47 protein-coding genes and 1 pseudogene (2 of these 48 running past the window's edge) are annotated in these 57,671 nt (G+C 45.6%); 23 read left to right on the forward strand and 25 right to left on the reverse strand.

The window, feature by feature from the left end; translation table 11 throughout:
* The 5 genes from nirB to ACVFI8_RS07985 form a co-directional block, all read left to right on the forward strand.
* Positions 1-1,083: the 3' end of a nitrite reductase large subunit NirB gene (nirB, locus tag ACVFI8_RS07965; RefSeq protein ID WP_248713997.1), read on the forward strand. The gene continues 1,467 nt to the left of window position 1, outside the view; 1,083 of the gene's 2,550 nt are visible here — the last part of the coding sequence; its start codon lies beyond the left edge, outside the window; the stop codon is at positions 1,081-1,083.
* 11 nt (positions 1,084-1,094) lie between these two features.
* On the forward strand, positions 1,095-1,439 hold the full coding sequence (gene nirD, locus ACVFI8_RS07970) for a nitrite reductase small subunit NirD (RefSeq protein WP_248713996.1): 345 nt from the start codon (positions 1,095-1,097) through the stop codon (positions 1,437-1,439).
* Between the two features lie 87 nt (positions 1,440-1,526).
* A complete protein-coding gene (locus ACVFI8_RS07975) occupies positions 1,527-2,993 on the forward strand; it encodes a NarK family nitrate/nitrite MFS transporter (protein ID WP_248713995.1) in 1,467 nt (488 codons plus the stop codon).
* A 63-nt stretch (positions 2,994-3,056) separates the two neighbouring features.
* Positions 3,057-4,862: a bifunctional protein-serine/threonine kinase/phosphatase gene (locus tag ACVFI8_RS07980; protein WP_248713994.1), complete on the forward strand. Its 1,806-nt coding sequence runs from the start codon at positions 3,057-3,059 to the stop codon at positions 4,860-4,862.
* A gap of 135 nt (positions 4,863-4,997) precedes the next feature.
* On the forward strand, positions 4,998-6,299 hold the full coding sequence (locus ACVFI8_RS07985; protein ID WP_457873536.1) for an MATE family efflux transporter: 1,302 nt from the start codon (positions 4,998-5,000) through the stop codon (positions 6,297-6,299).
* An 11-nt stretch (positions 6,300-6,310) separates the two neighbouring features.
* On the opposite strand, the gene ftsX is transcribed toward ACVFI8_RS07985, so the two are convergent.
* The 3 genes from ftsX to ftsY are packed head-to-tail and all read right to left on the reverse strand — an operon-like array spanning position 6,311 to position 9,421.
* Entirely contained in the window at positions 6,311-7,270 is a 960-nt protein-coding gene (gene ftsX, locus ACVFI8_RS07990; protein ID WP_457873537.1) for a permease-like cell division protein FtsX, read from the reverse strand.
* A complete protein-coding gene (gene ftsE / locus ACVFI8_RS07995; RefSeq protein WP_248713991.1) occupies positions 7,267-7,950 on the reverse strand; it encodes a cell division ATP-binding protein FtsE in 684 nt (227 codons plus the stop codon). Before ftsE ends, ftsX begins: the two co-directional genes overlap by 4 nt.
* A gap of 43 nt (positions 7,951-7,993) precedes the next feature.
* Positions 7,994-9,421, reverse strand: a complete 1,428-nt coding sequence (gene ftsY, locus ACVFI8_RS08000) for a signal recognition particle-docking protein FtsY (protein ID WP_457873538.1) — start codon at positions 9,419-9,421, stop codon at positions 7,994-7,996.
* Positions 9,422-9,525: 104 nt separating this feature from the next.
* Between ftsY and rsmD the strand changes: the two genes are divergently transcribed.
* The 3 genes from rsmD to ACVFI8_RS08015 are packed head-to-tail and all read left to right on the forward strand — an operon-like array spanning position 9,526 to position 11,708.
* A complete protein-coding gene (gene rsmD, locus ACVFI8_RS08005) occupies positions 9,526-10,140 on the forward strand; it encodes a 16S rRNA (guanine(966)-N(2))-methyltransferase RsmD (RefSeq protein ID WP_457873539.1) in 615 nt (204 codons plus the stop codon).
* A 12-nt stretch (positions 10,141-10,152) separates the two neighbouring features.
* A complete protein-coding gene (locus tag ACVFI8_RS08010; protein ID WP_457873540.1) occupies positions 10,153-10,419 on the forward strand; it encodes a DUF1145 domain-containing protein in 267 nt (88 codons plus the stop codon).
* On the forward strand, positions 10,416-11,708 hold the full coding sequence (locus ACVFI8_RS08015; protein WP_457873541.1) for a BamA/TamA family outer membrane protein: 1,293 nt from the start codon (positions 10,416-10,418) through the stop codon (positions 11,706-11,708). The genes ACVFI8_RS08010 and ACVFI8_RS08015 overlap by 4 nt, the downstream gene beginning before the upstream one ends.
* 30 nt (positions 11,709-11,738) lie before the next feature.
* Here ACVFI8_RS08015 and ACVFI8_RS08020 read toward each other — a convergent pair whose 3' ends face one another.
* The 7 genes and pseudogenes from ACVFI8_RS08020 to ACVFI8_RS08050 all read right to left on the reverse strand — a co-directional run bounded on the left by ACVFI8_RS08020 (position 11,739) and on the right by ACVFI8_RS08050 (position 17,436).
* Entirely contained in the window at positions 11,739-12,329 is a 591-nt protein-coding gene (locus ACVFI8_RS08020) for a YhgN family NAAT transporter (protein WP_457873542.1), read from the reverse strand.
* Positions 12,330-12,419: 90 nt separating this feature from the next.
* Positions 12,420-12,830 (reverse strand): phosphate ABC transporter substrate-binding protein, encoded by a 411-nt coding sequence (locus ACVFI8_RS08025; RefSeq protein ID WP_248713986.1) that lies wholly within the window; start codon positions 12,828-12,830, stop codon positions 12,420-12,422.
* Positions 12,831-12,839: 9 nt separating this feature from the next.
* Positions 12,840-14,039, reverse strand: a complete 1,200-nt coding sequence (locus tag ACVFI8_RS08030) for a hypothetical protein (RefSeq protein WP_457873543.1) — start codon at positions 14,037-14,039, stop codon at positions 12,840-12,842.
* 28 nt (positions 14,040-14,067) lie between these two features.
* Complete coding sequence (locus ACVFI8_RS08035; protein WP_248713984.1) at positions 14,068-15,687, reverse strand: methyl-accepting chemotaxis protein; 1,620 nt, start codon at positions 15,685-15,687, stop codon at positions 14,068-14,070.
* 341 nt (positions 15,688-16,028) lie between these two features.
* Entirely contained in the window at positions 16,029-16,274 is a 246-nt protein-coding gene (locus tag ACVFI8_RS08040; RefSeq protein WP_457873544.1) for a YecH family metal-binding protein, read from the reverse strand.
* A gap of 71 nt (positions 16,275-16,345) precedes the next feature.
* Positions 16,346-16,939 (reverse strand): annotated as a pseudogene (locus ACVFI8_RS08045) (flagellin); the annotation flags it as partial.
* 173 nt (positions 16,940-17,112) lie between these two features.
* Positions 17,113-17,436: a putative signal transducing protein gene (locus ACVFI8_RS08050; RefSeq protein WP_248713981.1), complete on the reverse strand. Its 324-nt coding sequence runs from the start codon at positions 17,434-17,436 to the stop codon at positions 17,113-17,115.
* 435 nt (positions 17,437-17,871) lie between these two features.
* Here ACVFI8_RS08050 and ACVFI8_RS08055 point away from each other — a divergent pair, with 435 nt between their 5' ends.
* The gene (locus tag ACVFI8_RS08055) at positions 17,872-19,074 is read left to right on the forward strand and encodes an ammonium transporter (RefSeq protein ID WP_457873545.1); all 1,203 of its coding nucleotides are present in this window, start codon (positions 17,872-17,874) and stop codon (positions 19,072-19,074) included.
* A gap of 49 nt (positions 19,075-19,123) precedes the next feature.
* Here the strand turns inward: ACVFI8_RS08055 and ACVFI8_RS08060 are convergent, their stop codons facing one another.
* Positions 19,124-20,629: a Ppx/GppA phosphatase family protein gene (locus ACVFI8_RS08060; protein WP_457873546.1), complete on the reverse strand. Its 1,506-nt coding sequence runs from the start codon at positions 20,627-20,629 to the stop codon at positions 19,124-19,126.
* A gap of 53 nt (positions 20,630-20,682) precedes the next feature.
* Positions 20,683-22,710: a methyl-accepting chemotaxis protein gene (locus tag ACVFI8_RS08065; RefSeq protein ID WP_248713978.1), complete on the reverse strand. Its 2,028-nt coding sequence runs from the start codon at positions 22,708-22,710 to the stop codon at positions 20,683-20,685.
* A 232-nt stretch (positions 22,711-22,942) separates the two neighbouring features.
* Here ACVFI8_RS08065 and ACVFI8_RS08070 point away from each other — a divergent pair, with 232 nt between their 5' ends.
* The 4 genes from ACVFI8_RS08070 to ACVFI8_RS08085 all read left to right on the forward strand — a co-directional run bounded on the left by ACVFI8_RS08070 (position 22,943) and on the right by ACVFI8_RS08085 (position 27,547).
* Positions 22,943-24,208: an esterase-like activity of phytase family protein gene (locus ACVFI8_RS08070; RefSeq protein ID WP_457873547.1), complete on the forward strand. Its 1,266-nt coding sequence runs from the start codon at positions 22,943-22,945 to the stop codon at positions 24,206-24,208.
* A 189-nt stretch (positions 24,209-24,397) separates the two neighbouring features.
* Entirely contained in the window at positions 24,398-25,531 is a 1,134-nt protein-coding gene (locus tag ACVFI8_RS08075) for a GGDEF domain-containing protein (protein ID WP_457873548.1), read from the forward strand.
* Positions 25,532-25,652: 121 nt separating this feature from the next.
* Complete coding sequence (locus tag ACVFI8_RS08080; RefSeq protein ID WP_457873549.1) at positions 25,653-26,867, forward strand: M24 family metallopeptidase; 1,215 nt, start codon at positions 25,653-25,655, stop codon at positions 26,865-26,867.
* Between the two features lie 149 nt (positions 26,868-27,016).
* Entirely contained in the window at positions 27,017-27,547 is a 531-nt protein-coding gene (locus ACVFI8_RS08085; RefSeq protein ID WP_457873550.1) for an NUDIX hydrolase, read from the forward strand.
* Here the strand turns inward: ACVFI8_RS08085 and ACVFI8_RS08090 are convergent.
* Positions 27,536-27,991, reverse strand: coding sequence for a PACE efflux transporter (locus ACVFI8_RS08090; RefSeq protein ID WP_457873551.1), 456 nt, complete (start codon positions 27,989-27,991; stop codon positions 27,536-27,538). The genes ACVFI8_RS08085 and ACVFI8_RS08090 overlap by 12 nt on opposite strands.
* A 100-nt stretch (positions 27,992-28,091) precedes the next feature.
* Between ACVFI8_RS08090 and ACVFI8_RS08095 the strand changes: the two genes are divergently transcribed.
* From ACVFI8_RS08095 to ACVFI8_RS08110, 4 genes are all read left to right on the forward strand, one after another.
* Positions 28,092-28,517: a helix-turn-helix domain-containing protein gene (locus ACVFI8_RS08095; RefSeq protein ID WP_457873552.1), complete on the forward strand. Its 426-nt coding sequence runs from the start codon at positions 28,092-28,094 to the stop codon at positions 28,515-28,517.
* A 341-nt stretch (positions 28,518-28,858) separates the two neighbouring features.
* Entirely contained in the window at positions 28,859-29,779 is a 921-nt protein-coding gene (locus ACVFI8_RS08100) for a diguanylate cyclase (protein WP_457873553.1), read from the forward strand.
* Between the two features lie 161 nt (positions 29,780-29,940).
* The gene (locus tag ACVFI8_RS08105) at positions 29,941-30,147 is read left to right on the forward strand and encodes a hypothetical protein (RefSeq protein WP_457873554.1); all 207 of its coding nucleotides are present in this window, start codon (positions 29,941-29,943) and stop codon (positions 30,145-30,147) included.
* A gap of 131 nt (positions 30,148-30,278) precedes the next feature.
* Positions 30,279-30,545, forward strand: coding sequence for a hypothetical protein (locus tag ACVFI8_RS08110; RefSeq protein ID WP_248713968.1), 267 nt, complete (start codon positions 30,279-30,281; stop codon positions 30,543-30,545).
* A gap of 146 nt (positions 30,546-30,691) precedes the next feature.
* Here the strand turns inward: ACVFI8_RS08110 and ACVFI8_RS08115 are convergent, their stop codons facing one another.
* The 9 genes from ACVFI8_RS08115 to ACVFI8_RS08155 form a co-directional block, all read right to left on the reverse strand.
* Positions 30,692-30,883 carry a hypothetical protein gene (locus ACVFI8_RS08115; RefSeq protein ID WP_248713967.1) on the reverse strand — a complete coding sequence of 64 codons (192 nt, stop codon included), beginning with the start codon at positions 30,881-30,883 and terminating at the stop codon, positions 30,692-30,694.
* Positions 30,884-31,103: 220 nt separating this feature from the next.
* Positions 31,104-33,173 (reverse strand): exodeoxyribonuclease V subunit alpha, encoded by a 2,070-nt coding sequence (recD, locus tag ACVFI8_RS08120; RefSeq protein ID WP_457873555.1) that lies wholly within the window; start codon positions 33,171-33,173, stop codon positions 31,104-31,106.
* Entirely contained in the window at positions 33,166-36,882 is a 3,717-nt protein-coding gene (gene recB, locus ACVFI8_RS08125) for an exodeoxyribonuclease V subunit beta (RefSeq protein WP_457873556.1), read from the reverse strand. The genes recD and recB overlap by 8 nt, the downstream gene beginning before the upstream one ends.
* Positions 36,875-40,267, reverse strand: a complete 3,393-nt coding sequence (recC, locus tag ACVFI8_RS08130; RefSeq protein WP_457873557.1) for an exodeoxyribonuclease V subunit gamma — start codon at positions 40,265-40,267, stop codon at positions 36,875-36,877. Before recC ends, recB begins: the two co-directional genes overlap by 8 nt.
* 110 nt (positions 40,268-40,377) lie before the next feature.
* Complete coding sequence (locus tag ACVFI8_RS08135; RefSeq protein ID WP_457873558.1) at positions 40,378-40,779, reverse strand: hypothetical protein; 402 nt, start codon at positions 40,777-40,779, stop codon at positions 40,378-40,380.
* 441 nt (positions 40,780-41,220) lie between these two features.
* Entirely contained in the window at positions 41,221-42,735 is a 1,515-nt protein-coding gene (locus ACVFI8_RS08140) for a YifB family Mg chelatase-like AAA ATPase (RefSeq protein WP_457873559.1), read from the reverse strand.
* Positions 42,736-42,815: 80 nt separating this feature from the next.
* Entirely contained in the window at positions 42,816-43,229 is a 414-nt protein-coding gene (locus ACVFI8_RS08145; RefSeq protein ID WP_248713961.1) for a CBS domain-containing protein, read from the reverse strand.
* Positions 43,230-43,375: 146 nt separating this feature from the next.
* On the reverse strand, positions 43,376-43,945 hold the full coding sequence (locus tag ACVFI8_RS08150) for a sugar O-acetyltransferase (protein ID WP_457873560.1): 570 nt from the start codon (positions 43,943-43,945) through the stop codon (positions 43,376-43,378).
* A 70-nt stretch (positions 43,946-44,015) separates the two neighbouring features.
* Positions 44,016-44,453 (reverse strand): DUF192 domain-containing protein, encoded by a 438-nt coding sequence (locus tag ACVFI8_RS08155; protein ID WP_248713959.1) that lies wholly within the window; start codon positions 44,451-44,453, stop codon positions 44,016-44,018.
* Between the two features lie 497 nt (positions 44,454-44,950).
* Between ACVFI8_RS08155 and ilvG the strand changes: the two genes are divergently transcribed.
* The 5 genes from ilvG to ACVFI8_RS08180 all read left to right on the forward strand — a co-directional run bounded on the left by ilvG (position 44,951) and on the right by ACVFI8_RS08180 (position 51,372).
* Positions 44,951-46,609, forward strand: a complete 1,659-nt coding sequence (gene ilvG / locus ACVFI8_RS08160) for an acetolactate synthase 2 catalytic subunit (RefSeq protein ID WP_248713958.1) — start codon at positions 44,951-44,953, stop codon at positions 46,607-46,609.
* On the forward strand, positions 46,609-46,881 hold the full coding sequence (gene ilvM, locus ACVFI8_RS08165; protein WP_457873561.1) for an acetolactate synthase 2 small subunit: 273 nt from the start codon (positions 46,609-46,611) through the stop codon (positions 46,879-46,881). The genes ilvG and ilvM overlap by 1 nt, the downstream gene beginning before the upstream one ends.
* A gap of 36 nt (positions 46,882-46,917) precedes the next feature.
* Positions 46,918-48,765, forward strand: a complete 1,848-nt coding sequence (ilvD, locus tag ACVFI8_RS08170) for a dihydroxy-acid dehydratase (RefSeq protein WP_457873562.1) — start codon at positions 46,918-46,920, stop codon at positions 48,763-48,765.
* A 178-nt stretch (positions 48,766-48,943) separates the two neighbouring features.
* On the forward strand, positions 48,944-50,482 hold the full coding sequence (gene ilvA, locus ACVFI8_RS08175) for a threonine ammonia-lyase, biosynthetic (RefSeq protein WP_457873563.1): 1,539 nt from the start codon (positions 48,944-48,946) through the stop codon (positions 50,480-50,482).
* A gap of 146 nt (positions 50,483-50,628) precedes the next feature.
* Positions 50,629-51,372, forward strand: coding sequence for a hypothetical protein (locus tag ACVFI8_RS08180; protein ID WP_457873564.1), 744 nt, complete (start codon positions 50,629-50,631; stop codon positions 51,370-51,372).
* A gap of 28 nt (positions 51,373-51,400) precedes the next feature.
* Here ACVFI8_RS08180 and ACVFI8_RS08185 read toward each other — a convergent pair whose 3' ends face one another.
* Together ACVFI8_RS08185 and rlmF are read right to left on the reverse strand one after the other, a co-directional pair.
* The gene (locus ACVFI8_RS08185; RefSeq protein WP_248713953.1) at positions 51,401-52,294 is read right to left on the reverse strand and encodes a PA4780 family RIO1-like protein kinase; all 894 of its coding nucleotides are present in this window, start codon (positions 52,292-52,294) and stop codon (positions 51,401-51,403) included.
* An 89-nt stretch (positions 52,295-52,383) separates the two neighbouring features.
* Positions 52,384-53,352, reverse strand: coding sequence for a 23S rRNA (adenine(1618)-N(6))-methyltransferase RlmF (gene rlmF / locus ACVFI8_RS08190; protein WP_457873565.1), 969 nt, complete (start codon positions 53,350-53,352; stop codon positions 52,384-52,386).
* Between the two features lie 292 nt (positions 53,353-53,644).
* Between rlmF and ACVFI8_RS08195 the strand changes: the two genes are divergently transcribed.
* Positions 53,645-55,267 carry an alpha-amylase family glycosyl hydrolase gene (locus ACVFI8_RS08195; RefSeq protein WP_457873566.1) on the forward strand — a complete coding sequence of 541 codons (1,623 nt, stop codon included), beginning with the start codon at positions 53,645-53,647 and terminating at the stop codon, positions 55,265-55,267.
* A gap of 56 nt (positions 55,268-55,323) precedes the next feature.
* Here the strand turns inward: ACVFI8_RS08195 and ACVFI8_RS08200 are convergent, their stop codons facing one another.
* Positions 55,324-57,671, reverse strand: partial view of a glycoside hydrolase family 31 protein gene (locus ACVFI8_RS08200; RefSeq protein WP_457873567.1) — the 3' portion only. The gene runs 67 nt beyond the window's last position; the window shows 2,348 of its 2,415 coding nt (coding positions 68-2,415); the start codon falls outside the window, past its right edge; it ends in the stop codon at positions 55,324-55,326.

The following is a 57,671-nucleotide window of genomic DNA, read 5'->3' on the forward strand; positions in this document are numbered from 1 at the left end:
CACTTTGCCTATTCGCGTGCCGAACTCGCCGACATTGTTCGAGTGAAGAAAATAAAAACCTTTTCGCAGTTGCTTGCAGAACACGGCAGTGGCCACGGTTGTGAAATCTGTAAACCCGCTATTGGTTCTATTTTAGCTACCTTCTGGAATGATTACGTTCTTAAAGATGAACATATTAGCCTACAAGACACCAACGATATCTTTCTAGGCAACATGCAAAAAGATGGTACTTATTCGGTAGTACCCCGCATTGCGGGCGGCGAAATTACCCCCGATAAACTGATTGTATTGGGCGAAGTCGCTAAAGAATTCGATCTTTACACCAAGATTACCGGCGGCCAACGGGTAGACTTATTTGGCGCACAGTTACACGAACTGCCAAAGATTTGGGGCAAGTTGATTGATGCCGGTTTTGAAACGGGTCACGCTTATGGCAAGTCTTTGCGTACGGTTAAATCCTGTGTGGGTTCAACATGGTGTCGTTTCGGCGTGCAAGACAGTGTAGGCATGGCCATTTTACTAGAGAATCGCTACAAGGGGCTAAGAGCCCCGCACAAAATTAAGTTTGGTGTGTCAGGGTGTACTCGTGAGTGCGCAGAAGCACAAAGCAAAGATATCGGTGTTATTGCAACAGAGGGCGGTTGGGGTCTGTATGTTTGTGGTAACGGCGGTATGCGCCCTCGACATGCCGACTTATTCGCTACCGACTTAGATGACGTAATGCTAATGCGCTACATCGACCGCGTATTAATGTTCTACGTTCGAACAGCCGACCGTTTGCAGCGCACCTCAGTATGGCTAGAGAATCTTGAAGGCGGTTTAGATTACCTAAAAGAAGTGGTTATCGACGACAAGCTAAACATTTGTGAAGAGCTAGAAGCCAACATGAACCATGTTGTTGAGAGCTACCAATGTGAGTGGAAATCGACCATTGGTGACGAGAAGAAACTGCAGCGTTTTAGTCAATTTATCAATGCTGATGAGCCAGACAATAACTTGCAATATGTGCGAGAGCGAGGCCAACGTCGCCCTGCGACTGAAGAAGAACGTATTCAAACCATCGAAATTGTAGAAGCGCCATAACTAGGAGAGTGATGATGAGTGAATTAGCTACTAAAACTTGGACCGAAGTTTGCCGCAAATCGCAACTTAGCCCAGGAACCGGTGTGTGTGCCCTCGTTAATGGTAAACAAGTCGCCATTTTTTGGGAGGGCTTAACGGACCAAATATTTGCCTTAAGCAACTACTGCCCCTTTGGCAAAGTGAATATGCTGTCACGCGGACTGATCGGTGACTATAAAGGTGAGTTGATGGTGGCGTCGCCACTTTACAAACAACGCTTTAGCCTTAAGACTGGTCAATGTTTAGATGACGAAACCGTGTCTATCCCTACCTACCCAATAAAAATTGAAGGCGATGCGATAAAAATCGCCGCTTAATCTAAAAGCAAAATAAAAATATAACCCATAGCCACGTTGAGCAATCAACGTGGCAGGGAACGCTTTAACTTTTTTAGAGACATTATAATGAGTGTAGAACGCTTTAACCTATTCGCTTTTAGCGGAAAAATGAAGATCCTCCATATGAGCTGGATGGCCTTTTTCATTACCTTCTTAGTATGGTTTAACCATGCCCCATTAATGGCCAGTATTGCAGCAAGCCTTGGGTTAACATCTAGCCAAATTAAAACCTTATTAATTTTAAACGTAGCCTTAACGATTCCAGCACGGATCGTTATTGGTATGTTTACCGACCGCTTTGGACCTCGAATTACCTACTCGACCTTATTGGCGGTATGTTCCATTCCTTGTTTCATGTTTGCCTTAGCCGACAGCTTTGAGCAAGCGGCCATTGCACGCTTTTTGTTGGGCTTTATTGGTGCGGGTTTTGTGGTGGGCATCCGCATGGTCTCTGAATGGTTCCCCGCTAAAGAACTAGGCACCGCCGAAGGTATTTATGGCGGCTGGGGTAACTTTGGTAGTGCGGCCGCAGCCATGTTATTGCCCACACTAGCGGTGCTATTTGGTGGTGATGATGGCTGGCGTTATGCGGTTGGCTTAACCGGCTTAATCAGTTTGTTATTCAGTGTCGTGTTTTTCAAAAATGTCAGTGATACCCCTAAAGGTTCTACCTACTTCAAACCCAAAAATGTTGGCGCGATGGAAGTCACTACCAAGGCTGACTTTGTATTGCTATTGGTAATGAAGGTACCGATGTACGCTACCCTTGCGTTACTCGCCTGGAAGCTCTCTCCAGCCGGTGTAAGTATGTTAAGCCAAGAAGTAGTGTTTAGCTGCTATGCAGGTTTAGTTGCTTTGTATGCCTTAGATTTTTGGAAAACGTATCAAGTAAACAAGACCATCTTTGTTAAAGCAGTGCCGAAGATTGAGCAATACAAATTCAAGCAAGTGGCGGTACTTAACGTACTGTACTTCGCGACCTTTGGCTCTGAATTAGCGGTAGTGTCAATGCTGCCACTGTTCTTTAGCGATGTATTTGAACTAGACATGGTTTACGCAGGATTATTAGCCTCAGCCTATGCTTTCATGAACTTAGCATCTCGCCCAGGTGGCGGTTGGATATCTGACCGAGTTGGCCGTAAGAAAACCTTATTAGTACTCACCGCGGGTTTAGCGCTTGGCTACTTTGGCATGGGCCAAATTGACGGTACTTGGCCACTGTTTTTAGCGGTAGCTATGGCAATGGCGTGTTCATTCTTTGTTCAAGCAGGTGAAGGCGCTGTATTTGCCGCTGTCCCTTTAATTAAGCGCCGTTTAACTGGCCAAATTGCCGGCATGACAGGGGCTTATGGTAACGTGGGGGCAGTATTTTACCTAACCGTACTAAGCTTGGTTGACTATCAAACCTTTTTCTACGTTATTGGCGCAACCGCAGTACTCGGCTTTTTTGCCTTACTGCTCCTGGAAGAACCTAAAGGCACCATTGCTGAAGTAGGCCCTGATGGTGAAGTAACGCTCATCAACGTAAGCTAACCTAGCCCCGTAAAGCGGCGTGCGCCACAATTGGCCACGCCGTTACTCAAGGAAGCGAAGCGAGTGCAACAAGAACAACAAACAGCGGGGGTATTACCCGCCAGCAGCAACCGAGTTAGTAACAGCGAAAAAGCAAACGCCACTGTGGCTAGCAACAAGTTAGAGGCGTCCTTTGGGGGCGCCTCTATCTCAGGACCTAAACCGGAGAACCAAGACGCTTGTGTAGCCAAAATTCCAGAACCCTGGACCCGTTACTATAAAGGGGTTGTCGCTATTTTAGCCGATGGCCTTAGTAGCGCTGAAAATGCCAAAGTGGCAGCGCAAATCTCGGTCACGCAGTTTGTTGAAGACTACTACGCCACCCCCGAGAGCTGGTCGGTGAATAAATCGACTGCGCAAGTTGCCAAATCTCTTAACAACTGGCTGTTTCAACAAGGCAAGCAAACCGGTTCTTACGCTTGCACCCTATCGACCTTGATCATCAAATCCCGCGTTGCGCACTTATTTCATGTAGGTGACAGTCGAATATATCGCCTCCGTGGTGGCCAGCTGCGCCAGTTAACTCGTGACCACGTGCAAATTCGCGGCAAACAAAAAAACCACTTAACCCGTGCTCTGGGCGTCGACTCTAACCTTGAATTAGATTACTCCACCCACGCAGTCGAAACTGGCGATCTATTCATGCTCACCAGTGATGGCGTGCATGACGCGTTAAGCGAGCAGCAGCTCATACAGTTACTGCAACTTGAGTTTAAAGGCTTAGAAGAACACGCCAACGCCATTGTTAATGCCGCTGAATTAGCCGGCAGTGATGACAACATTAGCGCCATGTTAGTGAGCGTAGACAATGTACCAAGCGCCGAGCTAGACGAAAGTCGCGCCCAATTATTGCATTTACCTATTCCACCCGTGATGACAATAGGTAATAAGATCGACCAATATCGAATCAGTGAAATACTGCATACTAGCCCGCGTAGCCACGTTTACTTAGTAGAAGAGCTCAACCAGCAGGGTGACAACAGCGGTACCGTACGAATACTTAAAGCGCCCGACCGTAGCATGACTGATGATAACGAATACTTCGCGGGTTTCGCACGAGAAGAATGGGTAGGTAGAGTGGTGAGTAACCCACATATTATGCGCACCTTTGAGCCCGCAGGCACTCGTCGTTTTCGCTACTTAATCGCTGAATACGTGCCAGGAATAACCCTACGCCAGTGGATGGACCAACATCCCCACCCGCCAATTCAGCAAGTCGTTCGAATGCTAGAAAAACTGGCTAAAGCACTTCGAGCACTGCGCCGCTACGAAATGGTGCACCGTGATTTAAAGCCTGAAAACATCATTGTGACTGCCAACGAGCAACTCAAGCTGGTCGACTTTGGCACTGTGCAATCGGCTGAGCAATTAGAACAAAATGAAAAAAACACTAGCCCAGTAGGCTCAGTGCAATACATAGCCCCTGAGTACTTAGTAGGAGAGACAGGAAAACACCGCAGTGACATTTTCTCTTTTGCGGTGATTGCTTACGAAATGCTCAGCGGTAAACTCCCCTATAAACCAGCCCGAAGAGAGCAAGTGGCACAGCGACATTACGCAGATTGGCACTACCAAAACATTCAGCACTATCGCAACGATATGCCTGATTGGCTAGACGCAGCGCTAGAACAGGGTTGTAAGCCAAAACCTCACCAGCGCTACCAAAGCCTGTCCGAGTTTATTCATGATCTACAGCATGCCAACCCAACATTGCGCGCTAGCTATACGGCTAAACCACTAATTGAGAGAAACCCCGTTCGGTTTTGGCAATCGACCACCCTGATATTACTGGTAGTTGTCATTTGGCAATGGGCCAGCCAACTTAGTTAAGTTTCATTAGCCAAAAGTTAATTTTAATAAACGCCGCTGATTAATCAGGTGCTACCATAGCGAAATTCTTGCTAGTTAGTGGTCAGCATGCCTTCCAATACTCAAAGTAAAACCCTACAGAAAGGCCTTTTTGGCATGGCATTGCCTATTTTTGGCGAGTTTATGCTGAATATGTCAGTGCCGGTGTTCGATGCATTATTCCTCAGCCAAGTGTCAGACCAAGCCGCGGCCTCAGTGGGTGCTGTTATGCCGTGGTTCTCTATGGCGATTGTGTTTTTCTCAGCCACCGGAATCGCTGGTGCTAGCCTTGCCTCGCAATATATGGGTAAACAAAACTATCCCCGCGCCAACTTAATGCTGGCAGGCTTAGTGATTCTAGGTGTGTTAGCTGGGCTACTCTGCGGCACCTTCTTTGTGACTCAGGCTAATAATATCGGCCAATGGATGAGTTTACCCAATGGCATGAGTGACTTAGCCGCCGAATACTTAGTATTGGCCGGTGCCGGTATTGGCTTTATGGGTTTAAGAATGACCCTCGCCAATATTTGCAACGCCTATGGGCGCTCTTATTGGAACACTATTTCAGCAGCACTCATGCTAATCACCAACATCTTAGGAAATGGCATATTAGTTTTAGGCTGGTTTGGCGCTACACCTATGGGCGTAACGGGTGTGGCTTTAGCCAGCTTGATAGCCTGGGCCTTGAGTTTAAGCTTTAGCTTAGTGGTTGTGCTGTTCTTGATTAAAGTGAAACTGCCTTTAGCTGACGCGCTAATGCAGCCAAGCAAAAGCTTAAAGCCAATTCTGAAAATCGCCGTTCCGTCTGCGCTAGAACCATTTTCTTACCAAAGCTTTGTGATGGTGATGAACTTGATGATTGTGCAATTAGGTGAAACCTCGATTACCGTGCGCATATATGCGCTAAACATCTACGTTTATTGCACCATGATGTTAGTTGCACTTGGTATCGCCAATACCATGTTAGTGACTCAATTGGCAGGTGCAGGACACTTTGATCGCTGCCACCAGCAAATGCGCCAAGGCTTACGCTGGGGGTTAATTGCGGTCGCCATTGTTGCCAGCTTGATTTTTATATTTCATCAACCCTTATTAGGAATATTTACCAATAACCCCGAGGTACTCGCTCTGGGTCTAGTCGTTTGCCTGATTCATAGTATTAATGAGCCCTTTCGAGCGATAAACATTATCAGCGGCAACGTATTACGCGGTTGTGGTGACGCAGTATTTGTTACAGGCAACGCCATTGCAGTCACTTGGCTATTTTCGGTGCCTTTAGCCTATGTCATGGGCGTACATTTTGGCTTTGGTTTGTACGCCATTTTACTCGCAGGGGTAGTGGATGAATGCTTACGCAGCCAGATAAATTGGCGCCGCTGGAAGAGTGACAAATGGAAGCGAAAGCTCGCACCCGATTAAGCAATCGTTAGCTAGCTCGGCTCTATCTCTTTTATATGTCGGTGAACCGAAAACCAAGAGGCAACGAGGCCAAGCAAGGTTGAAAATAGCATCAATGCGCCAAATTCGTTGGCGGATAGGCCCGCTAAATAGATGTCTTGTTGGTAGAGCACGCCGATTTGTTGTAAGGCGTATTCAGTCCAAATTAACAATACATTACCCAGTACCCAAGCTAACAAACCACCAATTAAGCCAAACCAAAAGCCAGTATATAAAAAAGGGCGTTGAATAAACGAATCGGTAGCACCCACCAATTTCATCACTTCAATTTCGCTTCGGCGGTTCAAAATATTGAGCCGCAAGGTATTGCTAACAATTAGGGCAACCGCACTTAACAGCAATAAGATGAGTAGCCACGCCGACTGCTGCAACATACTAACGATAGTATCTAAGCGCTGTAGCCACTCAATATCCAGACGCCCTTCATCTACCAAATTATGTTTTTGTAAGCTATCAAGCAGGTTTTTGGCAGCACTAGCACTACTAAATTCTTGGCTAGGTAATACCAGTAAAACATCAGGAAGAGGGTTTTCAGGCAGCAAGGCCAGCACATCCTCAAAACCACTGTTCTCTTGAAATTCTAATAAACCTTGCTGCTTACTTATTAACTCGACTCGGGCTACTTGCTCCATATCTGCAATATTTTGCTGTAACAAGTCTCGCTGTTTTGGCTTGATATCTTGTGTTAGAAATAAGCTAATTTGAGCGTCACTTTGCCAGTAGCTCGTCAACTGCTGGATATTTTTAGTCGCCAGATAAAAGCTGGCAGGTAAGGCTAAACAAACACCAATCACCGCTAAGGTTAGTAAAGAGCTAGCAGGTGTGCGCCACAACTCGCCTAAACTGGCGATACACTGCTGCAAATGCCTAACCCAAAACATCACAAAGCGCATTGGTAGGGCAACTTTAACTTGAGGTTTTGCGCCCATCATTGCGTAAACTCCGTACTTTGAGTGGTAGGGTTAAGCAACTGACCGTTCTTCAACACCAAGCGTTGATAATGTAATTTGGCAATTAAACTAAGATCGTGACTAGCAATTAACACCGCCACCCCTACTCGGTTAAACTCTTCAAACAAACGAAATATTTCTAAGGAAAGCGCTGGATCAAGGTTACCGGTGGGTTCATCGGCAATTAATATCGCGGGTTTATTCACTACTGCTCGGGCAATGCCTACACGTTGCTGCTCACCACCGGATAACATTACCGGTGTGCAGTGGGCTTTATCTAATAAGCCCACTTTATCTAAGGCCGCTGCCACACGGCGCTTAATATTGCTCATGCCGTAACCCTCGATCACTAAGGGCAATGCAACATTGTCAAACACGGTGCGGTCCATCAGCAATTTGTGGTCTTGAAATATCACCCCCATTTGCCGGCGCAAATAAGGGATTTTGCGATGAGACAAGCGACTAATATCGTCGCCATTAACCCATACCTGGCCATCGCTAGGACGCTCCATGGCGGTGATCAATTTGAGCAAGGTACTTTTGCCAGCCCCTGAATGGCCAGTTAAAAAGGCCATTTGACCTTGCTCAAGATGAAAGGACACCTTTTGCAAAGCCCGTTGACTACCAGGGTAAATTTTACTCACTTGCTCAAAACGGATCATATAAAGACTTTTCCTTACTGATTAAGCAGCCTTCGACCTATGCTTATTCGCTCTCTTCGCGACTAAATAGAGCATCAACAAAGGGTTGTGCTTCAAACTCTCGTAAATCATCGATCCCTTCCCCAACCCCAATATAGCGGATAGGTAAAGAGAACTTATCAGCCAAAGCAAAAATAACCCCGCCTTTAGCCGTGCCGTCAAGCTTGGTTAAGGTTAACCCGCTTAAACCAACGGCTTGGTTAAATAAGTTGGCTTGGCTAATGGCGTTTTGCCCAGTGCTAGCATCAATAGTTAGCATGATCTCATGAGGCGCTGCATCGTCGAGCTTTTTCATCACCCGGACAATTTTTTTCAACTCTTCCATCAAATGCGCTTTATTTTGCAATCGACCAGCAGTATCGGCAATCAATACATCTACGTTTCGTGACTTAGCTGCTTGAAATGCATCGAAAATTACCGATGCGCTGTCAGCCCCAGTGTGTTGGGCTATCACAGGAATTTTATTACGCTCACCCCAAACTTGTAATTGTTCAACTGCGGCCGCCCTAAAGGTATCGCCGGCAGCCAACATCACTGATTTACCATGGCTTTGATATTGTTTAGCCAATTTGCCAATGGTGGTTGTTTTACCCACACCATTAACTCCCACCATCAAAATAACAAACGGGCCTTCGCTACTGTCTAAATCAATCGGCGCTTCAACCGTTTTGAGCATTTCTGTCATGTCTAGTTTCAACTGGTCGTAGAGCGTTTCGGCTTCTTGTAACTGACTGCGTTTTACATGCCCTGTGAGCTGTTCAATGATTTTTAGGGTGGTATCTACGCCTACGTCTGCGACCAGTAACTGTTCTTCCAGTTCTTCAAACAGCTCGTCATCGATCTTTCGGCCTTTAAACAACGAGAAAAAGCCCCAGCCAAAGTTTTTACGGGTACGTTTTAGACCTGCTTTTAAGCGAGCAAACAAGCCCATTTTTTTAACTGGCTCGGCAGCCTCAGAGATTGATGAGTTTGCTTCAAGGGCGGCATCACGCTCAGCTTGGGCTTCTCGTTCAGCTTGGGCTTCTCGTTCAGCTTGCGCTTCTCGCTCGGCTTGGGCTTCTCGCTCGGCTTGGGCTTCTCGCTCGGCTTGGGCTTCTCGCTCGGCTTGGGCTTCTCGCTCGGCTTGGGCTTCTCGCTCAGCTTGGGCTTCACGCTCAGCTTGGGCTTCTCGCTCAGCTTGGGCTTCACGCTCAGCTTGGGCTTCTCGCTCGGCTTGGGCTTCACGCTCAGCTTGGGCTTCTCGCTCAGCTTGAGCTTCACGCTCAGCTTGGGCTTCACGCTCAGCTTGCGCTTCTCGCTCAGCTTGGGCTTCACGCTCAGCTTGGGCTTGCTGTTCTGCTAACTGATGCTCTTCTGCGGGAGATGCTGTTGTTTGTTGCTCGTCGTCTTTTTTTCGGCCAAACCAAGAAAATAGGCCTTTCTTTTTTGCCATTACTGCAAAACCTTTTTTACCAGTAAACGAAGTTGGCTGTTACAATGCCAACGTCCAGTCAATATTGATCGGATTTTATCACAGTTTCTCAATGGTCTAAGTAAATGGCACGGCTTTCCTCAAGAAAACATTCAAATCAGAGCAACAAATCAAGCAACGGCAGTGGCCAAGTGCGAATAATCGCAGGCCAATGGCGAGGTCGTAAACTTAAAGTACTGAATAGCGAAGGTTTACGCCCCACAACTGATCGCGTAAAAGAAACCGTATTTAATTGGCTAAGCCCCTACTTACACAATAGCCATTGCTTGGATTTGTTTGCAGGCAGCGGCAGTCTCGGCTTTGAAGCCTTATCGCGCTTTGCCAGTTTTACCACTTTTATTGAAAAAGATGCTCTGGCAACGAAACAGTTAAAAGCCAATTTACAACTACTCAATGTGTCGAGCGAGCAAGCTAACTTAGTCAATACAGACGCCTTACAATGGCTTAAACAGCGACCTAGCGAAGCTTATGATATCGTGTTTATTGATCCACCATTTCGCTGTGATTTACTGATCCCCAGCTGCAATTTGCTCAATCAGCATGGCTGGTTAAAGCCTGATGCTTTAGTTTATATTGAGTTTGAAAACGAAGCCCTTGAACCACAATTCCCCGCTAATTGGACCTGTATAAAAAGCAAACAAGCAGGTCAAGTTAGTTATCGTCTATTCCAATCAAGTTAAGAGCACCGCACTATGTTTATCACTATAGGTAAAATTTTCATGGTATTAATGTGGCTTGCCATGCTAGTTAGCCCAGTTATTTTCTTGCCGCCTTATAACTGGATCCTGCCTTTAGTCGGCATGTTTTTATTGTTGTTACATGGCGTACAGCTGTTAGCGATTCGCGGTACACTGATGGAGGCTGGGGTATTAAAAAAAGGCGACAATTTGCAAATGTTGCTATTTGGTTTTTTTGCCATGTGGCAAATACATAAACGTATGACAGGAAAGCCCTCTTGAAGTTAGGCCAACTGTTCTTAGCCAGTTGTTGCTTCATAAGCTTACCGAGTATGGCGATGAGTGTTACAGTGCTTGACGATGCCAAACATCAACGCAGCGGCGCTTGGACCCAAGTGTTACCTTATGCATTTTACACCGAAAACTTAGAATGGGGAGTGGGTGTAGGAGTGGGTGCCGCGGGACATATCCAAGAAAGCTCAAGCCTCGTTGCTACCGCAATGGTCACCAGCAACAACAGCTGGATGGGCTTTCTGTACAGTGGCGACTACCAACTTCCCTTTGCCAACAGAATATTTTTTGATACTACTTTGTACCAAACCAATTTCACCCGCGACCCACAATATATAAACGGTAACGACGACTATGTCGGTGAGCATGCGGGTAGTAACGATTCCAGCCAAAACAACCGCGTATATACCCACTCTAAAGGTCAAGAGTACCGTTTTAGATTTCGCTATTTATTGCCTTTAGGCCATGGGAAAGATTCACCCGTACATACCTTTAAAATACGCCGCGGTGAAGTAGTATCAGGGTATGAAGCGGGTGCAAAAGAGTGGAACCCGCTCACTAGTGGACGCACGATTATTCAGCTAGAGCCCTATTATTGGAAGCAAGATGTAGGTGAATACAATCAACTGCAAGACGCCAATACCTCGGCAGGTTTAACCCTAGAGTTAGAGTATGACAATCGTAACTTTCACCAAAACCCCACCGCAGGCAGTCGCCAACGTTTGAACATCACTCGTGATTGGGGAGGAGCAGAGCGTGCCTCTTGGACCACCTGGGAATTTTCAGCCTCCAAATATATTCGTCTTCCACAAGCCTCTTGGGCGCAAAGCCAAGTATTGGCATTTGGCATGGCAACCTCAGATACACCAACTTGGAACCACAGCTCTTTTGATAATGGTGAGCAACAATACCATCGACCTGCGTGGTTTGCAGGCTCCCGCTTGGGCGGAATGGACCGGCTCAAAGGTTATGAAACAGCCCGATATCACGACCGCTCGATGATTTATTATTCGGCCGAGTACCGCTTTACCCCCAATTGGAATCCACTTCCCAAAGTCCCTATTGTTAACTGGTTCAACGTACCAGCTTGGTACTGGGTGGCATTTGCGGAAATAGGCCGAGTGGCCGATGAATACAACCTAGCAACACTGCACAGCGATATGAAATACAGTGTTGGAGGCAGTATAAGAGTGATGATGGAAGGCATAGTATTACGGGGCGACTTCGCTACCAGTGGCGACGACAGCGTGTTCCGCCTTGGCATTAACCACCCCTATTAATGATGTTTACTTGGTCAATGTGATTGCGAATTATAGGGATTGCCAATAATCTGCAATACCATCGAGGAACATTTGCACTGCCAGCATAATCAGTAACATGCCCATTAAACGCTCCATGGCTTTTAAGCCTTTTTCGCCCAATATTCGCAGTAACACACCACTACTTAAAAAAATCACGACGCTAATTCCCCAGGCCAATAATAAGGCTAAGGACCAATCTAGCATTCGGCTGCTATCTTGGTTGGCTAACAGCATTAATGAGGCTAACACCGATGGACCAGCAATCATTGGAATAGCCATAGGTACTAAAAAAGGCTCTTCACCGGCGGCTAAACCTGCCACTCCACCCGGCTGAGGAAAAATCATTTTTAATGCTATCAAAAATAAGATAACACCGCCGGCAATGCTCACCGCTTCTTGGCGTAAGTTTAAAAAGCCAAGAATTTGCTCACCGGCAAACAAAAAAGCAAACATAACACTTAAAGCAAACACTAACTCTCGCAGTAAAACGATTCGTCTGCGTTTAGGATCGAGGTGTTTTATCATGCTGAGAAACACCGGCATGTTTCCTAGCGGATCCATAATCAAAAACAACATCACCGCTGCTGACAACATATCCATTGGCTAATACTCTAATTAACGATAACTTTATCTGAGGTATAAAAAAGAGCCAGAGCATAACACCCTGACTCCTCTCAAGCTTAGCTTTATTTACGGTGTAAAGACGACTTTAACCGCATCGGTGACATCCGCTTCGTCTACGTAAGCAATCGCGTCTGCATTACCTGCCACTTCTGATACCGCAACCGAGGCCGAGGCCGCCGTTTTTGGCGGTTTGGCTTTACCGGTAAAGATCAACTTAGACCAATAGGCTTGTAGCTGTGCTTCACTTTTACCGGTCGCTACGTCATGAAAAGCAACCCGTAAAGGATCACCTTCATTATATTCGATAACGACCGGAGCTTTACCATTAGGCAATTTTTTCAATTTACCTAAAAACAGTTTTTTCACTTCAGCTTTTGATAAAGCATCAGGGCCTGCAGGGTTAGCAATCACTACCGGAGCAGCCAAGCAACTAAGACTAAATGCGCTCAAACAAAGAGCCAATAATAAGTTTTTCATGACTCCCTCCTAAAATACGCCGTCAAATACAATGCTGTAAACCATAGTGTCATCAGGTGTTTCTTGACCCGCCAAGGCCCCTGCAACTTTGCTCGCTAACAAACCGTTAGTATCGCCAAAGCCGTTCACATAAGTCGCATCAAATTTAACCGCTAAGTTAGATAACAAATCGTAACGTAGGCCTAAAGAATAAGAACTGCGCTTACCATTATAAAACATAGAAGTAGGAGCTAAGGTTGGCGCACCACTGGCGCAATCGGCTAAACAAACAAACTGGCCATCACGCTCATCGTCATCTTGAGTCTTCATTCCAGCAACCGTGCCATAAGGCATCGCTTTACCAAAACGGTAACCTAAAGTTAGATAGCCAGAATCCACATCTGAGTACTGACCTTCTACCGTGGCGCGAGTCACTTCAGATACGACTAATAAGCTACCGTTGTCGTAGCTAAAACCAGCACCTAAGAAATCAGACTTGTTCTTTTCGCTAATGACTTGAGCATCAGGCTGATTGCTTGACGACACAGTAATTTTGGTTTGACCATAAACTGCACGAACAGTGAAGTCATCTACAACCCAAGTTAAATTAGCCCCTAGAATATCATCGTAGTTGGTGCCGCCCTCTTCTGATTGCCCCCAAAAACCTTGCAAGGTTAAGGTGGAATTATCAAACTCGAAGTCGTAACTACCATCTACCCCAACAAAAGAGTTAAACGGTACAAAGCTATAGACTTCTTCTGGTGGGCGTGCCCAAGGTTGGGCATAACCGACTTCTAGGTAATCTGAGTACATATACATGGGTAAGCGAAGTTTACCGCCACGTACTGTGATGTAATTGTCAAAAGTATGTTTTAGGTAGGCCCATTCTACCTCTGGGCTAAAATCATCTTCACCACGAGCCACCAACTGAACGGTCACGCTGGTACTGTCAGCTAAGGCAAAATCACCTTGTAAACCAACCAAAGTAAGATTATTGAAATCGTATTCATCAGATGAGCCAGCATAACCCAAGTTATTATTAGACTGGTTAATGCCGACACTGTAGAAACCATTAAAACTGATTCTATCCCAAGCATTATCTTGATTCTGTTGACGTAATACTTGCACTTCTTGCTCGAGTTGTTCCACTCGTTTGTCTAGTGCTTCATCTGCCATTACTGCGCTACTCAATATGCAAATTGGCAACGCTTGCCACGCCCTTAAATCCATGGGGCTCTCCTTTCTATTATTGTTTTTATTACACTTTAAACTGACTAATAACTTCACTTAAACGTTGAGTTACTTGTCGTACATCTTCGCTGACCTTGTCTATTTCACTAGAACTTTGCGCCACCGCGATAGATATCTGTTGAATGTCGTTAACACTGCCGTGAATTAAGTCGGAGGTTTGGGTTTGCTGCTCTGTGGCTGCCGCTATCTGTTCATTTACCGCATGAATAGACTCAACCTTGCCAGTGATATCTAACAAGGACTTTCCTGCCTGAGCCGATTGCTCAACACTTAAGCCTGCTTGTTCAATCCCTCGATTCATGGCTTCTACCGCCGAACCGGACCCCTTTTGAAGCTCTTCCAATACCTGTTGAATTTCTTGTGTTGAATCTTGAGTGCGTGATGCAAGTGTACGCACTTCATCGGCAACCACCGCAAAACCACGGCCTTGCTCGCCGGCCCTCGCCGCCTCAATGGCCGCGTTCAAGGCAAGTAAATTTGTTTGCTCAGCAATACCGCGAATCGCATCTAAAATAACACCAACGTTACTGGTATAAGACTCAAGCTGGTTTATCGCCTTAGAGGTATTATTCACTTCTTCAGCTAAATCGTTAATCACAGAGATGGTATTTTCTACCACCTGACTGCCTTCTTGTGCGGTACTATTCGCCGAAGAGGCTTCTTCAGAAGCTTGTGAGGCGAAATCGGCAATATGATGAACACTGCTTGTCATCTCCTGAATTGCTGAACTCACCGCTTCAACAGAGTGATTTTGAGACTCAATGCTTGAAGCCGTGTGTTTACTGGTCTCCATTAAGCGTGTAGATACGTCTTGAAGGGCCTGAACCGTTTCAGTGGTGGTCGCTATGCTGATCTGCATTTTGCCGATAAACTGATTAAACCAATGTACCAAGGTGGCGATTTCATCTTTTCCGTCGTAATCCACTCTTACGGTTAGATCACCTTCACCCTCGGCGATTTCTCGCAACGAAGAGGTCACCTGAGCAATCGAATTGACAATGCTACGGGTGGTCATAATGCTAACAAAAATCACCACAACAATGGTTGCCACACCCAGCATGATACCGGTAGTAACAGCAGATTTTGAGCTACTAATCGTTGAGTCGATAGTTTGATTAAATGCCTGCTCGGTATTCGCGCGTAGGGTAGCAATACCGTCAGTAAGCTCTTGGAGAATGGCAGCAGAACGCTCAGCTTGAGCCGGCAAAGTGGAAAAATCGGCGCTTCCGTCAACTAAACTCAAAGCAATAGAACGGGCTTGCCCATAGTAACTATCCAATAAGTTTTTCAGTTGCTGAACATCTTGTTGAGCACTGGGTAGAATTTGGAGCAACTGATTCAGTTTATCGCTAAGCAACTGCCGCTGCAGATCGGCACTTTCCAATGACTCTTCTTCACCGGTTGTCACCGCAGTTTGTAATAACTGGTCTATGTTATATAGGGTGTTTTGGGCTACGGTTGCTGTATCTAACGCGGGAAAAAACTGGTCTCTAATTTGCTCAATGCTGAATTGACTCTGCTGCTGAACGAGAATGTTATTGATAAGATAGAGTGCAAAACCTACTACCGCAATTGTCGCCAAAATCCCGATCTTATGGCTTATTTTTAGACGCCTTGCCAAATCCATTAATACCACTCCATGTGATTACAAATATCGATATCTTAGTTATCGTCACTATTACGCAAATGTTTAACGGTTAGATAAATTATTGCTAAATAAACAACTTAACAATTAAAACATACGTTTGACTATTATCAGAAACGTTAATTAGATTAAGCGCTCGCATGGCTAGCAAGCGTTTACGCTGAGCTTAAATTCAATTGTAGACGTTTAAACTGAGGGGATGAAAGAAATGTTAAGCAAGCGTTAACTAAACACCATAAAGCGTGATCGACAGCAAGTGGGGGCAATGACAGTTATAGGGATAGAATGGGGCTGACAAAGCAGCCCTTGTGAGCGAAGACGCTCTATTTATGAGAACAAATTTTTGATTCGCAGGTATTGAAGCCCTGATTAGCTTCAACAAATTTTCCGCGTTCCGCGAGGAATACAATAAGCTCCTGTGCGTTCATACCTTTCTTGCTGCAAGTATGGTATTCGCTTTGCTCACCAAAAGTCTGTTTCATTAGCTCTTCTAGCGATGCCGAGCTAAAACTACCACCTTTCTCCAACATCAATTGCATCACTTGATGCCCATGAATCGACTGACTCATTGTAACCTCCATAAAAAAACGGCGTTCACTTTAACAGTGTCACGCCGTTGATTACTTGCGGTAGAACAAAGCTATATAAGCTTCTCGATATTCTTAGATGCCAACTGCTGCTGGTAAGACTGAATGGAGCTTTGCAGCACCGCATCATTTTGCGCTTGCTGAGACGTCGATTGCGCATAATTTGTATCAAGAATACGTGAACGAGCGGCGCTTTGCGCTTCTATGGCCGCTTGAGTCGAGCGATAAGCAGATTCAGCTGCGTTACTCTGAGCCCCCAACTGCGCTTGACTTGAGTCGGTGGTTTGTTGTGCCCCTTGCAAGGCTGCTTGAGCCGCTGCAGGGTCAGACACATCCACGTTATCAACGCCTAACTCCGCAGCATTAGGAATGGCGGCAGTATTTGCATCGACTTGTGCTTGCAAAGCGGCAATATCATCGGAGTTATAAATTCCATTACCACTTTGAACCGCCAAGGCTTGATTTTGTTGTAGTAAATCAGTGGTGCCTTGCAATTGCGCCGACTCAATATTATTGATGCTAACTTGATTTTGATAAATATTAGCATAGGCTTCTTGTTCACTGATCCCGGTGGTTAGGCGGTTTGATATTTGCAAACCGGCAGGATCGTCCGCAGCAGAATTTATTTTCTTACCTGATGCGAGTTTTTCATCTTGCTCTTCTTGGCGCTTTTTAGCCTGTTCTAGATAGAAATCTGACGGCGCGACTGAGCTGGATACTTGACTGATTGGCATGAGTTATCCTCAACAAACGTTTACGAGTATAGCCATCCTAGCTGTATATAATTTAAGCATAACACTCATTAGCAAAAACTTCATCATCAAATAGCGCACTTAGTCGTCTCGTGATCGTGACACGCCCAGCAGTATTCAAAGCTACCGGGATTAGATTCCCCACAGTGTTTGCAAAACCACTCTTGTTGGCTGTCTTTTTCATAATCAATAACTGCTTGCTTAGCCCGTTCCCAATTGGTTAACGTCACCACAAGGGTGACTTGAAAACAGTCTACTGGCAACTCACCCACTGCAGCCATTGAAAACTCACCCTCTAAGCGACTTTCAATCCCTAGTTTTATCAACATGCCCTGAAGTAACTTCGCCTCCAGTAAATTAGACGCGCTATAAAATGCAAACCATTGATCCATCGACCGTCATCCTTTGTAAAGCGAGTGAAGTATCTGCAACTATCCATTGATATAATACTAGACCACCATCTGTGGCAAAAAACTTTCAAATGATGCTAATTACCGCGCATATCAATTATTAAGTGTAAACTGGTGGTTCAACACGCAGCGTTATTCCCCCCCCTTTCTCACTGCTCGGTACTTTTTCAGCTCACCCACCAACAAGCACCAATGTGAGACAGTTGCGCACCATTTTAATGCACCCCTATAAAAAACCATCAGTATATTCGCACCAAAACAATACAGGGAGGTGTAAGTCACACGTTATCAGTCAGTTAAAAGCTATAAAATGCATCAACTTAGTGCTTTTTTATGTAAAAAATTTAATAGCGGGCCTAATAATTGCTTAATTTTGGCGCAAACCAATATTAGAAGAACTAATCAGGAGTAGATTTAATGGATAATATTAGTGCCGCTATCGACGTTCTGTCACAAAGCGCGAACACTTTATTCATTTTGCTAGGCGCTATAATGGTACTAGCAATGCATGCCGGCTTTGCCTTTTTAGAGGTAGGAACCGTTCGTCATAAAAACCAAGTTAATGCTTTAGTAAAAATCATCACTGATTTTGCATTCTCGGGCGTTGCTTATTTCCTTATTGGGTATTACCTCGCTTATGGTAATCATTTCTTTAATAGTGCCGAGGTATTAACCGAAGGTAATGGTTACGAGTTAGTTAAGTTCTTCTTCCTACTCACATTTGCCGCTGCCATCCCCGCTATTGTTTCAGGTGGTATCGCAGAGCGCGGTAAGTTTTATCCCTTCTTAGTGGCTTCATCCCTGATTGTTGGTTTGGTCTATCCTTTCTTCGAAGGCATTATTTGGAATGGAAACTTTGGCTTTCAAGCTTGGTTAGAAGCGCAGTTTGGCGCCGCTTTCCATGATTTTGCTGGTTCAGTGGTGGTTCATGCTATGGGGGGGTGGTTAGCCTTAGTCGCCATTAAAATTCTTGGCGCACGTAAAGGCAGAAAACCTGGCGTAGCATTTGCGCCTTCAAATATTCCATTTTTGGCCTTAGGCGCGTGGGTTCTTACCGTAGGCTGGTTCGGCTTTAACGTTATGTCGGCACAAACCATGGACGGAATAAGCGGTTTAGTCGCCGTGAATACCTTAATGGCCATGGTTGGAGGCACTATTGTTGCTTTGCTGTTAGGTAAAAATGACCCAGGGTTTGTTCATAACGGTCCCTTAGCTGGCTTAGTCGCAGTATGTGCGGGTTCTGATTTAATGCACCCTATCGGCGCCTTAGTTACCGGTGGCGTTGCTGGTGCATTGTTTGTTTGGGTATTTACTTGGTTACAACAGCATTCACACTTAGATGATGTACTAGGTGTATGGCCGCTACATGGTTTATGTGGTGTATGGGGCGGTGTTGCTGCAGGTATCTTTGGCAGCCAAGCCTTAGGCGGATTAGGCGGCGTATCACTAATCAGTCAAATCATTGGTAGCCTTGCCGGTATTATTGTTGCTTTGGTGGGTGGTTTTATTGTTTACACCTTAGTCGATAAAGTCGCCGGCTTAAGATTGTCTGAAGAAGATGAGTATCACGGCGCAGATTTGGCTATTCACAAAATTAGCGCGACCAACAAAGACCGCTAATCTGTCTCAAAGCCGCCCTAGTTAGCTAGGGCGGTTTCTCTTCATCCCCCTAAAGCTCAATGACATCAAGTTTGTAATCGATCTGCGCAAGGTATTGCTGTTCATTTTCTAGGTCGGCGCGCGTTAGCGGATTATTTTGCAACCACTGTTGATCCAACAACAAACTCATTTGTTGCCCAGCCGCTCTAAATTGCAGCTCGGGTAAACCTTGGCGACGTTTACCACGATTAAAGATTACCGATAAGCGAAGCATCAAACAGGCTTTCAATAAATCAGTATTCTCCAGCGGAAAATGCTTAGCGGGGAAACTACGACGGTGGGCTAATACTAAAGAGGCCAACTGCTGTTGTTCTATCCGCGAAAAACCGGCAAGGTCAACGTTCCCTACAATATATGCACCATGTTTGTGGTAATCGCTATGGGCCACATCTAAGCCCACTAAAAATAGCATTGAAGCCCACTTGAGTAACTGTGCGGTTTCTGTTTCATCAAGTTGCCAAGTTTCGGCGACCTGATTAAGCAGTAACTGGCAAGTATCATCGACACGCCCACTAAACTGAGAATCAACATGATAACGCTCTGACAAGCGCTGCACACTGGCAGGTCTAATATCGGTATGCTCTAAGCGGCCTTTAAGTTCATACAATAAGCCTTCGCGCAGCGCTGACTCGGCGGCATGCATCTTTTGGATGTGCAAATTTTTAAACAAAGAATGCAATACGATAACGCCACCTAAAAATACTGGCTGACGCTCTTCTGATAAACCTTTAAAAGGAAGGTTACACTCACCCGCTTCTAAGTAGCGTTCTATGATAGCGTCTAAACCAGCAAGCTCAATTTCAGCGGCACAAAAATTATTCTCTATGCACACTTTAGCCACCGCTTTTATGGTGCCGGAAGCTCCCAAACATTCGTTCCACGAATGATCAATAAAATCATCGACAACCGGTAACAACTCTTGAGAGCAATAAGTGCTGGCTTTCAATAAGCGATTTTTAGTCACGCGACCACTTTTGAAAAAACGTTTGGTAATCGAGACACAGCCCATGTCTAAGCTTTGTTTAAGCTTAATTTCCATGCCTTCGCCCAGTGTGACTTCGGTGCTACCTCCGCCAATATCTACCACCATACGAGGCCCATTGGTTGGAGCCATATAATGCGCCACGCCTAGGTAAATTAAGCGGGCCTCTTCTTCCCCAGAAATCACCTCGACCGGATGGCCTAAACGTTGCTCAGCGGCCTGTAAAAATACGTCCGCATCAATAATACTTCGCAAGGTTTTGGTGCCAACAACCCGAACACTGCCGGGTTTAAACTCGCGTAAGCGTTCACCAAAGCGCTCCAAACAAGCTTGAGCTCTATTCCACGCGGCAGCATCTAAGCTGCCATCGTCTTGTAAGCCCCAACCTAAGCGAACCATTTCTTTCACTTTATCGCGAACTTTTAACTCGCCGTCTTCCCAATCAGCAATAATTAAATGAAAACTATTGCTTCCTAAATCAAGTGCCGCAAGTTGTTGAGTTTTGGGGCTCAACAAACGCGATAAATTGAACATAAACTAACCTCAGCGAAAAATTCGCAAAAGACTGAGCTAAAAGGCTCTCTAATTTACTTCAATATAAAGCGTTTTAACATAGTTTCGATGTCATTAACCTGTTGTTGTAAAGCTTCGCTAGACTGAGCCACTTTTTCAATTTGCTCAAAGTTATCTTCGGCAACCTCAGCAATGACGTTTACATTACGGGTTACTTCACTAGCGACATGATGTTGCTCTTGCGCGGCGACACTGATTTGGTCGGTCATTTCACGCATTTGTGTCATTTCACCGCGAATGGTCATAATGGATTCTCGCGATTTCTCTGCTAGCTCTTTTGACTGACTCATTTGCTCACGACTGGCCGCCATCGCATCAAAAACCTGACTAGACTCGCTTTGTAAGGTAGTAATCATGGTGCGAACTGATTCAGTGCTTTGAGTGGTTTGACTGGCTAAACTACGCACTTCATCTGCAACTACCGCAAAACCACGGCCTTGTTCACCGGCCCTTGCAGCTTCGATCGCTGCGTTTAAGGCAAGTAAATTGGTTTTATTGGCAATGCCGTCAATCACCTCAATAATAGAGCCAATTTGTTTGCTAGCGTCCGCCAGCTTATCAACTTGTCCCGATGTACTTTGTAAGGCGTCATCTAAACTATCGATCATCTCGATATTTTGGTTCATCACCCGCTGTCCCATATCGATATTGCTTTCAACCGACATCGATAACTCACGGCTGCTTTCAGTGTTAGAGGCCACTTCTTTAATCGCTGACTCCATTTCGGTAACCGCAGTGGCCACACTGCTTAATTCAGCGGTTTGTTTATCTAATTTGGTTTTAACAACACTTGACGCTTCACTATTTTTCTCTGAAACATCGCTCAGTTGCTGCGCTGCGTGCTGGATTTGGCTAAACACTTCACGTGCTTGCTCAATCATTCGGTTAATCGCCGCCACCAATACGGCAAATTCGCCACTATACTGACCTTGCATCGTTTGGCTGTAATCACCTTCTGCCAGACGTAAGATTTGTCCTTGGGTATGCGCCAAAGGTTTACGGATTAAACTCGCTAACCAATAAGCCACGGCAATAGCAAAAATAATCACCAATGGGACCACTATCGCGGTGATTGAGCGGGCATTAACTATCAGTGTTTGGCCTTGTTCACTAGCTTCAGCGCTTTGCTGGTTAGCTAAATTAACAATCTTTGTCACGATTTGGTCCAACTCAGTCAGTTGAATATTTATCTCACCGGTCAGCTGAGTGATACTAGCAATGGTTTGTTGGCTACTTACATAGCGTTCAACAATGCCAGTAGGATCGTTAACCTGACGATTAAATTCTGCAACTAGCTCACCAATCTGAGGGTCAGCCAATGCTTCAACCTCATCAATCAGTGAACTAAAATCGTCATTGAACACTTTATTGTTATATTGTATTTTCTTAACTAAATCAGTAACTTTTAATGGATCTCGAGTGTTCACCATATTAGAAAGTAAAAACTCCATCAGTCCAAAACGCTCCATCACCAAGGTGAGAATGTCTTCGATGTAAGTATCATCGGCAGCGCTTGGTGCGGTCACTTTAGTCACGATGCGTTTTAAATCAGAAAGTCGAAACAAGAACTGACTAAGGTCATCGCGCACTTTTTGATCTTGCTGCAAGTAACTGGTTTGTAATGCGGCTAACTGCAGCCCTTGAGAGGTAAGGGTATTTTCTACCTGTTCTACTTCGCTTAAGTTCTGTGTTAAGCCTTGAATATTGTAAGCACTGGCATGTGAACTAAGCTCTTCAACTCTGCTATCTAATGATTGCAACGCCACTTCAGCTTGTCCCTTAATCACTTGTAAGCTGTCTAGATCTCCGGCATTTTGAACGCTCAATAACTGTATACCGGCGCGTAAAGCCTGGCTGCCCACCTCGTTGGCCAGCAGCTGCGTTTTTGCACTCTGCTCCGTTAAGGTTGAAAAACTAGTATTGACTTGCTGGGCTAACAGGAGAGCGCCTCCGCCTCCCATTGCGATCACTAAGGTGAGCACCGCAAACCCGATGTATAGCCGATGAACCACTGAGATTTGATTGATTTTATTTCCCAACATGCCTTGCTTCCTTTCCCAAAAGCTCGCGAATAAGCTCACTAGTAATCCTAGTAAGGTTTTTGTTGATTATCTTTTTTAGTATTTATTGTGCGAGTTCCCGCACACCAATAAGCCCTAAGCCATTATTAGATTTGGCTTTTCAACTCAATACTTGCGCGAATAAAAGCGTAATAAAAGATTAACCTGATGTTTATATAATTTTTTTCTAAAACATTATAGCAAGGTAAAAAACATGACGGCACGACTAATTTGCTGCTTAACGGCGCTGCTGTTAAGCAGCCCGCAAATATTAGCTAAACAAGTAATAAAACCCGCTGTATTGCCATATCAGGTGTTAGTAAACCTTGAAAATGGCACTGAAATACGGATCGGCGGTTATGGTTCAGCAATGACCGCTCACCCTACACTCTATGACCACTTCTACGCTCTCACCGACCGTGGCCCAAATGCCAAATATCAAGGCCCCACTGGAAAAGGTAAAATATTCCCTGTGCCTGACTTCACGCCTCGCATTGGCCTATTTGCTTATCGCGATGATCAAGTTATTCAAGTAAAGCAGATTTTGCTTAAAGATCCACAAGGTCAGCCTATCTCGGGCCTGCCTAATCCTAAAGGTATGGGCGATACTGGCGAAGTGGCTTATGCCAGTGATAAGTCATTGCTCAAAGCCGACCCTTATGGTTTAGACAGTGAAGGTTTAGTCGCCCTAAGAGATGGCAGCTTTTGGGTCAGTGATGAATACGGACCACATCTTGTGCATTACAGCGCCGAAGGAATTGAATTAGAGCGCATCAACCCATTTGGTACGGGCACCGGTGGGCGTAAACTGCCTGCCGTATTCGCCTATCGGCGAGCTAATCGCGGCATGGAAGGCTTAGCCATTAGCCCTGATGAAACAACCTTGTTTGGCATAATGCAATCTTCCTTGTACAACCCAAGTAAGGAAGCCATCACCAATCACCAACTCACGCGACTGGTTAGTTTTGATATTGAAAGTGGAAAAACAAGGCAGTTTTTGTATCAACAACAAGCGAATGGTTTATCCAATTCTGAGATAGTCGCCCTCACGCAAAACCAGTTTTTGGTCATCGAGCGTGATGGCGGCTTTGCCGGAGAACAAGGTAATAAACAAGCCAAATACAAGCGTATTTATCAAATAGATATCAGCCAAGCTACCGATGTAAGTGGAAATGTCAGTGCCAAACACGGATTGATGTTTGCAGGTAAAACATTAGAACAAATGAGCTGGCAAGCGCTATCTACGCACAAAATTAAACCCGTTGAGAAAACTCTGATTTACGACCTATTAGTTGATATGCCAAGACCCTATCCACACGATAAACTAGAAGGGCTATGGTTAAGAGCGAATAAGCAACTGGCGGTCCTTAACGATGACGATTTTGCCATAGCTGCCAAAGGCGAACAGGTCATCCAAAAAATACTTCCCGCAACCCAACACACAGACCAAAACACTTTATATTTCATACCATTAAACTAGAATTTCAATATTGAAGGGTGAGCCGATTCTTGCCCTATAATATTGACTAAACTCTAGCTATATAACAAAATCACTCTGCAGTTTCCTATTTCACTTTATCAAATTGGCACAGCCCTCTACACTAAGGTGGTAGAAATAAGGAAATAGGCTAATTTGATATTTGTTGATGGACTCACATATTTTATTCTAATGACTTCTGTCACTGTGGTTTCTGCAGTGGTACTGACTCTTATTCGCTATTTCCATGGAAAACAAGCCGCCTTAGATTGCTGGATTGCAGCCTGCTACGCACAGGTATTTGGTTTACTGTGCCTACTATTGTTTGAACAAGCCACAGCAACGACACTACTTATCCAAAACGGTCTGTTTGTTGGTTCATTCTTACTGATCTTAGCCGGGCATCATCATTACTTGAAGTTGGGTTTTAATCGAAGCGTGTTCGGAGCCATGTTGGCACTGTATTGCATGGTAATGTTTTATTACATCATGCTAGAACCCTCGGTAAAATATCGCGCGGTAGTGTTCTCGGTGTCTATCGCCTTATGCTGTTTATACAGTGCCTACTTATATTTTCGCTACTGGCGACAACAACGAACTCATGCCATATGGTTAGTGATTGGCCTATATCTGTTTTTTGCCAGCTGTTTAGTCATTCGAGCGCATATTACGCTGCAAGGCACTCCTGAACATCAAGGTTTACTGCTGGGGGTTCCAGCCTTACTCTCGCTCGCTTTATTCATAGGTTCTGCACTACAAACCTATGTATTCTTTTTTTTATTGCATTGGCGGCAGATTATTCAATTGGAACAACTGGCCAATTACGACATCACCGGCGCTATGCGCAGAAATTACTTCATTCAGCAATTAACTAAGCTAACCACGCGGGCTAAATTCTCTGGCAAAGAGGTCACGGTTATCTTTATCGACCTTGATCGGTTTAAATCGATTAACGATCTTTACGGTCATGACAGTGGCGATAAAGCCTTAATGCATTTTTCCCACATAGCCTTAAGCAATCTTCGAGTCGGTGATTTATTTGGTCGTTTTGGCGGAGAAGAGTTTGTGATTGCACTCAATGAGGCAAATGTAGAACAAGCCTATAAGCTGGCTAACCGGATCCGTATTCAGCTTAACCAACAGGGTTTACCCACGCCAAAAGGTCAGCTATTCATGAGCGCAAGCTTTGGCGTAGCAAGCAGTATTGATAAACCTGATATATCCGATTTGATAAAATACGCAGACCAAGCCATGTACCAAGCTAAAAACCAAGGCGGTAACAAAGTTTGCCAACATCGGCTATCTGAAGCCCCTGCATCTGGTTAGCCAAAGAATCAACCAGAAACTAATTAAATCTCTGCTTTACCTACTGTCATTTTATTCTTAACCTCTAGCAAACGCTGAATAGCCTTGCTATTTCAGCAAATCATGCAATCAAGGAATAGCCATGACCATAGGTGTAGGTGGAAGTAGTGCCAGCGAGCAACTCGCCAAGCTCAGTAACATGTGTAGCGATATTGCTAGTATTTCCGTATGTGAATATCAGCAGCGTCAACACAAAGCCTGTCAATTGATGAAGCAGCAAAATATAGCGGCTATCTATCTGAATGCCGGGACTAATTTATATTACTTCACAGGCTTAAAATGGAGCGCTAGTGAACGGATGGTGGGCGCATTACTTTGCGCGAACGGGCAACTGCATTACATTGCACCGCACTTCGAACAGAATTCTCTCAGAGACTTTATGCTAATTGATGCCCCGTTTCATGGCTGGCAAGAACACCAAAGCCCCTATCAGCTGTTTAATCAGTTATGCCATCAACAGCAGCTAAGCGGCAATATAGCACTAGACCCCAGCGCAGGTTTTTTCTTAGTAGATGGCTTAATTAAGGCCAATCCAGAGCAAAATTTTATTAATGGCGATGTGATCACCCAAACCTGTCGCATGCAAAAATCAGCAGCCGAAATCGCTCTGATGCAACGCGCCAAAGACATGACCATGGAAGTGCAAAAAGCAGCCGCTAAAATTTTACGCCCCGGTATTAGTACGACTGAAGTCATCGAGTTTATTAATCAGGCTCACCAACAGGTAGGCGCAAGTGGTTCGTCTTTTTGCATCGTATTATTTGGTTTGGCTAGCTCATTTCCTCATGGTGTGAAAGAGCCACAAATTCTCCAAGAAAATGACTGGGTACTGATTGATACGGGTTGCTTATTGCAGGGTTATAACTCAGACATTACTCGCAGCTACCCCTACGGGGAAGCGAGTGAACAACAACGCCAAGCTTGGACCTCCGAACAACAAGCTCAACTAGCGGCCTTTGAGGCCGCCCAAATAGGCCAAACCTGTGCCAGTGTAGACGCTGCAGCTCGTGCCTCATTAGAAGCTGACGGCTACGGTCCTGATTACGCCTTACCTGGCCTTCCGCATCGCACTGGCCACGGTTGTGGCTTAGATATACACGAAGGGCCCTACCTCGTTGCTGGCGACAATACTCCGCTTGCTGAAGGAATGGTATTCAGTAACGAGCCGATGCTGGTTATACCGGGACATTTTGGGGTTCGCTTAGAGGACCACTTTTATATTGGAGCCAATGGCCCTGTATGGTTTACCCAGCCTAGCCCAAGCATCGACGATCCCTTTGCCTACCATGTTAGCTAAAAACGCCGATTCTTAAGCTCCCGCCAACTGGCGGGTGTTTTACGGGAAAAACTGAGCTAACTGGCTAATATCTAGGGTGAGACTGAATTTAGCCCCACAACCTCACACAATTAACGTAAGCTAAAGCAGCCTAGACTTGGAGTATCATCGTGGAAAAACAAACCCTATGTAAATGGCATTGCTTTGAAGTCGTTCGTCAACTGCAGCAACTACCAGATCAACGACAAGTGCCAATCACCACTTTACAACACCCTGGAGCGGTGGTGATCTTAGCCGTGGATCAGCAAGGCAATATCATCATGGAACGCCAATACCGCAGTGCCATAAAAGAGTGGTTATTCGAGTTACCTGCGGGCACCATTGAAGCCCATGAGCAATCTGAACAAGGCATACTGGCTTGCGCAAAGCGTGAATTGCAAGAAGAAGTCAACATGGCAGCAGCCGAATGGCACCACTTAGGTAAGCTCTACCCCGCCCCAGGCTTTTGTGATGAAATTCAATACTTATTTGTGGCCAAACAGCTTACAGCTCAAGCAGGCCAATGTGACGAAGATGAGTTTATCGAAGTATTGACAATGAACAGCACAGAGTTTGAAGAAGGCATCGTTAACGGAACCATTAACGATGCCAAAACTATTGCTTGTTATAGCCGCGCCAAACTAAGCGGATTATTGAGCTGAGCAAGATACCACTTTTTGGTTCAGCTTACTGTCGCCAACAATAGGGAATAGCTTGTCATAAGCCAAGTTGTACAGATAGGCGAAAAACAGATAGTACACAATCATAGCGGCGTCCATAATCAGCGCACTAAGCAAACTAACGTCCAGCCACCATGCCATTAGTGGAATCGTAGTCACTAACAAACCCAATTCAAAGCCTAATGCATGGGCAATACGTTGACGCTGAGTTTTATTACCGTGGCCCTGCCGCTTTTGTAAATAACGGTCAAACCACACGTTATAGAAATAATTCCAGCCAGTCGCAATCAAGGAGAAAAACAACCCCATCGTGCCCGAATGCATTGGATCGACACCAAATAGTAAACTCAGCAATGGCATTGCGCCTAACAAGCCAATTAGCTCGAAGCCGATGGCATGGCGAACTCTATCAGCGGTTTGTCTCATAAGTCTCTCCAACAATCATCAATAAGGCTATTGTATTCACAAATCATTCCCTATACTGGAACGAAACAAGCTTAGAAAGCCTAAATTGAGGAAAATCATAATGGAAGATAATTCTCAGAATATCTCTACTGGCACCTTTGAATTTAAAGGTATAAACGAACGTGAATTTCGGAGTATGCAAATAGACCGTATTGATAGTTTGTTAGCCTATTGCTCGTTAAGTAGAAATCAGCTGGCTAAACTGAGTGGTATTTCTAAAACCGCCTTGTATAACAAACTTGATCGAGATGGTAGCGCTAGCTTCAGCAGCCTAGACCTATTTAAAATCGCCAGCGCCCTCGACTTAAGCATTGTCTATCTATTACCGTTAAGTCAAATGGAGCGAGACATGGTAAAAGGCCCTCCGGTACCGGCCAGTAGTATCGCCTTTGTCGATGACATGTTGGGCGCTCGTCCCGATGACATCGAGTTTTTACATGGTGTGCATAAGTTGTTTAAACAATATCTGCAGCAGCGTAAAAACTAGCCTGAAGTGCTGTACACAGGGTTAAGTAGGTTTTAGCAATAGAACGGGTAAGAGCGCATTCTATATATCTTGGTTCAAGCTCCGCAAACGCGACTAGGCAGAATCGTAATAGGTTCAATACCATCTTGTTCGATAAACAACCAAGCCCTCATTCTCAGCTCATTGTTACTGCTATTTCGCAAAAGTATGCCTACACTGAATTAGAGTAGTTGCCCTGAACATTCAAGTGTTTTCAATCTAATCAATTTAGGCTGTGCGAAAACAAATAAACATTATTTGGCACGGTCAAATCGCGAGCGCCATACAACCGTCACAGCGAGCATTGTTAGAGATATATAAAGATGAACAATAGCAATTTATCATCCCAACAATATTTCAGAATCTTAGACTCTCTTCCTGAACATGTTTTTATCTTTTCAGAACAAGGGGAATATTTGAGTGTGTTTGGCGGCCAAGAGAACAAGGTCGGTTCAGATTGTAAAGAGTACATTGGGCGCACTCTGTTTGATGTCATGCCAGCCGATATGGCAAGTCAATTTCACCAATTCATCACTAAAACTCTCGATACCAATCAAAGCCAAACAGTTAAATACCACTTCAACAGCCAACACTTACAGGATTTACCCTTCGGCTCTGAGCAACATCAAGATTTATGGATTGAAGGCATAATCAAACCTTTCGTGATGGATGACGGAAAAAGAGTTGTCATCTGGACAGCAAGAAATGTAACTGATAAGCACTACATGGAAATAAAATTAAAAGAGCTATCAGAAACTGACGCGTTAACGGGGATCTTAAATCGTCGTGCTTTTATGGCGCAACTGTCCTTATCGCTTAAGTCTTATCAACGATACAGAACCGATACCGCTTTTTTGATGTTAGATATCGACCATTTCAAAGCCGTTAATGACAAACTCGGCCATCAAGATGGCGACATTATCATTCAGCACGTCACCAAGTTATGTCAATTAGAGCTTAGAGAAGTCGATATTTTTGGCCGAATAGGCGGTGAAGAGTTTGGTATAATTCTCAGCAATACTGATATCCATAGAGCGCAGGATGTTGCCAATAGATTAAGGCTAAGTATTGAGAATACTCCTTGTGAAGTAGATGACCACGTCATTAATGCAACGATCAGCATTGGTGTATCGCAACTCGAAATCAGCGATGAACAGTGCAAATATGTGCTTATTCGCTCAGACAAAGCGATGTACCAAGCTAAAAGGAGGGGAAGAAATAGAGTTGTAGTTTATAATGAATAATTGAATTACCAGTAGGCGGCATTAAATCAGCGTTATTCGTGATTTAATGCGCCAATATACAAGCAAACAGGGCGCGGCCTTAGGGTGAAAACTGCACTATAAGGGCTGGGGTAACACTCACTAAACGTATTACCATCAACTAGAGTCATAGGGGCGTCTCAATGGATAGTTCATCGCTAATGATTTGGAGTGTGCTGTTTGGCGGTATAGGTATTGGCTATTTTACCTATGGCAGGAAACAAAAAGCCATCGTTCCACTGGGTATAGGTTTAGCACTTTTTGCATTCCCGTACTTTATGCCAAACTTAACTATGTTATTGATTACTGGTATTGTTTTAGTTGCAGCACCCTATTTTATTAAAATTTAAGATACAGATTACATATTAGCTACGGGCACATGGCGACTAATCAAGCCAAACTGTAATAATGTTGCCCGTTCTGCCACCACCACATTTGGCTAAGATTATTTAGCCCACTACTATATAGGAATGACTTTGTAATGCAGGATAAAATCACCATCATCCGCGATTACCTTAACCAAATTAAGACTCGCTGCACCTATAATGCAGCCGCCAAAGCACTGGGTCTTAAGCCAACTGAGTTTAAAAAATTGCTCGGTGACCGTACCCCTGAAAACTCTTGGTTCGTAAACACTGGCGCTGGTGAACCAGTAGGTTACGCAGACGATGAAAAACATCCACAGCTATACCGCACAAAACGTATTATCACTTCGGCAGAAGTATTAACCAGAAACCTTGGTCTGTAGAAACTAACAACGGATCTACACTGGCCAAAATACAGCTTATCGCCAAAGCGCTTCCTGACTGCTCCAGATTTAAGTTAGCAACAGACCAATTACCTTTGGTAATTGGGCTAGCTAATTTATGTCAACCACTTCGCCCCTTACCTTACTTATTCGGTGTAATCATTACGCCCTTCAAGCTGCTTTACCATACGGTCGTATTGTCGACCTTGAACCAACCATATAACTCCCCAAGCAAATAAGAACCAAAGATTAGCGGCTCTAGAATCGAGTAAAAACCATTCGCATAAAAGCGCGATCCCTCCTCCAATGACTGCAGCCATTAAAATCGTTAGGTCCAATCGAATCCCCTTGTCTCTTGCTAGTTTCAAATCCCCATCAAACCGCACTATTGCAAGCATCGCTATATAGCATGGGAGCGCGAGTTCAACGTTGCCGGAGAAAACCAAACAGGGAGGCAAAATTGCCATAAGCGGGAAAAGCATCGCATTGATTCTTTTTTTACTCATCGTAAAAATTGTCTTAAGTTGTCATAAATTGGCCCCGAATCCTTATGTTTCATTACTCCACTCCATTTACCAAACGCTCCACCAGACCTGAGCGACGCTGGGTTTTATTACGACAAGCGGTGCTAATGCTATCGGGGTCAGCATATAAACTAAAGGTACTTTTTGCGCGGGTAATCGCGGTGTATAACAGCTCGCGATTCACCAAGGCTTGCTTAGTTGGCGGCAGTAACATAGCCACTTGGTGAAACTCACTGCCTTGGCTTTTGTGTACCGTCATTGCATAAACGCTTTGATGGGCAGGTAAGCGGCTGGGTAATAGCCAACGCAAACCATTCGCCGATTCAAAAGCCACCATCAACTGACCAGTGTCATCAGCAGCACAAATACCTATATCACCGTTATATAACTGCTGCTCGTGATCATTTTGCTCAATCATCACCGGACGACCGATATACCAAACACTGTCGGTACTGGCGGGTAGTGCAATTAATCCCTGCTTTTGTAGTAATTTTTCTAGCCGCTGATTAAGCCCTGTCACCCCTAATTCACCATTACGTAATGCTACCAATAGCTGAAATCGATGAAACTTTGCAAATACCTGCTCCATCGCCTCGCCCTGTTGCAGCGCAACTAAATAAGGCTGATAGCCCTGCATCACCCGCGTCAGTAAATCTTGGTAAGCGCCTTGATTAAGTGCCTGATACGGCAAATCGGCGCGCTGTGACTGTAAAAGCTCTAGTGCTTGTTCTGCATGGCCTTGGTTAACCGCCTTGGCTAATAAACCAATGCCCGAGCGAGCATCAAAACGATAGCTTTTGCGTAACAAACATAACTTATCGGCAATCGCTAATGGTGAGGATGCTTGTTGCGGAGCTAAGTTGAAGCCGCTACAAGCCTGCAAAAATGCCACTAAGTTCGCGCTATACCCGTGACTGATAAAGGCACATAAATCTCCTAATACCGCGCCAGCTTCTACCGAAGCAAGCTGATCTTTATCACCCAATAAAATGATTCTCGCCTGCTTAGGCATGGCTGCTAATAATTTGACCATTAGCGGCATATCAATCATCGAAGCTTCATCTACCACTAACATATCTAAGGCCAAAGGATTATCTGCGTGATGGCGAAACTCTGCCCTACCAGGAATCACACCCAATAAACGGTGAATAGTTGATGCTTGCTCAGGGATCGTAGCAATGGTCTGTTCGCTGGCATTAAGTTGATGCTTAGCGCCAATGATTGACTCACTTAAGCGCGCCGCTGCTTTACCCGTTGGCGCTACCAGTTGAATACTCAAGGGGGCCTTACCCGCGCTCAACTGCAGATCTTGCAGCAATGCCAACAAGCGCGTCACTGTCGTGGTTTTTCCAGTACCCGGCCCGCCACTGATCACTAACCGTGGTTGATAACAAGCCTGTAGTGCCGCCAACTGCTGCCAATTAATTCTGCTACTGGCGGCAATGCCATGCACAAACTCGGTGAGGCTTGGTTGATCGCTAATGTGCGTAAGCTGATTTAGCCAAGCACTATTGCTGAGTAAAGCGGGGTCATAGACATCTAAAAATTGCTCAGCGTACACCGCCATTTGCTCTCTGGAATAACGCAATTTAGCCTTTAATAACATCGCCCAATCACGGCTAAATAGACGCTGCATTCGAGGGGTAATATCTGCCGGCGAAAAGCGGCAAACTGACTCAGAGTGAGCAAAGTATTGGGCTATTTGTTGTTCGTAATGCCAATAGCGATGCAAATACAAACGTTGATACTGCAATACCAAAGGTTTGGCCTGCGCTGCATTAGCTTGAAGATCACTGTCTACTTGTTGTATCGATGTTGACTGGCTCAGCAGTGTTAACCAAAACTGGCTATCTTGGTACTGCTCAATAGGACAAGCACCCAGTAACTGACAACGCCTTACCAAGGTTGTCATGTCTACACAAATGTGCCCCGCGTTTAGCTCGTTACTAACTATCGCTGCGGCAACCATTAGGGCCTCGCTTTGCTCACTACTAGCAAAAGATTTGGCAAAATGAAAATCTAGGGCGCTAATGGCACCAGCTTGCTTCAATTGCTGTAACCACGCCGTCACTGACAATGACGGTGTGGCGGTTAAATTATTCATCCGCTGCGGCCTCATTATTATCAATGGCAGGTAACTCGGTAGGCAAAGCCTGCCCCGCAAAAAGTTGATCAAGATAATGAATAAAGCTGACGCTCGGTCGACTAAAATAAACGCCGTTGCGGCTAATTGCCGGTTCAGCCAGTTGCTCACCACTCATACCGCGTAAAAACAAATAATACACCCCACCAAAATGTTGCTGATAATCGTAATCAGGCAAACGCTGCCCCAGCCAACGATGTAAAGCCAAGCTATAGAGCTGATACTGAAAGTCATAACGATGCTCTACCATCGCTTCAACCATAGCTTGCTGCTGATAGTCAGCCACCTTGTCCCCTAAATAGTTAGACTTATAATCCAATACGTAATAGCGGCCATTGTGCTGATACACTAAATCAATAAAGCCTTTCAACATGCCTTGTACGTTCGAAAAATCCAGCGCGCTAGCCCTGCGGCTCAATGGGTCAAAATGGCGGATTAAACGATTCACTTGGTTAGCCTGCAAATCGGCAATCGGCAGGAAGAACTCCATTTCTACCAAACGCTGCTCGGCCCCAAGTAAGCTCAAGCTATAGGCGGCGGTATTCCCCCCATCATCAAGAGGCGTGGCACACACTTGCTGAAACATTTGCGCTAAGGGTTCTAGCCAAATAAGTTCACCTTGCAGGTTTACGTCGTTATAACTCGATGTGTGTAATAGTGTGGGTAATGCTTGGCGGATTTCCTCGATATCAGCTTGAAAATCAATCTCTTCAAACAATAAATGTAAGAAAGTACCCGCTTCGGCCCCGCGCGGAAAATCAAAAATAGTCAGCGCCTGCTCACTTTGTGGTTCAAGCTCTTCGCTAGCTAAACCTTCAGCCACATCCAACCAAGCCATGTCACTACTGGCATCAAAACCGGCCTGATGGCCTTGATGACGGCTTAAAGCAGAATAACTGGTTAGCCACCAATTTCGATTAATTTGACTGGTAAACTGCCGAGCCGCGTAACTCGCTTGCTCATCACCAATAGGCTGATAAGGTGCTAATACCTGCTCACTGATTGCTTGCCAGCTTATATCTGGGTGCTGTGATAAGTTATCTAGAATAGCGACTAACGCTCCCGCAGGCTGTGGCAGATTTTTTTGCAATAAATACCCAAGGGCACTTTGATGAACATCGGTATCGCCTTTTTTGGCATTGCCTTTTTTAAGATCGGCCACACCTAAATAACAGCAATATACCGCGCGAGTTACCGCCACATACAGTAGGCGCAGATCTTCGGCTAAACGCTCTTGGCAAGCGGCTTCCATAGCCTGTTCGCCGCCATCCAAGTCGTAGATAAAACGCTCGTCTTGATGATACAAAGCCTCACTCGCTTCGCGAAAACCAAGGATAAAGGGCAACATCACAATCGGATATTCCAAGCCCTTGCTCTTATGAATAGTCACAATTTGTACCAAATTGGCATCACTCTCTAAGCGCAGTTGTTGGTCGTCTGCATTACCATCAGGCTCTAGCAACTGCTCGGCAAACCAACGCATCAATGCAGCATCGCCGTCTAGCTCAGCACTTTTATTCTGTAACAGTTCGGCTAAATGCATTAAGTTAGTCAGTAAGCGCTCACCGTAGTTATCACTTTGGCTTATCCAGCGTTCACTGATAGCACGTTGGCTCATCCAGCGGTAAAACATCGCTAATACACCTTGGCTGTACCATAGCTGTTGGTAGTCAAAAAATTCGTGTGAATAACGCTGCCAGCTGCGCTCATCGGTATTCAACTCATCCAAGTCACTTAAGCTCAAACCCAGCATTTTGCTGGCCAAGGCCGCCCGCAATTTACGGTCGTTATGTGGCTCTTGGCAGGCCAATAACTGCAAGTAAAACTGATAGGCTTCTGGGCTTTCAAACACGCTATCGCGATTAGATAAACTGACACTGGCGATGTTTTGTTTGGCGAGTGCCGACGCTACTTTTTCGCCTTCGCGGCGAGTTCTTACTAATACCGCAATATCACCCGCTTGTACGGTTTTACCTTGATTGCCTAATGTGGCGGTGCCGTTTTGCCCCGCTTCGAGCAATTGCTGGATCTGCTGAGCGCATTCTAGCGCTTGGCCATTAATATAATCTTCACCACGCACAAAATCAGGGTTTTGTTGATACAAGAACTGCATAGCCGCTTGGCGTTCGCCGTTGATTTGCAAACCACTAAGCTGCTTTTTGGCAGCATCAACGGCAATAAATTGAATCGCGTCATCATAGATAAAAGGCCGCTGATGCCATTCAAACAACTGATTGCAGGCATTAACCATGGCGCCCGTCGAGCGCCAATTGGTCGGCAAATTGTAACGTGCTGTGACATTGTTGCGCGCTTGCATATAGGTAAAAATATCGGCGCCACGAAAACCATAGATAGCTTGCTTAGGGTCACCAATTAGCATCAAGGCGCTGTCGGGCCGGCCCATGTAGAGTTGCGAAAAAATCTGATATTGCTGCGGATCGGTATCTTGAAACTCGTCAATCATGGCTACTGGATACAGCTCAGCAATGCTCTTCGCTAGCACGCCACCTTGCGGCGCATTAAGCGCCTTGGCTAAGCCCGCCAGTAAATCATCAAAACTGAGCAGTTGTTGTTGCTGTTTCAGCTCGCTAAAACGCTGACGGATTTGCGGTAGCAACTGAGCCAGCAGCAGATTTTTGATGCTCTGTTCTTCATCAAATAAGCGCTCAATAGCCACAAAGGCTGGATGCTCTGGCGGCTGCCCTTTAGCTTTAACCCCGTTAGCTAGATTGTCTGGAGTGAATTTTTGCAAAGCCTCACGTAAGGGCTTGCCGAGAAAATCACTGTCGGTCGGCGCATCAACAAATTGATTAATCAAGGCCAACCATTTTTCTACCGAGGCTTTGCGAAACTTATTACCGTTAAGTGGCGCCGTCGCAATCAACTCGGCAATATCGATTGCAGCCGGTTTCCACAGTTGTTTAAAAGTATCTATGCGAGCAATTTGCTGGGCAAAAAAGGCTTCTAGATTTTGTTCATCGGGCACACCTTGCAACTCAAAATGGCTTTGATTAAGCAAGCTGCCAATTTCTTGATGCAACTGCTTTGGGCTGGCCCAACATTGCACAATTCGACTGATGAGAGGCACTGGCAGGGGGTAAAAACGCTGTCGCCAGCAGTCTTGTACCGCCTGCAAACGTAAATGAATTTCGTTAGTGAGAAACTCCATCTCAAAGGGCAAACCGCTTTCAAAAGCATGTTGCTTTAGCATTCGCTGACAAAAGCCATGAATGGTAAATACTGCCGCCTGATCCATGTTTTGTTCAGCCAATAGTAGGCGCTGCGCGGCAAGTGGGTGATCACTGACTTCATCTAACAGTTTACTGATAAAAAAATCGCTGCTTTCACCGCGTAAAAAAGCAATACGGGCCTCATGTATTTTTTCTCGAATGCGACCACGCAACTCTTGAGTGGCCGCTTCGGTAAAAGTCACCACTAAAATTTGCTCTATGCTCAGTGGCGTAAGTTGGCCTTGCAAGGTAAAACCTTGCCCCGTTTCACGTTCGTGCCCCAACAATAGCCGTAATACAAAAGCGCCAATGGTATAGGTTTTGCCGGTGCCGGCACTGGCCTCAATCAACCGTGCGCCACTCAGCGGAAAGCTAAAGGCATCTAAATTGGTGCTTGTTAAGGGTGACATCGTTTGAGCTTGCACGTTGACATCAGACATGAGCAAACTCCTCTAAATGTGACAGTAGCGGTTCGAGTAAACGCTGAGTATTGGCTTCGAACTCCGGCCATATTGCTTCTAAATCGGCTAACTGGGCTTGAATATAAGGGTCATCACCTTCGGCTTGCGCAAACGGCCCACCCACAAACTGGGTGCGAGCAGCGCGGCGCGCCTTGTCGATATTGGCTTCGCTAAATGCTATCGCACCGGTCTTTTTATCTTTGCATTGGCTAATCCATTGCCAGGCGCTTTCAATCGGCAATAGCAGTGGCTGTTGTAAACCCGCATGCAAACAAGTCAACCACTCGCCTAGGCATTGCAAGGCCTGCTCGGCCGCTACTGGCGTAAATTGCCAAGCGTGTTTGCGGCCAATAATATAGCTGCTGCTAGCTTGACTAGGTTGAGCGGCATGAAAGACCAAGTGCCATAACCACGCGGCCACTAAATCTTTACCGCGAATACTGCCTGGGCGATAACTCACTAACCCTTGAGCGTAGCGCTGCTTTAACCAAGCCGATAAGCGGCTTGATAGCTCGCTATCTTCAGCGTTGTAATTAACATCAACAACGAGCTGTTGATGTTCTAATACGCCGCCAGCCAGTAAGGGGAATAAGGTATCTGCCAAAGGTTGCATCTCTTGCCATTGTTGCTCAAAAGAGACCTCTGCAAAACCACCATGAGGTAAGGCTCCCGCTGCGTGTAAATAAGCAAACTGCTGTTGCTTATCAGCATTATTTAATTGCTGCTCTAATAGATGCAACTTCATGCTATAGCCAGACAAGCCGTCTACGACAAAGGGTTCGGTTTCTTCTAACTGCTCGGTTAAACGAGGAAAGCTCACCTTTAAGCGACGCTGATAAAAATAGGCAATCGGCGAGCGACTAAAAGCCAGCAGTTCATCCATTGTTAGATCAGTCAAGCCTCCCTCATTGATCAGTTGCGATAATTCAGGGACCGAAGGTTTAACTTGCTGCTGCGCTGTTACCGCGGGCAACCAACGCTGCGCATAACTAAAAATCTTAAGCGGCTCCCCAGTCAACGAACCGCTGGCTGATGCGCTTTGGTAATATTCGGGCGAAAATGGTTGCAAGGGATGCTTGCATGTCACCTGTGCTAACAGCTTAACGCCAGATTGATCCACATTCAGCTTTTCATCTCCCACTAAGGCGCAGCTTTGACCAATATAGTCACACAGCTCAGCCACCAGTACCGAGGGGGTTTGTTCGCTATTGTCTTTAGCACTATGCGCAATATAGGAAATATATAAACGTTGCTGTGCCGCTAACAGCGCTTCTAAGAACAAATAGCGGTCGTCATCTCGGCGGCTACGGTCACCGCGCTTTGGCGGGTTATCCGCCATTAAATCAAAACCTAAGCTGGGCACACTACGCGGATACTCGCTGTCATTCATGCCCAGTAAACACACGACTTTAAAAGGAATCGCACGCATTGGCAGCAGGGTACAAAAGTTAATTTGGCCGGCTAGAAAACGTTGACTTCCGCGCTGTGAGTTAAGTTGATTACGGCAATAATCGAGAATTAATTCTGGGCCAATATCGTCTTTATAATCACTTGCCGCACATTGCTCCGCTAGTGTTTCAAACAGCTTCAATAAACGTAGATGTTCAGCTTCATCGTCAGCATCAAAACGATAAATATGCTGAACTAAGTTCTGTAAGCGCAATTGCCATTGTTCAGCAGGAACCGCGATTAATAAGTCCTGCTCAAGTTGGATTAACAGGTCGATAAAATCTGCCAATTTACCCACGGCTAAAGCGCGCTTGCCTTGCACCTCATCGTAAGCCAACACACCTTGATACAAACCCGCTTCACTGGGCATAGCGTAACCTAACAACATCCGCTTTAGGCCAAATAACCAAGAGTGGGTCTCATCTTCGGGAGCTTGCCAGCGGCTGCGATCACTACCATCTAAGCCCCAACGCACCCCCGCTTCTTTTACCCATTGGCGCAAGGGTTTTAACTCATCATCATTCAGTTCAAAACGACGCATAATCGCTGGCACTTCTAATAGGGCCAGCAATTCGGCTGCAGACTTACGCTTTTGCGGTAAGGCGAGCAATTCCAAAAAGCTTAATAGCACGGGATTTTCTTGGGTGGCACTCCTATCTGAAATCGCAAACGGCAAACGGGTTTCTGCGCTAGCACTGCCAAACACCGCTTGAATCATTGGCCCATAACGGTTGACATCCGGCACCATCACAATAATGTCACGCGGGCTTAACTCTGGGTCTTGCTCAAACATCGCCAGGAGTTGGTCGTGTAATACTTCTAGCTCTCGGCGAGGACTATGGCAAAGATGCAGCTGAATACTGGTATCATTTAGAGCTACTGGACGTTTCTTTTCACTGCTATCAAAATATGTATAGTTAATGGGGTCACGTAAATACAAGATGTCGTCTTGTATTAACTTCAATATCAGAGGAATCGTGTGTGCATTATTCTCTGGAAAATTGTCGTCAAATGAAGTGAAGTCATTTTTTTCAAGCAGATGCAGCATATCAATATAGTCACGGCCTAATTTCCCCATAGAAGATAACAAAGGGTTACCGACACTAAGTAACTCGGACTGCTCTTTAAGTACTGTACGAACATCTTTTATATCCCCCCAATACTCTTTTGAAGGGTTAGTTAAAAACAAGTGGATGTCAGTATGTAAGGCTAAAGCATCTAAAGCTTCAACATAAGCAGGCGGCAGCGCCGAAATACCAAAGATAAACACCTGCTCGGGCAAGCCTTCTGGCACGGCACTGGCCACTCGCAACTGTTCAACAAAGTCGATATATAAGTTGCCCCGGTGATAAGGGGAGTCCATAGCGCTAACCGTGTCGTCGACCAAGTCACGCCACAAAATAGGCTGCCAAGGCTGGCTTTCGCTCACCTCGTTTAAGTCATCACCCGCTTCCCATGCACTGGTCCATTCGCTTCGATACACCAAATATTGGTCGTAAATATCCGCTACCTTTTGGGCAAGTTGCCATAGCTTGCGGCCTTCAAACGATGCCGTGTCGTCGTCACCGAGCAAATAATGGCGAAGTGGCGAAAACTCAACCTCGCTAAGGCGTTGCGGTAGCAAACGCATTAAGCGCCAGCTCATCGCTTCTTTGTTAAACGGGCTTTGCTCGGGTACGTCTTGCAATACCAAATGAAACATTTGCCAAATAAAGCTGGCGGGTAGCGGAAAAGCCACATTTGCCACAATGCCTTGTTGTTCGGCTAGCTGCAGTTTTAACCACTGCGCCATGCCAGGGCTTTGTACCAAAATCTGTTGCTGAGTAAACGGACTATCAGGAGTCTGTAAACTCATTACTGAGCTCAACATTTCCCTTAATGAACTGAGGTGATTACTTTGATAAAGATATAACAAGAAGGCTGTTCCCTTGAACGAAGCAGCCTTTATTGTGCCAGAAAAAAACGCTTAAAAAAGTGTTGCTTAAACGATTTTCACTGGATGGCAGCAGTTAGCTGAACAGCTAGCTACTTAGAGAAGATAATGCGACGCAGCGCAGAATAGTCGAAACTGGTGTAACCGCCGTAACCATTTTCAGCGACAAACATACCCGCGCCTTCTTCTCGGCTAGGCAGTTTAAACTTGGCACCACTATGAGTTACCGCAACATATTGGTTAGAGACATAGTAGTATTTATTGTCAGCTTGAATAAATGCTAACTCACTTAAAGGCATAAACAAGGGTTTACCCTTACTATCTAAAGCAACAATGCGCTGTTTAAGGCTGCCATCTGAATTTTGGATTTGTAGATTGTTTAACTGCATCCATTGCGAATCACTGCCAGATTGTAACCATATTCTGACTTCTTGAGCATTTACGTTTGTAGCACCGAACAATAGAGAAATGCCTATCAACATCCATTTCATCATCGTATTTCCTTCCTTATATTTTTTAGCGCGATAACCTCTATTGTCTTCGGGTTATTCACCTTTGCACTTTAAGTAACAGCCTCAGCATTGTAAACGCTTGTTTAACATTTGTTAGCTTGAAGTCATGTTACTGACCATACTTCTTTTCTATTTATTATTTTGTTGTCGTTGTCCTAAATGAACCTGCTGCGCTTATCGCTAACATCAGTAAATCTTTATTCTGTGTTGTCACTTGTATAATACTGGTAAAACAGCGACTTATAAAAACACAATCTGAGCTTTATTGTATGTAAGTGTCAATAAATTGAACACCAATAGCTATACAATTATTGAGCCAATTAATTGTAAGCGATTCTTTACACTGTGATCAGGGACCCATATCGCAAAGTTGATGAAGATTAGAGGTAATCGTTATTAACTCAAGAATAAATCATTGACTAATTAGTTTGATAAACGATGCAGTAAGCGGTCCATGGCGCGGTAACTTAAGGCTTCAACAATATCACTGCGTTGAATCGTTGTTTGTTGTTTAAGGTCGGCAATGGTTCTTGCTAAGCGCCATACTCGATGAAAAGCCCGGGCCGACAAACCCAATTGGGTAATGCTCGATTCCAAAAAGGCGCTATCCCCTTGGCTAAGGGCGGCATGCAGCTGTAACTCTTTACCCGACAATTGGCTATTTAGCTTTGCCGCACGGCTTAACTGAATCTGCCGCGCAATCATCACCCGCTGCTTAATCTGTTGACTAGACTCTCCAGTGGTATGCTGACTCAGTGCCCCTTTGGGTAAACCACTTACTTCCACACTCAAGTCAAAACGGTCTAAAAATGGACCCGACAATTTGCCTAAATATTTAAGAATTTGGTCGGGATTACTGCGTAATTGTTGGCCTTGGTAATAGCCACAAGGAGAGGGGTTCATTGCAGCAATCAATTGAAACTGAGCAGGAAAACGCACCTGCAGTGCGGCGCGAGAAATATGCACCTCACCCGACTCTAAAGGCTGGCGCAGTGCATCAAGGGTAGCACGAGAAAACTCTGGTAGCTCATCCAAAAATAATACCCCATGATGCGCTAAAGTGATTTCACCAGGGCGAGGGTTAGAGCCGCCGCCCACTAAGGCCACCATAGAAGCGCTATGATGGGGGCTTCTAAATGGCGGAACATACCAGTGCGGTAAATCTCGCTGCTGAGTGCTGACCGAAGCGATCGCCGCCACTTCGATCGCTTGCTGCTCACTCAGAGGCGGCAAAATCCCAGGCAAACGGCTAGCCAACATGGTTTTTCCGGTACCTGGAGGCCCCAGCATGAGTAGATTATGCGAACCTGCCGCGGCTAATTCTAGGGCCCGTTTGGCTAAATGCTGGCCATGCACATCTTCCATGTCTAACCAGCTTTGTTCTAGATTGTCTTCAACCGGGCTAGCGGCTAATAGATTAAAGGCCATTTGCCCATTTAAACCAGCACTAAGCTGCTGCAAACTTGGGCTGGCATGCACCTTTGCATCAGGTACTCGCACCGCAGCAAGACCATCTTGCTCACCTGTCACTAAGGTTAATTGCTGTCGACTTACCGACAACGCAGTGGCGATCGCTCCGTTCACCGGTCGAATTGCCCCCGATAAAGCTAACTCGCCACAAAAAGCGAGGTCATCTAAACATGCTAAGGGAATATCACCAGCCGCCGCCAAAATGCCAATGGCAATGGGTAAATCGAAACGACCGCCACTTTTGGGTACATCTGCCGGGGCAAGGTTTACCGTGATACGTTTTGCAGGAAAGGAAAAACCACTGTTGAGAATGGCGCTACGCACTCTATCTTTAGCTTCTTTCACCGAGGTTTCAGGTAAACCTACAATGTTAAATGCTGGCAAACCATTGGCTAAATGCACCTCCACCGTTACGTTTAAGGCTTCCATGCCCAATAAAGTACACGTTCTAACTATCGCTAAACCCATAAAGCCCCCAACATTAATAACAATTTACATATTAGTAGGCTTTTGGTGAAATTGTTATTAAGTGTCTGAGCGTAAGGCGATTATTTGGCGTTAAAACACTGCTGTTGCTGCTGATGAAGCGCAGCCAGTACCGATTTACGTTCAATTAAACCAAGCAGCTTACCGTTCTCTACCACCGGGTAACTTTTGGGTTTATTGTCGGTCATGCTTTTCGCTAAATCGAGCACGTTATCATCGGGGCCAACACTTAATACGTCTTTACGCATGATGTCTGCCACCAAGGGGCTTTGGTCACAATAATAACCAGACTGCAGCATTTGGGTCACACAATCGAGTTCAGACAACCAGCCAATCAACTTGCCTTTACTATCCACCACTGGGGCACCCAGTTGGTGGGATTGAGTTAACGCTTCGCTGGCCTCGTTAATACTTTGTTTTTCAGTAAAGCTAAGAAACTGAGCACGCATATAGTGTCTTACATTAAGCTGTTGCATAAGACCTCCTTACGGGTCCTTTAAGGTACCCTTTCAGACTACTCTCTTGCTGCACTAAGTAAAACGGCTTATATCTATTGGATTGATAGGCAATACTTTGCAGCACTAAATGCGATTAAAGCAGCCTAATCAATGCAAGATGAAGGCTAGTTAGACGAGCCTTCATCTTCCGGCACATCTCGAATATATTTTGCCGGTACACCTGCTACCACAGTATTGGCAGCCACATCCTTATTGACCAAAGCACCCGCTGCAATCACCGCATTATCACCAATGGTAACACCGGGCAGTATATTCGCTCCCATACCTACCCATACACGACTGCCAATGGTGACTGGCAACGCTTGCTCCAAACCTTCGGTGCGCTGTTTAGCATTAAGTGGATGGGTGGCGGTTGATATATTGACCGCTGGTGCGAACATCACGTCATCGCCAATGGTGACTGGCGCGCCATCAAGAATCACACAACCATGATTAGCGTAGAAATTTTTGCCGGTAGTAATGTTGTAGCCGTAATCACAAAAGAAGCTTGGTTCGATCCACGGGTCTAAACTGTTTGGCAATAGTTCAGCAAGCACTTCTGCGCGCAAGTCTTCTTCTGGGTGTAATAGATTTAGCTCATAACATAAAGATTTAGCTTGATGGCGGTCTTCCACCAGCTCACCATCAAAGGCCAAGTACAGCTTGCCGGCTAACATTTTTTCTTTTTCAGTCATGCCTACCCCTTTCAGTTAAGGTTTGCTGCTGCATCTAAAGGCCCAGCTGAACCTATTTATAATCAATAAGTTATTCTAATAGCTTTATATTTACGATGTCTCCAACCTTGATAGCATTTTTATCAAACCAAGTTTGCTGCATCTCCCAAGCATAAAGAATATTTTGCGAAGCTTGGGTCAATCTTGTGTCATGAGGCTGCATAGCCCGGATCTCCATGATGGTTCCGTCTTTGCGAATAAAAGCCACATCCAAGGGGATAAAGGTGTCTTTCATCCATAACTTGGCCTTCTTTGACTGTTGAAAATTAAACAACATACCGCAGTTTTCACACAAGCTTCGACGGTGCATTAAACCTTTAGCTCGCTGCTGCTGATCGAGCGCATACTCCAACTGGTAAGTGCGTTGATGCACACTCACCTCAACATGGGCAAACGGTTGGGTTGCACAAGCACTATTAATTAGCAGCAATACCAAAATAAACATGCCTTGTACTCGTTTGCATTTCACCGCTTACACTCCTTTTTAAACAGCCACAGTTAAAGATTATAGAAAAGCCCTACTCAGGGAAAGCCATTAAGCCACGCCAAGGCCTATCAAACAAAACAAAAAATGACGAAAAATAACATCAATTTCACGCTGAGAATTATGCTGCAAATCCAACATATATAACCACAACAAAACACTTAGACGGAAGATAAAACCAAATAACGAATTATAACCAACCACTTAACCTGCAAATTGTTCATTTAGCCATCAACCAGCAGAGCTTTACACAAGCAAAGCCGACTTGAATCACATTTTGTACTGTGGTACTTGTTACTCATTGTCCTAGGAAAGTAGAAAATATGTCTTTTTCAGTTGCCCTAATTATTAGCGTCGTCCTTGTGGTGATTATCCTATCACCTCGCGGGGAAGCGCTGTTGTAACTGAAACGAGCACACAACACCAAACCCCCGCGCTGAAAGGCTCGGGGGTTTTTTGTTAACGGTGGAAAGGAAGTAGTAATGAATGGTGCACAACAAATTGTAGCAAGCCTGAAACAACAGGGCGTTGATCAGGTATTTGGTTATCCGGGCGGGGCAATTATGCCGCTCTACGACGCGCTTTATGATGGTGGAGTCAAGCACATGCTCACGCGTCACGAGCAAGGCGCAGCAATGGCCGCTGTAGGCTATGCGCGCGCGGGTGCCAACCGAGGAATAAAAGTAGGTGTATGTATCGCTACCTCGGGCCCAGGCGCTACCAATTTGGTCACAGGGTTAGCCGAAGCACAACTCGACTCTATTCCGCTAGTGGCGATCACGGGCCAAGTGGCGCAAGCGGTGATTGGTACCGATGCTTTCCAAGAGGTTGATGTATTAGGTATGTCTTTATCGGTAACCAAGCACAGCTTTATGGTGACTGATGTTAAAGAACTAAAACGTACTATTGAGCAAGCCTTTGAAATTGCCACCAGTGGTCGTCCCGGCCCAGTGTTGATTGATGTACCTAAAGACATTCAGTTGGCTGAGGTTGAAGAAAGCTTGGCTTATATCGCAAGCCACCCGCCTGCGGGTGATCCAGAACCTAGCCTGCTAGCTAAGGCCAAACGTCTACTCGCTGATGCTAAACAACCCATTGCCTATATAGGCGGTGGAGTCGGCATGGCCAATGCGGTAACTGAGTTACGCGAATTTCTAGATTACAGCCGAATCCCTAGTGTATGCACTCTCAAAGGCATTGGCTCAGTCACAGAACAGCAACCCCATTACTTGGGTATGTTAGGTATGCATGGTACTAAAGCGGCTAATATTAGCGTTCAAGAGACAGATTTACTGTTGGTTATCGGTGCGCGCTTTGACGACCGCGTAACCGGGAAATTAGACGAATTTGCCCCCAATGCCAAAGTGATTCACCTAGATGCGGATGCCAGTGAATTTGGTAAACGTCGCGACCCCGACGTTGCACTAGACAGCGACTTAAAACTGACACTGCCAGCACTACACTGCTTATGCGACATTAAGCCTTGGCAACAGATTGTCGATCAGCGTAAACACGACTTTGTTTGGCGCTACGACCACCCAGGCTCGCATATTTTTGCCCCCAGTATGCTTAATGACTTAAGTAAAATGATCGACAACAATACCGTGGTTGCCTGTGATGTTGGCCAACACCAAATGTGGGTGGCTCAGCACATGCAATTTGATGGGCCTGAAAACCACCTGTCTAGCGCAGGCTTAGGTACGATGGGTTTTGGCTTGCCCGCAGCCATTGGTGCTCAGTTTGCTCGCCCTAACGATACGGTCATCAATGTATCGGGTGATGGTTCATTCATGATGAACGTACAAGAGCTCACTACGATTAAGCGCGCCAAGCTTCCGGTAAAAATGTTGCTAATCGACAATAATCGTTTGGGCATGGTTCGCCAATGGCAAAACTTATTCTTTAATGGTCGCTTTAGCGAAACCATTCTTGATGACAATCCCGATTTTGTGAAAATGGCCTCAGCTTTCGATATTCCTGGTGAAACCATTAGTAACAAAATTGACGTACACGCAGCCTTGCAACGGATGCTCGACAGCGAAGGTCCCTACTTACTACATGTACTGATTGATGCAGAAGAAAACGTATGGCCATTGGTGCCACCGGGTGTGGCCAACGACAAAATGATGGAGGACTGCTAATGCAACATTCACTAACCATTACAACCCAAAGCCAAGCCGATGTACTAGAACGTGTATTACGGGTGACACGTCACCGTGGTTTTTTAGTACAATCGATGCACATTGAGCATATCAACACTCAACAGCCTGCATCTTATGCGATTGAATTGAGGGTTAGCAGTGAGCGGCCCATCGCTCAACTCACCAATCAACTGGTTAAGTTGTTCGATGTTGAACAAGTGCAATTAAAACAATTACAAGCTGTAGCTAGCCCAACAGTGGCTATAGCTTAAACAATTAGCAAACACAGATTAACGGAGTAAACCGCAATGCCTAAACTGCGAAGTGCCACCACCACCGAAGGCCGTAACATGGCCGGAGCGCGCGCCCTTTGGCGGGCAACAGGAACCAAAGAAGAAGATTTTGGTAAGCCGATTATCGCGGTAGTGAACTCATTCACTCAGTTTGTACCAGGTCACGTTCACCTTAAAGATTTAGGTCAATTAGTGGCTAGGTCTATTGAAGACGCAGGCGGTGTAGCCAAAGAATTCAACACGATTGCTGTCGACGACGGTATTGCCATGGGCCACGGCGGCATGTTGTACAGCTTGCCGTCACGCGACCTTATTGCTGACTCAGTAGAATACATGGTGAACGCACACTGCGCCGATGCCATGGTATGTATTTCTAACTGTGACAAGATTACTCCGGGAATGTTAATGGCCGCGATGCGGATCAATATTCCGGTTATCTTTGTTTCTGGCGGCCCAATGGAAGCCGGTAAAACCAAACTAAGCGATCAAATCATTAAACTTGATTTGGTAGACGCCATGGTAATGGGTGCCGATCAAAATGTATCAGACGAAGACAGTGAAAAAGTAGAACGCAGCGCTTGCCCAACTTGCGGCTCTTGTTCTGGCATGTTCACCGCTAACTCGATGAACTGTTTAACCGAAGCGCTAGGTTTAGCTCAACCAGGTAATGGTTCAATGCTAGCCACTCACGCCGACCGCGAAAAATTGTTTGTAAACGCGGGGAAACGTATCGTTGATTTATGTACTCGCTACTACCAACAAGATGACGAAAGTGCTTTGCCACGCTCAATCGCTACCTTTAAGTCCTTTGAAAATGCCATGACCCTTGATGTCGCGATGGGTGGCTCAACCAACACCGTATTACACCTATTAGCAGCCGCCCAAGAAGCAGGCGTAGATTACAACATGGACCATATGGACCAGTTATCTCGCAAGGTGCCTCAGTTATGTAAAGTGGCCCCGTCCACCAACAAATACCATATGGAAGACGTGCACCGCGCTGGCGGGATTATGGGTATTTTAGGTGAGCTAGACCGCGCCGGATTAATTAACCGTAATGAGCCAAACGTAATGGGCGAAACCATGGCCGATACCTTGGCTAAATGGGACGTGATGCAAACCCAAGATGAAGCGGTATTAGACTTTTACCGAGCGGGGCCAGCGGGTATTCGCACCACTAGAGCCTTTAGCCAAGATTGTCGTTGGGACACCTTAGACCAAGACCGCGCAGAGGGCTGTATTCGCAGCCTAGAGAATGCCTTTAGCTTAGAGGGTGGCTTAGCCGTATTGAAAGGTAACATCGCCCTAGATGGGTGTATTGTTAAAACCGCTGGTGTCGATGACGACAATCTTGTGTTCCGCGGCCCGGCTTGTATCTTTGAAAGCCAAGATGACGCGGTGGCTGGTATTTTAGATGGCACAGTAAAAGCCGGTGACGTGGTGCTAATTCGCTACGAAGGCCCTAAAGGCGGCCCTGGTATGCAAGAAATGCTCTACCCAACCTCTTACCTTAAGTCGATGGGACTAGGTAAGAAGTGTGCCTTATTGACTGACGGACGCTTCTCTGGCGGTACTTCTGGCTTATCTATTGGCCATGTCTCACCTGAGGCCGCCAGCGGTGGTATCGTCGCTTTAGTTGAGCCAGGCGATATTATCGACATCAATATTCCTGAGCGTAGCATTAGCCTCGAGGTCAGCGATGTTGAACTGTCTGAGCGACGTGCAGCGATGGAAGCAAAAGGCAGCGATGCATGGCGACCTGTTGGCCGTGTTCGTGAAGTTAGCACCTCACTTAAAATGTATGCTCACTTCGCCACCAGCGCCGACAAAGGCGCGATACGCGATCAAAGCAAACTAGACTAAATAAACGTTAACTTGTTTAATTAAATAGCCCGGTTCACCGGGCTTATTTTTTAGTTGCTCAGGCTGGATGATTTACCTTATTCTCTGCCTCAGGTTACTCGGTAGTAGCCGATAATTATCTTTTGCTTTAGAAAAATCAGTATTACAGACTTTGTTACCCCCGAGTTGAGATTCAATTATGACGCAACACTTACCCAGTGCTAACGAATACCTTCGTCGCATATTACTCTCGCCAGTATATGAAATAGCCCAAGTCACCCCGCTACAAGATATGACTAAATTATCTAAGCGGATGGCTAATCATATTTTGCTGAAGCGTGAAGATCGCCAATCGGTGCATTCGTTTAAACTACGTGGTGCCTACAACAAAATCGCTCAACTCAGCGAACAACAACGCCAACGCGGAGTGATTGCTGCATCAGCAGGTAACCACGCCCAAGGCGTGGCCATGTCGGCGCAACGTCTCAATATTTCCGCCATCATCGTAATGCCTACCACCACTCCCGACATTAAAGTTGATTCAGTGCGAGCTATGGGCGCTGACGTGCGCTTAGTCGGTGACAATTTCGATGAGGCTAGCCACTACTGCAAACAACTAGCAGCAGAACACGCTTATACCTTGATCCCTCCCTTTGATGATGTAGACGTGATCGCAGGCCAGGGCACTATAGGCAAAGAGTTGCTTGAACAAGACATGCATCTAAATGCGGTATTTGTACCGGTGGGCGGCGGCGGCATAGCTGCAGGTGTGTCGGTTTACATTAAGCAACTGATGCCACAGGTTAAAATCATTGGTGTAGAAGCCGAAGACTCCGCTTGTTTAACCGCTGCGCTAGCTGCTGGTAAGCCCACCCCGCTTGAACGAGTGGGTCTATTCGCCGACGGCGTAGCTGTGAAGTTAGTGGGCAGCGAAACCTTTCGCCTTTGTCAACAATATCTCGATGAAGTGATTACCGTTAACTCTGACGAAATTTGTGCCGCGGTTAAAGATATTTTTGAAGATACCCGCGCCATATCAGAGCCCTCTGGGGCCCTAGCACTGGCAGGTTTAAAAGCCTATGCCCAACGGCATAAACTAACAGACCAACGCTTAGCAGCTGTATTATCTGGTGCTAACGTAAACTTTCATAATCTACGTTACGTATCAGAGCGCACCGAATTAGGAGAGAAAAAAGAGGCAGTATTAGCGGTTAATATCCCAGAGCGCCAAGGCGCTTATTTAGAGTTTGTCGAACACTTAGGTGGGCGCGCCATCACCGAGTTCAACTACCGTTACGCAAACGACCAACAAGCAAGTATCTTTGTCGGTATTCGAGTCAGTAATAGCGACAAAGAGTTGCCACTATTATTAGAGAGGCTAGACGGTAGCGGCTATCACGTTGCCAACCTCAGTGATGACGAGCTAGCCAAGCAACATGTGCGCTACATGGTGGGCGGACGCCCCGGTAAAAGGCTAAACGAACGCCTCTATAGCTTTGAGTTTCCTGAACAACCGGGCGCCTTGCTTAAGTTTTTACGTACCTTAGGTTCACACTGGAACATCACCCTATTTCATTACCGTAACCATGGCTCGGCTTATGGTCGCGTCTTAGCAGGCTTTGAATTTCAAGACAGTGACAAACAAGCCTTCACTGAGCATTTAGCGCAACTAGGCTTTGATTACCGCGACGAAAGTGACAATACCGCCTATCAGTTTTTTCTTGCCCATCAAGATTAAAGACTTAGCCCAATAGCGCAACGCTGATCTTATTAACCCGATTATCGCGAATAATCGGGTTATTCGGTTTATGCGCGTGACCCAAAGTAAACAAAGCCCTATATAGAAGCTTGGTTTTTGGCTTTTCTATATTGGATACCTTACTTATGTTGAAATCGACTCATGTTATTTCAGTGCTGCTTGCTGCGGTTAGTTTCAGCCTCAGCGCCGATACTCTCACCCTAAAAAATGGCAGCGTATTACAAGGCACTTTACTGAGCCGAAGCAGTGAGAACATCCAGTTTGAAGTTGCCGGTAATAGCATGACCTTTAATACCGCCGACGTACAAGGATTAGAGCTAGACTTAGCGGCCCCGACCAAGGCAGAGCCAACAATTAGCCAGCCAAGCAGTAAGCAGCCAGTAGCAACACAAAGTACCATTCCGGCTGGCACGCCATTAATGATTAGCCTTAACTCGCCACTCAGTAGCCGCGAACACCCATCAGGGCATCGCTTTAGCGCAACACTTGAAGGTGACCTTTTGGTAAGCGGACAGCTTATCGCTAGCAACGGTAGCACGGTATACGGCAGAGTATTAGAAAGCCAACAAGCTGGCCGCTTAGCCGGAAAATCTAGCATAAGCATCGCACTCACCGACATCACTATCAATGGTCAACGGGTTGCCATTCAAACCAATAGTTTTAGTGGCTTAGGTGATGCTCAGGCTAAAAACACCGTTAAGAAAACGGCCGGAGGGGCAGCCATTGGAGGCCTAATCAATGGTAGTGATGGGGCTAAAGATGGCGCCAAGGTAGGCGCGGGTTTATCCTTACTAACCCGCGGTGGCGCGGTACAAATCCCGGCTAACACCTTGTTAGAGTTTCATACCAGTGCTCAAGTTAATATTTAGTCATTAGCTCAAGGTAAAGGATACCGAGTTACTGCTCGGTATCTGCCCAGTTAAACTTGCTTTCGTCTACGCCATGCTTGGCTTCGTTAATTCGCTCACGACGTAATAACTCTTCTTCTCGAGCCGAATCAATTTCATGCATAATCGCCGCAATATCGGCCACCGTATCGCTTTGTTTAAACTCACCGGTCAGCTCGGTACCAGCAGTTAGCTCGCCTTTTTCATACAAAGCCCAAATTTCTTTGGCGTATTCGGTCGTCAACAATTCGGGGGCGTATTGGCCGTAGTAGTCGCGCATATTGTTCACATCACGCGCTAACATCCACTCTGCATTATTATTAGCTGCAGCGTCGACTGCTTGCGGTAGGTCAATGATCACTGGACCGTATTCATCCACCAGCACATTAAATTCAGACAAATCGCCATGGATCAACCCTACGCAGAGCATACGCACCACATAACGCATCATCATTTCATGGTCTTCTAGCGCTTGCTCGGCGGTCATCAATACGTCATTGAGTCGTGGCGCTACGAAGCCTTCATCGTCGGTGACTAACTCCATCAGTAAAACACCATCAAAACAGCCGTAAGGCTCAGGCACTCTCACACCAGCCGCCGCTAGCTTATATAAAGCATCAACTTCGGCACTCTGCCAAACTTTCTCTTGCTGCTCACGACCAAACCCGGAACCTTTTTCCATCGCCCGGGCACGGCGACTGTTGCGTACTTTACGCCCTTCTCGATAGGCGACGGCTTGTTTAAAGCTTCGCTGAGTGGCGTCTTTATACACCTTGGCACAGCGGATTTCGTTACCACAGCGTACGATATACACTGAAGCTTCTTTACCGCTCATCAATTGGCTTTTAACCTCGTCAACTAAACCATCGTCAACTAAGGGCTGTATTCTCTTAGGTATTTTCATATCGCTCTTATACCTTAGTTAGCTAGCAGATGGAATATTAAGCTTACAAACCATCAGTGATTATTAAGCAAATGCATTGATATAATGTACTACTTCGTGAGGGCTGCCTGCAGCCAACTGGCATGCTCACTGGGTTTAACAAACGTCCAAGCAACAAAACGACTGACTTTTTGCCCTTGTCCCATTTTAATCGTTTCAACTTGCAGAGCACCCTCCCGCTTTAAGGCTTGATAAACGCCTTTAAGGTTAGCTTCTTTAGATATTAAACTCGTAAACCACAGGGACTGAGTAGCAAATAACTGGCTTTCGCTGATCATATTTTTGACAAAGCTCAATTCGCCTCCCTTACACCACAATTCGTTACTTTGGCCTCCAAAATTAAGCTTTTTCTGATTACTGGCACTGGCTTTTAAATTACTCTGCTTACGCTGAGTCCCTGCCAAAGCTTCAGCTTGTGAAGCATGAAACGGGGGATTGCACAACGTGGCAACAAAACAGTCATCGGCTTGAATCATACCTTGAAAAATATGCTGACTACGCCGTTGTAGCCGTAATTCTATATTGCTACTTAGCTGTGGGTTTGCCGCAATGATCAAGCCCGCAGACCTCAATGAGTCGCTATCAATATCTGAACCGACAAACGACCAAGCGTACTCACTGCTACCCACCAAAGGGTAAACACAGTTCGCGCCCACTCCCACATCTAAACAACGCACCTTATTGCCACGCGGAATACTACCGGCATTGCTGCTAGCCAGTAAATCGGCCAAGTAATGGATGTAATCAACACGCCCCGGAATTGGCGGACAAAGATTATGTTTAGGTATTTTCCAATCTTGTATGTGATAGAAGTGCTTTAGCAGGGCCTTATTTAAACAAAGCACCGCTGCAGGATTAAAGAAATCGATAGATAAATCGCCGTACTTATTAGGCGCAACAAAAGTTTGCAGCTCAGGACAGCTATTGATTAAGGCCGGAAAATCGTACCGTTGTCGATGTTTATTACGAGGGTGCAGCTGACTTTTAATGGCGGGGTGAGCCTTTTTTTTATCATGCATTTTTGTTGCTGAGCCTAAACATTCAGGAATACCCAATGATTATAAAGCGAAGCGCCAATAAAGGCTTGTATCGATTACCATCCAGCAAACAATCTGGTTAATGACAAAACTGTGATCAACACTGATGACAAAAAACTCAATATAGTGAAAGATATCATTATCAATTGCTAAGTAATTGAACCTTCAGAGGCTTGTGTGAAAAAGATGACAAATTAACTACTTACAGATCATCGTTGATAGCTAAATCACTTCATAAGCTCTGCTAACAGCAATCTTACAAGGAAAGTATAATATGTTTAAACACCTACTGTATGGTGCGCTACCCTTTGCCGTGCTTACGGCACTGAGTGGCTGCTCAGACGCCCCCGAACCAGAAAAAGAACTGCCTACCGGCGAAGCTAAAGCCGAAAGCTTATTAGATATGAGTAGCATCGCCGTAGACGATCAACCCGCTCTTGCCAAAGACTGGTACAAAGGTGCGGTATTTATGGAGATTTTTGTTCGGAGTTACAAAGACTCAGACGGTGATGGCATTGGCGATTTTAAAGGCCTCACCTCGCAACTGGATTACCTTACAGAGCTAGGCGTAGAAGGGATATGGCTAATGCCCTTTAGCGAAAGTTCAGATAAAGACCATGGCTATGAAGTCGTCGATTATCGTCGCATCGAAAGCGATTATGGTACTCGCGAGGATTTTGATGAGTTTTTGGCGCAAGCGCATGCCCGCGGCATTGGCGTAATCGCTGATTACCTAATCAACCACAGCTCGGGTGATAACCCAGTATTTATCGATGCCAATAACAATGCGGGGGGTAAACGAGATTGGTATATGTGGGAAAACACTAACCCTGGGTGGACAAATTGGTCTGGTTCAGACTCTTGGCATAAGGGGCAATACGGCTATTACTACGGAATATTCCAATCTAATATGCCAGATTACAACTTTCACAATCAGGAAGTGCTTGAGTTTCATTATAACAACTTACGCTACTGGCTAAATGCAGGAATGGATGGCTTCCGTTTTGATGCCATGGCTCATCTCATCGAAAATGGTCCCAACCAATGGGCAGGCCAACCCGAAAACGCCGCCATTATGTACGGTATTCAGCAACTGGTGATGGAAGACTATCAAAACCGCTATATGATTTGTGAAGACTCAGGTAATTCGCTAGCCGCCACCCAAACAGATTTTTGCGGTTCAGCTTTTTCCTTCTATCTCAATTATTCGATTATGAATACCGTTAAAAATGGTAGCACCGAGAATAGTGGGATAAGTGAATGGCTCGTGCAGCCTTCATTAAGCAGCATGGGCTTATTGTTAGCCAACCACGATAGTTTTGCTGGTGAACGCATCTTTGAACAGGTAAATGGTGACGAAGCTAAATACCGTTTAGCCACCGCCACTTTACTGACGATACCGGGCCAACCCTTTGTTTACTACGGGGAAGAAATTGGTATGGGGCATACCAAAAATAGTGGTGGTGATTACTTACTAAGAGCACCAATGAGTTGGACAAGCGAAGGAGGTTTTACCACCGGTATCCCTTATCGCGCGATAGCTAGCAATACTGCTAACTACAATGTGGCCGGCCAACTAGCTGACACTAACTCACTCTACCATCACTATAAAAAGCTCATTCAACTTCGCAAGACCACCCCCGCTTTACGTAGCGGAGACCTTAGTGTTTTACACGTAGGAGAAGTGCTCGCTTACCGCCGTTCAGTCTCAACAGGAGATGTTTTAGTCGTGCTGAATTACAGCGACAGCAACCAAGCGGTGAATATTCCTTTAGAGGAATCATCAGCGGTGTTAAGCCCGCTAGCCGGGTTTGGGTCTAGCCCTCTTACTAGCAGCTCTGCAGGCGAGCTTAATCTAAATCTGCTGCCACACGAGATAAGAATTTACCAATACTAAAACCACCCATAATGCTCAGGGTCTGTTAGCGTCACGCTAGTCAGCTCGCTGAGCATTTATCGAACAAACTCAATCAACCATTCGCCACCTAAAGCAACATCAACTCGCTGCTGTTGAAGCTCTAGCTGATTGGATTGCTGCTGCCATTGTGTCAGTAGCTTACCGTTAAAACTCACTGTTTTAACCCTCTGGGTCACCGCCAAGTTTACCAATGCCAACTGATAGTTACGCGTCAAAGGAGAATCAGCGTATTGCCCCTTCGCAGGCAATATAGAGATCCGCAACTGCTGGCTGGTGGTATCAACCTTAAAGTCAGTCTCTTGGATTTGTTGCTGCTGATAGGCAATGCTACTGCCGTCATCTTCAATTAACCGCCCCTGCGCCCGTCCTTTTTCGTCTAGCACAATTAATAAATCCAAGTCGTTATTTTCAGCTTGGCGAGGAATAATATGGCCCGCTTTTACAAACAACGGTAAGCGGTATACCTCATCAACATACAAATCTTGATTAAAGTTCTCTCCATTGCTGCTGAGCATTTGCTTAGCACGGTAATCAAACCATTGGCCTTTAGGTAAATAAACAGCGGTCGTTTTAGCCTTATCTTTAGCTTCCAAGGCAACCAGTAAGGCATCGCCTATCAACTTCATTGAGCCATTCACTCTGGCTTTTGGATCTTCTTGATAGCCATAAACCAAGGGAGCGACTACCGCCTTACCTTCTCGCCAAGCGTGGTGTGCAAGCGTGTAATAATAAGGATTTAGAGCATAACGCTGCTTTATGTTGAACAGATTACTGACGGTATCGCCCATTCTGTCTGGTGCGGTTTCTTTACAATTACAAAGGTTAAGTGTGTGGGGACGAACGGGTACATTAGTAAACAATGCAGTAGCCAACCATTGAGTATATTGCTCGTCCCATGGTGTGCCATGAAAACCACCAATATCAGAACCAAAGTAATCAATCCCAGACAAGCTCATATGCATTTGGGCATTAAAATGGCTACGCAAATTTGCTAGATTTACGCCAATATCTCCCGACCACATTGCTACCCCGTATGATTGGCTGCCAGCAGTGCCGGAACGGCTCATAATAAACGGCCGTTGGCTACGCTGGTTGCGTATGTAACCTTGGTGAATGCTGCGACTCCAAAGCAGATTGTAAAGATTGTGCACACTTGCGTGGTCATGTTTATGTTCGCCATCAATATCTACACCTGCGTACCACGCTTTGCGGTGATAAATTTCTGGTTCACCTAAATCGGTCCAATGCGCAATAACACCATCATCAATTAACGCTTCACGACGGTAGTCATGCCAAAAAGCAGCACCTTTTTCACTGGAAAAATCGAGCATGCCACCTTTGCCCCACCATGGGTTATCTTTTATATAAGCAGGGTTCATACAAGGTGGCTTGCAGCTACGCGCTAGAGCACCAGCATGCGCTAATGAATCGTATTCATTAAGCGCGCCACCGATGTAAGGTTCTTCAATCACCATGACTCCAATACCACGCTGCTTTAAATCGGCAATTTTTTGTTTAGGCTTGGGGAAATTGTTTTCATCCCAAGTGAGAGAACCCATTTGAGTGTGTTTAGAATCTTCTTTTATGCCACCAAACCATTGCAGATCAAGAACCACTCCAGACAAAGGAAACTGCGCTTTTTGTAGCGAAGCGAGTTTGCTGTCTAACTCCTGCCAGTTATCAAAGCCATACTCCGACAACCATAAGCCAAACATCGCTTTAGGCGGTACCGGCGGACGACCAGTAAGCGCGAGATAACGAGAACGTAAATCCGCAAGGTTTTCACCCGCAATTAATAGGATACGAGCACGTTGGCCTTTGCCCTGTATTTGATAAGGCGCGTTTGTAAAATCAAACACTAGCGGCTCAATATGGTCAAAAAATAAGGCTAAATTTTGCTTACCCTCGCCTAATAAATACATGATAGGAATTTGGGTATTACCCACTGCACCTTCACCTTGATATACCATAGCGTTACCCATGCGGTTACCCGGTAAACGTTTGCGACCTAGCCAATCCCCATCGGCCTTCCCTTGAGTATTGTGCTGTTGTCCTAAACCATAAATTTGCTTAATACCGCCTTTAGTTAAGCTTAACTTCCAGCGATTGTTAGCCTGTGATTCGATGCAAAGCACGCTCAAGGCTTGTTTTGCGTGTGCCGCATCACCAAGCGATAAGCACTGGCCATGTTGCTCGGGGATGATGTTGTACCAAGGACTAGTTATCTCCTCAGTAATAGGACTTAAGGACACCGACAATAAATTGGATGCAGCGAGCATTAAGCTAGGCTTAAATTGGTTAAGCGCTGGCGAACCCGTGGTTATTACAACTGTGTGTTGATCTACCACCTCACCTTGCCATATCGCCTTGTTCGCTTTAGCCG

The organism is Agarivorans sp. MS3-6, assembly GCF_054112545.1.

Coding starts and splice junctions, on each gene's coding strand:
- nirD (WP_248713996.1), top strand. CDS start 1,095: ATGATGAGTGAATTAGCTACTAAAACTTGGACCGAAGTTTGCCGCAAA.
- ACVFI8_RS07975 (WP_248713995.1), top strand. CDS start 1,527: ATGAGTGTAGAACGCTTTAACCTATTCGCTTTTAGCGGAAAAATGAAG.
- ACVFI8_RS07985 (WP_457873536.1), top strand. CDS start 4,998: ATGGCATTGCCTATTTTTGGCGAGTTTATGCTGAATATGTCAGTGCCG.
- ftsX (WP_457873537.1), bottom strand. CDS start 7,270: ATGATGGGCGCAAAACCTCAAGTTAAAGTTGCCCTACCAATGCGCTTT.
- ftsE (WP_248713991.1), bottom strand. CDS start 7,950: ATGATCCGTTTTGAGCAAGTGAGTAAAATTTACCCTGGTAGTCAACGG.
- ftsY (WP_457873538.1), bottom strand. CDS start 9,421: ATGGCAAAAAAGAAAGGCCTATTTTCTTGGTTTGGCCGAAAAAAAGAC.
- rsmD (WP_457873539.1), top strand. CDS start 9,526: ATGGCACGGCTTTCCTCAAGAAAACATTCAAATCAGAGCAACAAATCA.
- ACVFI8_RS08010 (WP_457873540.1), top strand. CDS start 10,153: ATGTTTATCACTATAGGTAAAATTTTCATGGTATTAATGTGGCTTGCC.
- ACVFI8_RS08020 (WP_457873542.1), bottom strand. CDS start 12,329: ATGGATATGTTGTCAGCAGCGGTGATGTTGTTTTTGATTATGGATCCG.
- ACVFI8_RS08025 (WP_248713986.1), bottom strand. CDS start 12,830: ATGAAAAACTTATTATTGGCTCTTTGTTTGAGCGCATTTAGTCTTAGT.
- ACVFI8_RS08030 (WP_457873543.1), bottom strand. CDS start 14,039: ATGGATTTAAGGGCGTGGCAAGCGTTGCCAATTTGCATATTGAGTAGC.
- ACVFI8_RS08035 (WP_248713984.1), bottom strand. CDS start 15,687: ATGGATTTGGCAAGGCGTCTAAAAATAAGCCATAAGATCGGGATTTTG.
- ACVFI8_RS08040 (WP_457873544.1), bottom strand. CDS start 16,274: ATGAGTCAGTCGATTCATGGGCATCAAGTGATGCAATTGATGTTGGAG.
- ACVFI8_RS08050 (WP_248713981.1), bottom strand. CDS start 17,436: ATGGATCAATGGTTTGCATTTTATAGCGCGTCTAATTTACTGGAGGCG.
- ACVFI8_RS08055 (WP_457873545.1), top strand. CDS start 17,872: ATGGATAATATTAGTGCCGCTATCGACGTTCTGTCACAAAGCGCGAAC.
- ACVFI8_RS08060 (WP_457873546.1), bottom strand. CDS start 20,629: ATGTTCAATTTATCGCGTTTGTTGAGCCCCAAAACTCAACAACTTGCG.
- ACVFI8_RS08065 (WP_248713978.1), bottom strand. CDS start 22,710: ATGTTGGGAAATAAAATCAATCAAATCTCAGTGGTTCATCGGCTATAC.
- ACVFI8_RS08070 (WP_457873547.1), top strand. CDS start 22,943: ATGACGGCACGACTAATTTGCTGCTTAACGGCGCTGCTGTTAAGCAGC.
- ACVFI8_RS08075 (WP_457873548.1), top strand. CDS start 24,398: ATGACTTCTGTCACTGTGGTTTCTGCAGTGGTACTGACTCTTATTCGC.
- ACVFI8_RS08080 (WP_457873549.1), top strand. CDS start 25,653: ATGACCATAGGTGTAGGTGGAAGTAGTGCCAGCGAGCAACTCGCCAAG.
- ACVFI8_RS08090 (WP_457873551.1), bottom strand. CDS start 27,991: ATGAGACAAACCGCTGATAGAGTTCGCCATGCCATCGGCTTCGAGCTA.
- ACVFI8_RS08095 (WP_457873552.1), top strand. CDS start 28,092: ATGGAAGATAATTCTCAGAATATCTCTACTGGCACCTTTGAATTTAAA.
- ACVFI8_RS08100 (WP_457873553.1), top strand. CDS start 28,859: ATGAACAATAGCAATTTATCATCCCAACAATATTTCAGAATCTTAGAC.
- ACVFI8_RS08105 (WP_457873554.1), top strand. CDS start 29,941: ATGGATAGTTCATCGCTAATGATTTGGAGTGTGCTGTTTGGCGGTATA.
- ACVFI8_RS08110 (WP_248713968.1), top strand. CDS start 30,279: ATGCAGGATAAAATCACCATCATCCGCGATTACCTTAACCAAATTAAG.
- recD (WP_457873555.1), bottom strand. CDS start 33,173: ATGAATAATTTAACCGCCACACCGTCATTGTCAGTGACGGCGTGGTTA.
- recB (WP_457873556.1), bottom strand. CDS start 36,882: ATGTCTGATGTCAACGTGCAAGCTCAAACGATGTCACCCTTAACAAGC.
- ACVFI8_RS08135 (WP_457873558.1), bottom strand. CDS start 40,779: ATGATGAAATGGATGTTGATAGGCATTTCTCTATTGTTCGGTGCTACA.
- ACVFI8_RS08140 (WP_457873559.1), bottom strand. CDS start 42,735: ATGGGTTTAGCGATAGTTAGAACGTGTACTTTATTGGGCATGGAAGCC.
- ACVFI8_RS08145 (WP_248713961.1), bottom strand. CDS start 43,229: ATGCAACAGCTTAATGTAAGACACTATATGCGTGCTCAGTTTCTTAGC.
- ACVFI8_RS08150 (WP_457873560.1), bottom strand. CDS start 43,945: ATGACTGAAAAAGAAAAAATGTTAGCCGGCAAGCTGTACTTGGCCTTT.
- ilvG (WP_248713958.1), top strand. CDS start 44,951: ATGAATGGTGCACAACAAATTGTAGCAAGCCTGAAACAACAGGGCGTT.
- ilvM (WP_457873561.1), top strand. CDS start 46,609: ATGCAACATTCACTAACCATTACAACCCAAAGCCAAGCCGATGTACTA.
- ilvD (WP_457873562.1), top strand. CDS start 46,918: ATGCCTAAACTGCGAAGTGCCACCACCACCGAAGGCCGTAACATGGCC.
- ilvA (WP_457873563.1), top strand. CDS start 48,944: ATGACGCAACACTTACCCAGTGCTAACGAATACCTTCGTCGCATATTA.
- ACVFI8_RS08180 (WP_457873564.1), top strand. CDS start 50,629: ATGTTGAAATCGACTCATGTTATTTCAGTGCTGCTTGCTGCGGTTAGT.
- ACVFI8_RS08185 (WP_248713953.1), bottom strand. CDS start 52,294: ATGAAAATACCTAAGAGAATACAGCCCTTAGTTGACGATGGTTTAGTT.
- rlmF (WP_457873565.1), bottom strand. CDS start 53,352: ATGCATGATAAAAAAAAGGCTCACCCCGCCATTAAAAGTCAGCTGCAC.
- ACVFI8_RS08195 (WP_457873566.1), top strand. CDS start 53,645: ATGTTTAAACACCTACTGTATGGTGCGCTACCCTTTGCCGTGCTTACG.